Origin of the sequence: Fibrobacter sp. UWEL, from assembly GCF_900142535.1 — a bacterium.
In the GTDB taxonomy this organism is placed as follows: Bacteria; Fibrobacterota; Fibrobacteria; order Fibrobacterales; family Fibrobacteraceae; genus Fibrobacter.
In genome coordinates, this window is the sequence record NZ_FRBE01000001.1 from 57,672 (window position 1) to 115,342 (window position 57,671).

Below are 57,671 nucleotides of genomic sequence, written 5' to 3' on the forward strand. Positions count from 1 at the left end.
GTTCGGCATGCCCAGCGTTTTCAGAAGGTTCGCCTTCTTCACGATCTCACGGATTTCGTAAGACAGTTCCTTGGCGCCATCAGTAAGCAAACGCTTTCTCATTTTATACTCCTGTATCGTATTGAAAATTCAAATAATTTACCGTTTAATAATAGATAAAATTTGATTTTGAATTTCCTTTGGTTTCGGGTTTTGGTTTAAATTCGGGTAAAACAAAAAGGGCTGTCCTTGCGGGACTGCCCTTTGAATTCCTTTTTGTCTGCTTCGTTGTTTTTGTTCCACAGACCTTTACAATTCCTGAACAGTCGCGCATGATTTAACACAGGCTCGTGCTTCCGCCGCGCCTGCCGCAATCGCTGCTGCGATGATGATCTGTTCAAAGATTTGCTTCATGGCTCAAAATATACTTTGGGTATGGGGGGATGTCAAGACATGGTGCCGAACTTTTTTATTTTTCCGCTCATGGCTAATGAAACCTTATTTGATCCCATCCGCAAGAAGGATGTTCCTGCGACGCCCGAAGAACACGTCCGTCAGGCTACCATTCGATACTTGTTGGAGCAGGTTAAGGTTCCGGAGCATTTGATCGCGGTGGAGTTCCCGCTAAATGCGGTGGACCCAAAGACTGATGACCGCGTGGACATTATGGTCCATAACTTTCGCGATGGGGCTACCGTCGAGAAGCCATGGCTGCTGGTGGAATGTAAAGCTCCTGGGGAATACAACTGGCCCTCTCTCCAGCAACAGCTGAACAAGTACCTACAAATCCTGACACCTGTCTACGTTATGCTTTCCCTAGGTGATGCCGTCCGCTATTTTAAGCTGGATGCCACTACCAAACGTTTTGTAAAAATCGAAACACTGCCCGTGTTTCAGTAACAGCTTGTCATCTCCCGCTCGTTTCGTTCGTCATCCCCCGCTTGACGGGGGAGCTAGCTGTCACATTATGACGTTTGAACTTTTATATGTTTTGCGTATGAAAGAAAACAGCATAACTCCTTATGTCACATATATAATGGCGAATTCTACAAATGCGGTTCTATATGTTGGTGTTACGAATGATTTGAAGCGTCGTGTTGTAGAGCACAAGTCGGAAATAAACGTCAAGGGCTTTACAGCAAAGTATCATGTAGATAAGTTGGTATACTTTGAAGAATTTCAATCGATTACGGATGCTATCGCTCGGGAAAAACAATTAAAGCATTGGAATCGTCAATGGAAAAATGCTTTAATATGCAAAATGAATCCTGAATGGAATGATTTGTTTGTTGGTGAGTAATGCTAGATGCCCGGTCAAGCCGGGCATGACAAAATGCTAGCCTAGCATGGCCAAATGCAAACTAGGCGCTTTTGTAAGTTGTTTTACTGCACCACGGAGGTGACTTCGCCGTCGTGGAATCTTGAGGTTAGCTTATCGCCGGTTTTTAACTGGCTTGCGCTACGGATGAATTTTCCGGAGGCGTCTAGAGTGAGGGAATATCCTTTGGCAAGAATGTTTTCGGGATTGGCTGCATTGACCTTTGTTTCTAACAAACTAAATTTTGCCTTTTCTAGATCAAGAATCTTGCGGGTGCCTTGCCTTAAACCTTCACAGTTTCGGTCTAGGCGATCTGTTTCGCTGCGAATGATGTACTGTAGATCACGCTTCAGATTGTTTCCGCAAATTACAAGCGTTGTTTTCTCGCCTTGTATCTTTCCCATGACTTTCTGTTGAAGGCTATTTGCTACGGAAGTCAAGTTCTGCTTGTGTTCAGCGATCATGTCCTTGGAATTGTTGGCAATGTCCTGTGCGGTACGGACCAACGCGCTATAGCTTTCCAATACGCGGTCAATTAAACGTTTTGCTGTATCCGTCGGGGTAATGCAATACTGGTAGGAAACTTCGTCTAGAAGGCTCCTGTCAATTTCGTGGCCGATGCCTGTAAATACGGGAATGTGATAGTTGGCAACTGCACGGCACAAGGCTTCACTGTCAAAGAAATTCAAGTCTGTCTTGGAACCGCCCCCGCGGACAATGCAAACCACGTCCAGAGATTCATCTTCTGCCAGCTTTGCTAAAGCCGCAAGAATGGAAGGTTCCGTTTCGGGACCTTGCATCTTGGCGTAGACGGTCACAACTGTGAAACGGAAGGGGGATTCCTCCAACTTGGTGGTGAAATCCTTATATGCCGCAGTACCTTCGCCGGTAATGAGCCCCACGCGCAAGGGAACTTCAGCCAGTTCCAATTCCTTGTTCTTTTCCAGCAGTCCTTCCAGAGCAAGACGCTTCAGGATGGCCTGTTTGGTGAGGGCCAGTTCGCCTACGGTGTAAACCGGATCAATATCGAGAATTTGGGCTTGCAGCTTTCCGTAGGGAACATACAGTTCTGCCTTAATCAGAAAACTGACTTTCAACTGGTCCTTCAGTTCAAAGGGCTGTCCGCATCCCGCAATCTTTGCCTGGATGGCCGCAAATCGGCCTGCGAAACAGGAAAGATTCACTACAGCAATGGGCTTGACATTCCCTTCTTCAAAGTCCGCAATAGTCAAATACAGAATGTTGGGCTTACGGGTAATTTGGGTAATTACGCCACGAACCCAGACGGCGGGGGTTTCCTCCACCCTCCTTTTCAGGGATGTCATGTATTGAGAGACTGTATAGGACTTGATTTCAGGTTCCATGAGCGGAATATAACTTTTTTGGATTCTCAAAAAAGCTATCATTATTTTTGTTATGGCAAAAGTTGTATCCGCAATGGAAGTTCGTCAAAATTTTGGCAACCTGTTGAATCAGGTTGCCTTGAAAGATGAAGAACTTGTGATTGAAAGAGCTGGCAAGCCTTTAGCTCGCCTGGTTAGCGTTCATGCTGCTACTTCAGGCAAGCTGGACTTTCGCGATATTACGAAACTTCCCAATCAGATTTGGGAAGAATAATTACTTCGCCCTAATCTTTACGTTCAGAGTCACTCGCTTAGTGGGGTCCGCCATACTCTGGGCGATGAGCTCTGCTGTGTTACCTGCAGCATCGGGCTGAACAATCAGATATTCAGAGGACAGTTCCTGTTCTCCGCTATCATTTGATTTACAGCTGTTGACGGAATACTTGTTGTTGATGTAGTTCAAGGATTCGCAGGGGACGAACCAGGAAATATCCTGGCCATTGTAATCGCCCCAGCTGGAGCCAGCCTTGAAGTTCATGATAAACTGGAATTCGTCTAGACGCAGGGTGTCGCCAACGGTTGCTCGAATGTTATTACTAATGGAATCGTCTTCGGCATTATAGAAGTCCATAGTTTCCAAAATGCCAGGCTGTTGAACTAGGGTGTACAGCTGCAATACATAACGCAAGCTGTCGTCCACCTGAGCCAGAGGCTTGGAGTTGGTTCGGGTATAATGCAGGTAGAACGGTCCTTCGGGCATATCGCTGGCTACTACAAAAGAACCACCGTAGACGCTGTTGATGTCTTTCTGGGACTTCTTATTCTTATCGAGAATTTCAAGCTTTACTGGACTTGTGACGTTGTTTTCGTCATAGTTCTTGATCCAGTGTTTCACCAGAATGGAATCGCCCTTCTTGTAGTCGCCAATCCAGATGAACTGTTCCTGGTAAATATCGTACTTGGCTGCAAGATTTTTCGGGCGAGTTCTTTCGTATGTTTCGCCAGGATAGTGAATGGAATCCGGATGGGAGAAGTATTCTCCCTTTTCCAGTTCGCGAGCAGAAGTCCTAGCTTCAAAGAATGCGTAGGGACCAGTCCAAATGCTAGCGAAGTTCGTGGGCTGAATGTTCAAGTTCCAGGTGATGGAATCGTTAGGAATCAGCAAGGTATCCAGGCTGCTTTCAGATGCGCCAATGACTTCATCTCCATTAGTAAGTTCATAGCTTTTAACGTTGGTTCCCTGTGTGGTGACATTCACGCTATAGCCTTCGGTGGAAGAGAACTGAAGGGCAATTTTATCAGGGGCTTCGTCAATGAGGACGATGCCGCGGAGAGAATCGTTCATCTTCATCTGGAAGGGTTCTTTGGATCCTGTATACTCGTAGTAGGTTGTATCTATCAGAACCTTTACGCGAAGGCTAGTGGAATCCGTAAATTCGCCTCCGATTTCCAGATAGTAGTGCTGGTCCTTAAAGGCGACAAATTGGTTGGAATCCTTGAATACGCCATCTTCGCCAATGCCGAGACTGGGAATCATGAAGTTCACGAAAGCGGAGTCCTTTCGACCGTCTCCCTTGGAAACTGCGGTAAGGGCGCGGAGGTAATCACCGAATTCATTTTTGACACGGATGGTGTCATTTTTCATGTTGTAGGTGGATGCGTAAACGCGAATGCGGGTTCCCTTAGGAAATTCTCCCAGGTACATGGGGAAGTTTCTGTCTAGACTATCTACGTAGAGAACGCTGCTGTCCATCTTGGAACTGTCCCCATGGAAGAGTTCCACGTAGATTTTCATGGTGTCCCCGATGCTTACGGTATCCTTGTAGTTGATGTCAGCACGATCGCTTAAGGAGGTGCTGGACTTGAAGGATGCTACAGAGGAACTGCTATCGGCTTCTTCGTCATTGCTGCTGGAAGAGCCGCTATCGCTACAGGCAGCAAGCAAGGTAAATGCTGCCAAACTAAAAGTGCCAAGAACGAGTTTCTTGAAGTTCATGGATAATCTCCTAGTTCAGGATGTAGAATTTCTGTTCTGCGTTAAAGGCTTCGCCATTCACTTTCAAAATGTACTTTCCGGTGGGGAAGGCTTTTGCCTTGAACTTAAAGTTGATTTTCTTTTCGCCGTCCATTTCACGTGCGGCAACCGTAAGCATTCTCTTGCCGAATTCGTTGACGATTTCAATCTGGACGAACTGGGGGTAACCAACGGTTAAGTCAAAGTTGCAGTCCAGGGAGAACTTGTCGATGTTTACCTTGGAAAGGGTGTAGCCGCCATCCATGGATTCACCACCTACGGAACGGCTGTTGTCGTAATAGCCCACGAAAAGGCTGGGGGCCAACTGCTTGCCCGTGTTGCCAGACATGATGAAAGATTCCGTAGTGTCTGTTGCGGTGAGAATCAAGGTGTACAGCTTGGAATCATGCTTGCGCTTGAAGAATTCCGTAAAGGTGGGGGTGCGGAGGAATGCTCCCAGGGGTGCCTTGGGATTCAAGGTGATAATACCCAGGTAGTCTGCGAACTTTGTATCCACGCCACCACCGGAGTTTTTACGGATGTTGAACTGTCCGCCAGGCTGGGGAAGATTTGCGGGCGCATTTTCCCAAGTCAGTTCGTAGTCAGGCCAATCCACGCTTAACTTCTGATCACCGTAGTTCATGTTCTTGGAAGTTTCCTTCAGACCGAAAATATTCAGCTGGATGGGCTTCTTGACGGAATCCGGATCGAATTCCAGTTTGAGAGCTACGTCAAACAAAGGACCAGGCAGTGCGGACAAGTCAAATTTCAAGTAGATCTTTCCTGCTGCGCCGCTTCTGTTGGAAAGCTGCAACGTGGGATCCGTATTGTGGGGTGTGTAGTTGTCAAATTCAGAAATCCAGGTTGCTGCACCTCTACCGCTGGGAATGTTGTCGCCCGTATGGTCCATGGTGGTATAGCGCTTGTCAAATACGTAAATGCGGCTGGTATCGGAACCGGTGGAATAACCGTCATCGCCAGTGAAAATCACGTTATAGCGTCCACTTGCGGTAAAGGTCATGTCGGTTTCGTATTCCGTAGAGTCGGAAATAATCACCTTACCAGGACCGGAGCCCTTCTTCCATTTGACGGGAACTTCGCAGAGACCGTCCCCGCGGCCATCGTCCTGGATGGAACCGAAAATGTGGAGCTTGTTGGGCTGGACCAGCAACATTTCTTCGTGAATGGTGGCGATGGGCTTTTCGTTAGGACCTTGCTTGGGGGCGTATCCCACGAAGAGCGGCAGGAAGGAACCGCCTTCTTCACGCTGGGTCAGGTCCTTGCCGAACAGGGACTTGATCTTGGATGCGGGGCGGGATTCTTCTACAATCTTGTAGAAAGGATTTCCGCGGGTAAGAGTCTCGCGCAGACCTGAAACGGAAAGTCCGGAATTGTCGTTGATGAACAGCGGGCGATCCTTGGCCTTGTCGCTGGCGATGACTTCTACGCCCACCAGCTCTGCGGATGCCTTGTTGAAGTTATGGAGAAGGGTGTTTCCGTCCTTGGCGGTTAGACCGAGAATCCAGACGGTGCCTCCGTTATTGGAAATCTTCGGACCCTTGGTATCGCCGGTCATGGACACCTGACGACCCCACAACTTCTGGTAGTTCAGCTGAATCGTTCCGATGGAAACGTCTTCCATAAAGACATCGCCTGTACCCACTTCGTCAGTTTCCAGGGACTTGACCATCATGTTCTTCAACAGAATGGTACGTGTGGATTTCTGGATGATGCCGCTACCGAATTCGGAGAAACGTTCAATGGTCAATTCGTTGAATGCGCCCTTTTCTACGATGAACTTGCCCTTACCGTCGATTCGACCTTCGATACCGAGAATTCGACGCACGCGGTTACGGATGTAGATGTCGCGGTTAATGGTCCAGCGACCTCCGGGAGGGAAGTAGATGGTTTCTGCACCGTCGTCGATTGCTTCCTGAATTGCCTTGGCATCGTCAGAACCTGTGTTCATCTTGCCGCCGTAGTCGCCTACGACTGTCACCCAGTTGTCTGCCTTCTGTTCGGCGAAGTTGGGCGTTTCTGCGATAGCGATGCGCATGGACTGCTTAGGGCTGTGGCAAAGTTGCTTGCTTTCCTGGGTGGAAAATTCGAAAATTTCAGAAGTGCCGATGTCTTCGCCAACACCCTTGATGGCTGAGCGAATCTTGGTCTTATACTTGCTTACCTTGACTCCACGGGCAAAAATGTGATGGTCTACAATAATGGCGGTGGTGGGCTTTGCATTGCCCTTACCCGGATCGTATTCGAAGGTACAGTCTAGCAACGTTAAGATTCCGTTCTGTCCGTGAGAGTATACTGCGGGAACCTTTCCCTTGAAGCGAAGGGCGCGGACCGCCAGATTCATGTCTTCATTTTCCAGACCATATTTCGTCTGGGCATTTAAGGTCACATGTTCCATAGTGACGGTATTCTTTTCACCCTTGGTGTAAACACCTGTGGAGAACCCGCGGATTTCCACGTTCTTCAAAAGCAGGGGACCAATTCCGTCGTCATGTCCCAGGTCGATGCCGTAAACACCGGTAGTATCTCCGGAATAAACCTTCACGTTGGTGATATTTCCCTGGAAGGAGGCATTGAAACGGATTCCGATGGCACCGGGATTGCCTTTACCCGTACGGATGGTCAAATCACGGATGGCGTTACGAATGCGGGGCTCCGGACCGGCACCTGTATAAATAACTGGCTTGGGATAGTCTACGTTGTCAAAACCATAGGTGCTGTCTGCCAGCTGGATGATGGTTCCGCCAATACTTTGACCCTGCAAGATGGTTCGTCTAGAGTCGGTACCCTTCTTTCCGGTTTCAGGCCAGGTCAGCTGGTCGTTTACCTTATAGATGCCATGGGGAAGGTAAATGATGAAGTCACCATCCGGATGGTCGTTCAAGGCCTTTTGAATAGCTTCGGTATCATCCGTCTTACCGTCACCCTTTGCAAAATAGGGGTCTCTTGTGACGTTAATGACTTTTGCGCCCAAAGGGAATTCCACCTGGGCGAATGCAATTGCAGAAAAAATAAGCGCTAAAATAATCGAGCGGGACATAAACACCTCTTACCCTAATATTAACAAATGTATACAAATCCCGTGGAAAGTGTGTAATTTATTGCTTACATTTCTCGTGTACAAAGGGGTTATGATCGCCTTGAACTTTGAAAATGCGACGATCCCTCTCACATTCTTTGTCTGTAACGGGATACATCTTGTCCCAGGCTTCGAATAACCTACGGTCCTGATTGGATAATTTCACTCCGTAAGTCTTTTCCATGTAAAAACTGGCTCGTGCTACGATACCTCTTGCTTCTTCCCGGGGCTGGGCTTTTTTCTCCTTGAAGTCTACAATGGTTTTGCAGTTTCCGTACATGGGCGTGGGATTGTTGGTCCACTGGCTGTACATGAAATTGTTGCGATCTCCGTTCACTTCTCCAATGGCGGGATAGAGGTTGTGCATGTCACCTTCCATAATCTTGAAGGTGGTATCGTTGGCGCTGCAGTTCTTGCGGCCTCCTTCTTTCCAACATGACAGAAAATGACCCATATTGTGGGCAGTAACCATATGCTCCCACTCGATGCGTTCTGCTCGCTTTGTGCTTTTGCGGTTAGGATTGTCTCGAGGCTTAAAATCGCAACTGCTGAAGTCCACATTTTTTTTATCGTCGTACTTGCAGCCGCAATAGAGGGTTTCTTGAAGTTCCCCGTAATAGACTCTACGTAGCTGCTTGCTAGCATCCCTGTAATTATAGTGTTGGGGTGCTGCCGTAGGATCAACCTTGGCAAAGCTGACCTGAGAAATAACCAAAAGTGCTAGGACAATGAAAAAACGTAGTTTCATGGACCGACCTGATGTAAAAAATGATGTATATGAAAACTAGATTTTTTTTGAAAATGGGGAATGAACGGTATTATTCCATATTGCTACATTTGAAATATGCAAAACGCAGGAATGGAATACTTGAATTCCCGACTGATGTTCGGGATGATGCCAGGGCTCACCTCCACACGAATGCTGTGCGACGCCCTGGAAAATCCTCAGAAAAAGTTTAAGACCATCCATGTGGTGGGTACCAACGGGAAAGGCTCTACCAGCTATTACCTGTCGGGTATTCTAAAGGCGCATGGCTTTAAAACTGCTCTATACACTAGTCCCCATCTGGTGAGCCTTCGGGAACGAATCCGTGTGGATGATGTTCCTATTTCCGATGAGGATTTGGATCGCTATCTCCTGCAGGTAAAAGACGCTGCTGACAAGGTGAATGCTGGCCGTGACGCATCCCAGCAGATTGAACCTACGTTTTTTGAAGTCTTGACTCTGGTGGCGTTCCTCCATTATGCAAACTCCGGCGTGGAAGTTGCCGTGCTGGAAGCAGGAATGGGCGGGCGTCTGGATAGTACTGCTGTCGCCAACGGTTCTATGGCGGTTGTGACTAGCATTGGCCTGGAACATACGGAAGTCTTGGGCCCGACGGAATCTGCCATCCTGAAGGAAAAGATGGCGGTGCTGGGGGAGGAATCCCTGGCGGGAAAGACGTTCGTGGTGGGCGGTCTCTCTCAGGAATTGCTGCTTGAAGCCCGACAGTTTGCCTCTGATCGCGGTGCAGATTTTGTTGTACCTGATATTCGTAAGGATGTGACTCTCCCGAATTTAGGGCAACATTACGTAGAAAACGCCAGCCTTTCTCTGGCTGTTGCAAAACAGTTCATTGGATCTTCCTACGATGACGCTCTGGCGATCCGCACGTTGTCCACTCGATCTTGGGCGGGCCGCATGCAGACTCTTACCGATGCCTTTGGCAAGGTCCGTTATATTCTGGATGGCGCCCACAATTCCCATGCGGTAAAGCGCCTGGTGGAAACACTCTCCAGGTACTATCCCCAGCAGAAATTCCATTGCGTGTTCGGCGCCCTGAAGGACAAGGACGTAGGGGAAATGCTGAAGCTGATGGGTCCCCATGTCAGTCATTGGCACATCACGAAAACGCCCTATCCAAGATTCCGCGAGTTAGACGACCTCCGTAACCTTCTGGCGGGCCTAGGCTTGAATGTGGCTACCGAGGGTGAACTTTCCCGTAAGTATCTGGACCAGGTCCTTGCTGAAGCAGGGGAAGCTCCAGTCCTGATTACAGGTAGTCTCTATATGATTGGCGAATCTGTACAGGCGTTGAAGAATGACTATGAAGGACTGGCTTTCTTCCGCGGGTTGGACCAGACCACCAACGAACACCGCTAGGAAGTTCTTTTAATACTGGACGTAAAAAGAAGAATCCGCTTAACTAAGCGGATTCTTCTTTATTCTGCGGAATATGTAGAACAGAAATTACTTCATGTCCGGATCATTTTCCATTTCGTCGTAAGCCTTCTTGGCCTTGGCGCGGATCTTGTCAGCTGCTTCGCCGGTGATCTTGCCTGCGTTGGTCAGTTCCTTCAGGTAGCTGTCCACAACGTCGGTCTTGACGGAGACCACGCCGTAGATGCGGTACTTGCCTTCTGCAGTGGATTCCATTTCCAGGTCGTTCATGGTTGCACCGCTGAGGTGGATCTTCACCTTGTTCTTGGAGGTGCTTTCGAAGTGTTCTGCGAATTCGTCACCCACTTCTTCCTTGAAGTTCTTTACCATGGCCTTGATGTAGGAATCGATGGACTTTGCCAGGTCTACACGGGCGTTCTGGTCAGCCTTTTCCATAGCAGTCTGCTGGTCCACGGATTCGCCGATGCCGAGGCCTGCTGCAGTGCCGTCATTCCAGTATGCCTTCTTGACGTTCTGCATCTTGAGCAGCTGGTTCACAGCCTTTTCCTGCGGGGTCTCGCCTGCACAGCCGACCATAAAGAGTGCTGCCATAGCAAAAGCGATTGCTGCCATGATCTTCTTCATAATATTTTCTCCTTGTTGAGTTCCGTTTGGCAATTTTGCCACTTTTTGATAGAAAAATACGATTTTGAAATGAAAAAGTCAAGCAAATCACCACTATATGGTTATAAATGTGAGATTTATCTCATGTGAGGAATGTCATACTCGCGTTCGCACAACATAATTATAAATTTGTATGAGTTTGTATGACTTTGGGTGAAATCGTTTGGAATTGCGATAAACCGTAGTTAGGTGATTATGAAGAGAATTTGCGTATGTGTGGCTGCCTTGTCCATGTTGTTCTGCGCTTGTCAGGACAAGGATGCTGCATCCCAAAAGAAAATTGAGAAAAGTTCGGAAGTTTCTAAGCCTAAAGAGGAAAAAGCGAACTTTTTGACGAAAGTCCGCAGTAGAATTGGTGAAGCGTTTTTGCTTAAAGGTGGGATGGGGGATTCCTGGACGGAGGTGAAAACAGGGATCAAGGTGATTGAAAATGATCGCCTTCGCACGAAACTGGAATCCGAAGTCCTTTTGGCTGTTCGGGATGGCTCTATTCTAAAGATCGATGAAAATTCCGATGTTGCATTAAAAACTGAAAAGGGCTCTGATGGCCGCAAGGCGTTCCTTGTGAATGTAAACGAAGGTACTATTCATTTCGATATTCAAAAACAGAAGGATAACACCTTCCGATTTAAGACCGGGACCGCAGTGGTTTCCATTCGAGGAACCGCTGGTTTCGTAGGAAACATAAAGGGAAAGACGGTTGCCTCCTTGAAGGAAGGTAAGGTGGATGTGGCTGATTCTTCCGGTCGTACCAATCCCATTGAACAGAACCAGACCATTCTGTTGGATGAATCCGGTACGGTGCAGAAGATAGATTTGGCTTCTTCCGGTACAGAATTCCTTGCCAAGGCTTTGGATTCTATTGCGCAGGCAAGTCCCGAAGGTGCGTCTGTGGACAATCTGGAAAAGTCCTTGAAGGACTTTGATCATACTTACGTGAACCATCAGGACGAATTCAAGAAGAAGTTGAACTTCAGTTTTACGGAATCCATTCCTGACACCATTACAGAAAATTCCATCACCCTTGTGGCTAAAGTTACTCCGGGCGTGATTGTATCGGTGTGGGGAGAACAGGATACGGTGGGTGCAGACAGCATTTATCGTAGATCCTTGAGCTGGGATAAAAGTGCTTACGGTGTAAAACGATTCCTGCTGGGTTGTAGTGATGGAACTGTGGATGTACCCTGTGTGGATAGCGTAATGACTACGGTGTATGTTTCTACAGGTGATGAAAATGAGGAAGATGCAGAAGAGGTTGAGGATGAGTCTGAAGAAGCCTCACCTATAGAAAACATGAAGGTGGATTTGGGAGATTCCCTGGAAAGAATTCACTTGGATCTGCCTGCTACAAAGCTGGATACTGCTTTGATGATTAACCTGGATGGCGTATCAAATGCTCAACTCAAGAATGTTGAATCTATTATGGTCTATCGTGGATCGAAGGTAATCAAGGCCATTAGTGGCACGGATGTAAAGGCCCTTCCTCTTAGAATTCCCGTATCCATCGCCCGTAACAAGATTGCTAATTTCAAGGTTGTGGTTACGACTAAGGACGAACAGACTTACAGAAGTGAGAAAACTTTTGAAGTATTCTGCCTCACAGCAAATCATCCTGGTGGAAAAGCTCGAAAGAGAATTCGCTCCCTGGCTGAAGAATACAAACGTCTCGTGAAACAGAAAAAATTGACTAAGGAATAAGAAGAAGAGGTTTAATGATGAAGAAGATTTTTGCAACGCTTACTGCATTAAGTGCTTTGACTTTGATGTCCTGCGCAGGAAGCAAACCGGAACAGAAGGATTACGATGCCGCCCGTCGCGATGTCCAGGCCGCTTACTCTGAAGTCCAGTATGATGAAGATGGCTCTGTGAAGTCTGAAATTCAGTCTACGGAGGCCACTCCCTCTATTCAGCTTTCTTCTGCTAAGTTTAAGACTACTCCTACGGTTCTTGTTGCTCCCGCCCTTACGGGAAAAATGAACGCCAGTATTGATGTTATCCGCAAGAACCCTCTGGCAAAGACTGCCATGGAAGTAATCAATGCTTACTTGACCAGCAGGGATTATAAGGTTGTTGGCCTCGAAAGCCAGGCACAGCTGGACGAAGTGGTGGAACTGCAGTCTTCCATTGCCGGCAATGATGAAGACTTGGCTTATGTGGCTGGTCTCTCTGTTGGTGCTGACATCAATATCACCTATTCCGGCTCCATTCAGGAAAATGACATTGTCATTGACTTGAATGCCAGCGAAGCTTCTACGGCGAACCTTCTGGCTAGTGAATCCGTTCGCATGAAAAATGACGGGAATGAGTCTCAGCGCGCTCTGGTTCAAAAGTGCATGCAACAGGCTATTGTTGGCCTGGAAAATAAGGTCCGCGAGAAGTTGGCTGCCCAGCTGGAATCTGGAAACCAGTACAAGGTGGTGGCTCACTTGACGGGTCAGTTTACGGATGATCAGGCAGAAGAGATCTCCAATATGGTGTCTACCCAGATTCGCAAGAAGTTCAGTAAGATGCAGGTGATTTCCATGAGCCGCAACACTTACGACTTGATGTTGACCGTGGATCCGGAACAGTACGAAGATGCCCAGATGGTTTACTCTGTCTTCTATGATGGCTTGAATGGTCTTGCCAAGGTTCGCAAGCAGAACATAACCAAGAAACTGATCATCCTGGAAATTCAGTAATGAAAAAAATGATGCAATTTTTAACAGCAGTAATGCTTGCTCCTGCCATGGCGTTGGCCGCCAACATGGTGACTTATACGGCGACTTCTAAAGTGTCCCAGAAGGATGCGGATAAGAAGGCTATGGAAGGTGCCGCCATGCAAATCAGTTCTTCTGTGAAGGCTTCTATGGAAACCGTGAAGACGGAAGATAAGAATGGTAACGTTCAGTCTACGTATTCTAGCAAGAAGACTGTTGAAAGTAATGTTTTGCTGAAAGGTGCAAAAATTACTGTAGGACCTAAGAAAAATGGCGAGTACACCTCCACAGTTTCTGTGGATCTGGACCAGCTTTCTTCTGCTATTATTGTTGACTTGCAACAGATGAAAAAGCAGGCTAAGTCGCTGGATTCCTTGATTCGTGACTGTATGCTGGATCGTGATTACCGCCGTATGACTATGAATATGTCCCAGCTGGAAAAATTGACAGATGCCTATAGCGATCGCTTAAATGACCTGTCCTACTTCCAGACGGTAAGTCAGGATATGATTCTTGAATCAACGCTTGCGGAGCTGTCTGATTTCTTGATGGAATCTATGCAGACGGTAAGTATTAAGACTAACTTGACTGATAAGGCTCTGGTGGTAACCGTAAATGACTTTGCGGGACCTATCGAGTATTTTCCCATCACCTTGACTCAGGACAGGAAAGATCTCCTGACGGATAAAACCAACGTGGATGGTAAGGTGGTATTCCCCCTGAAGGACGTTATGAAAAATAAGCCTAGCGGCGAAGTGGTGGTCCATCCGGATATGAACTTTAAGTTTGTGCGACAGTCCGCTCTTGCAAATAAGACGGTAAGCTATCAGTCTGAAAAGCAGGGATGCAAGTATAACTTCAGTTGTCTGGGTGAAATTGCCGAATGCGGTGCCGTCCAGAAATTCCTGGATGACGCTGGCTTGAACGTTTCTTCTGAATATGGCTTGCCTGAACTGGATGCGGTTTTGACATTCTCCGACAAGCCTAATTCCGCTAAGACTCTCTACACGTCCAGAGGAACCATTGCCATTCGCTATGGCTCCACTGAAATGGTGGAACAGGTCCAGGGCGTGGGGAAAGATCCTGAATCCGCTCACATTCAGGCTGTGAAAAAGCTTCCTGCCACAAAAATTCTGAATACTTTTGCTACTAAGGGTTGCACAAAGTAATTCCTGATAAATTTTTAGAATGACAAAAAAGTCCTGGGTTTTATCCCAGGACTTTTTTGATGAATCGCTGGCTATTTCTAACCAGCGGGGTTCAATTACTTATTGTTCTGCTTGATCAGGTTCAGGGCAGAACCGGCCTTGAACCATGCCCACTGCTGTTCGTTGTAGGTGTGGTTCAGCTGGATCTTTTCTTCAGAGCCGTCCTTGTGGTGGATAGCGAGGATCAAGGGCTTGCCCGGAGCAAATTCGGTGAGACCGAGAATGTCGAACACGTCCTGTTCCTGAATCTTGTCGTAGTCGGCAGGATTTGCGAAGGTGAGAGCAAGCATGCCCTGCTTCTTCAGGTTGGTTTCGTGAATACGAGCGAAGCTCTTTACGATCACGGCCTTGACGCCCAGGAAGCGGGGTTCCATAGCGGCGTGTTCGCGGCTGGAGCCTTCACCATAGTTTTCGTCACCGATAACGATGGAGCCGATGCCCTTGTTCTTGTAGACCTTTGCAAGTTCCGGAACTTCCTTGTAGGAACCGCACTGGCAGAGAACCTTGTTGGTTTCGCCGTTGAATGCGTTTACAGCGCCGATCAACATGTTGTTGGAAATGTTTTCCAAGTGACCACGGTAGTTGAGCCACGGACCAGCCATAGAAATGTGGTCGGTGGTGCACTTGCCCTTGGCCTTGATCAGGATCGGAGCGCCCATAATGTCCTTGCCGTCCCATGCTGCAAACGGAGCCAGAACCTGGAGGCGCTTGCTTTCGGGGTTGATGGTCACGGTGATGGAGGAACCGTCTTCTGCAGGAGCCTGGTAGCCAGCGTCCTTCACGTCGAAGCCCTTAGGCGGCAGTTCGCACTGTTCAGGAGGATCCAGCTTAACAGCCTTGCCTTCCATGTTAGTGAGAGTGTCGGTCATGGGGTTGAAGCGGATGTCGCCAGAGAGGGCGGCAATCACAGCCATCAGCGGAGAAGCAACGAAGGCGTGGGTGTTGGGGTTGCCATCAGCGCGCTTTGCAAAGTTACGGTTGAAGGAGTGAACGATGGTGTTCAGTTCCTTCTTGTCGGCACCAGCACGGTCCCAACGGCCAATGCAAGGACCGCAAGCGTTGGTCATGATGGTTGCGCCGAACTGCTTGAACAAGTCGATGAGGCCATCGCGTTCTGCAGTGTAACGGACCTGTTCGGAACCCGGGTTGATGATGAGCGGGCACTTGGGGGTAAGACCCTTGGCCAGAGCCTGCTTGATCATGCTTGCTGCCATGAAGAGGTCTTCGTAGCTGGAGTTGGTGCAGGAACCGATGAGAGCTGCAGAAACCACCGGAGTAGATTCCGGCTTGGCTTCAGTAGCCTTGATAGATTCTGCCATGTCGGTGACGGCGAATGCGCGGTCCGGGCTGAAGGGGCCATTGTAATGGGGAACGAGTGTGGAAAGGTCGATTTCCACAACGCGGTCGAAGTACTTTTCCGGTTCAGCTTCAACTTCCGGGTCAGCCTTCAGGTGTTCTGCAATCTTGTCGGCAGCGGCAGCAACGTCTGCGCGGCCAGTGACCTTCAGGTAGCGGCTCATGGAATCGTCGTAGCTGAAGGTAGAGCAGGTTGCGCCCACTTCTGCGCCCATGTTAGCGATGGTTGCCTTGCCGGTAGCGGAGAGGCTGCGTGCGCCTTCGCCGAAGTATTCGATAATAGCGTTGGTGCCACCCTTAACAGTCAGGATGCCAGCCAGCTTCAGGATAATGTCCTTAGCGGTTGCGAAGCCCTGGAGCTTGCCGGTGAGCTTCACACCGATCAACTTGGGGTACTTCAATTCCCAGGGGAGGCCAACCATGGCGTCCACAGCGTCAGCACCGCCAACGCCGATAGCCAGCATACCGAGACCACCTGCGTTCACAGTGTGGGAGTCGGTACCGATCATCATGCCACCGGGGAATGCGTAGTTTTCGAGAACCACCTGGTGAATAATGCCTGCGCCCGGGAGCCAGCAGTCAATGCCGTACTTGGCGGAAACGGACTGGAGGAAGTCATACACTTCCTTGCTGTCGGTCTTTGCCTTGGGAAGGTCAATTTCCACACCTTCCTTAGCGATAATCAAGTGGTCGCAATGTACAGAACTTGGAACAGCGACCTTGGATTTTCCAGCAGTTGTAAACTGGAGGAGGGCCATCTGGGCGGTTGCGTCCTGCATGGCGACGCGGTCTGGGTTAAATTCGGCAAAGTCAGTACCACGAGCATAGGTCTTGGATTCTGCGCCAGCGATCAAGTGGCTGTACAAAATCTTTTCGGCCAAGGTGAGGGGGCGGCCCAGCTGCTTGCGGGCTTCTGCCACACGACCGGGGATACGGGCGTAGGTGGCCTGAATCATGTCGAAATTAAAAAGCATAGTTACCTCTGTTTGATTTTAACGGCCAAAATTTAGAAAAATGAAAAAATCGGCCGGGGATATCCGACCGATGATTTACAAAAACCATGCCAAAAGAGCTTCTTACGGATTTTCTGGAACAGCTATGGGGGTAAAGGAAATGTTGGTGATCTGATGGCTCTGGACTTCTCCGTAGCAGCAGGGGAATTCTTGCTGGAGAATAGGACTTGCTTCCTTGGAGGTGACTGCGTCCAGTGTGATGGTTACCTGAAGGTTGTATTCCTTTCCGATTTCCGCATTGCTACAGGTTCCCTTGGTGGTAACAGCTTTCTTGCTGTCGTTAATCAGAAGGGCGTAATTACATTCCTTTTCGGCCTCAGGATCTTCGTTTACAGCTAGGGACATGTCCTGAACCTTCGCCTTGAATTCAAGGACGATAGATTCCCCGCAGGTAACGTCCTTCCTGGATTGCTGAGAGGCGGTCATCAAATAGATGGGGGAGGTGCAGCTGGATCGCATTACCTTTACGCCGGGCTGGAACAACTGGAGAATGTTGAAGTTCCCTAGTACTGCAGGAGTGCAACCATCAGATGCTTTCTGGATTTCCTTGGGTGTATTGTCCTGATTGAATGCCAAGGCTCCGCAGAAAGACTCGCTTAGTTCCTTTATCTGGAATTTTTCGGTATGGGCGCTGTCCATCTGGATAGAAACATCCAGTACACCGCCGTTTCCTTCTTCACAGCAACAGTCGGAACATCCCATGTTTTTCAGGGATGTTTCGTAGTAGGGCTTAAATGTGGTTCCCGTTACGGTTCCGTTCATTTCAGAAAGCTTTTGAGTGCTTTCGTTCACGACAATTTTATTGCCGGTGGTGTCCTGAATGCATTTTACCTTGGCAATGCTGGTAGAGCCTACTGTCCTGAATTGGAATCGAGAACCCTTTTCCGGAAGTGTTGCCAGGGTGGCGCTTGCATAAAGAACCGTAGAATCTGGGTTTTCTGTAACGTTGGCGGTCCACCAGATGTCACCTCGGGTGAATTCTGCTATTCTGGAATTGAGCTTTTTATACTCTTCTACGGTGGGAAGTCTGTATCCTGTAGGGCAGGCGCTGATGGCGTCCATCCAGGTGTAATGATTCTCGATGACTTCGTTTATTTCCTTGACCGTGTCCGCCAGGGTAATTAGACGTGCCGTTGCTAAATACTGAGTAAGGGTGTCCTTGACAACGGGAGCATTGCCGTTGGAGCTTGATGTTTTATCCGTGGATGTCTTATCTCCGCATGCGCAGAGGCAGAGTGCTGCGGCTAAAGAAATGAGATGTATTTTTTTCATAGTAGAATTTCCAATTGCTCAAAATATAACAACAATACTTTTTCTATCTTCTGCTTCCTAAAAAGTAGAGGAGCAGTTTTTTATGGCAAATATTGTGGATGCAGGGGTCCTGGACAGGGAATTGAATGCCGAACAGGCCGCTGCCGCAAAGAAAATCGACGGTCCTATGCTGATTCTTGCTGGCGCAGGTTCTGGAAAGACCCGTGCCATCACTTACAAGATTGCCCATATCGTCTCCTGCCATAATGTGGAATCCGACCGAATTCTGGCGGTGACCTTCACCAATAAGGCTGCCCGCGAAATGAAGGATCGTATCCAGAAACTCCTGGATGCACGACTGAATTTCAGCTGGATGGGAACGTTCCACTCGGTCTGCCTCAAGATGTTGAAACTTTGCCTCTCCAAGGAATCTGTGGTGGCCGCCATGTCCGATTCCACCGGCAAGTGGTTTGACGGCAACTTCTCCATCTATGACGATGACGACCAGAAACGCATCCTGAAGGAAATCATGAAGGCGGACAACGAAAATGTGGAAGCCTCCGACATTAAGAAGGTCCATTCCGCGATTTCCCGCTTCAAGAATACGGTTCTCTATAAGGGTGGATTTGCAACCCTGCAGACTCCGGAAGTGGCCAAGGAACGCGCTGACTATCCCGACGAAGAACTGAGAGCCAAGTATTATGGCCTCTACCAGAAGAAACTCCGCGAATCTAACGCCATGGATTTTGATGACCTGCTGTTTAACACCGTCCTGATGCTGCAGCGCCAGCCTAAGCTGGCGGAACAGTTGGCCCAGCGTTTCAGGTATGTAGTGGTGGACGAATACCAGGATACCAACGACGTTCAGTACGAGTTGCTGAAACTCCTGATCAATGACCAGCGGAACGTGACCGTGGTGGGCGATGACGACCAGAGTATTTATGGCTGGCGCGGTGCCAACATCAAGATTATCCGTAATTTCCATCAGGATTTTGCTCCTGTGACCGTGGTAAAGCTGGAACGTAACTATCGCTCTACTTCCAATATCGTCCAGGGGGCAGGCTCTGTCATTGCTCATAATATCCGCCCCGAGGGTATGGAAAAGGTGGTGTTCTCCAAGGAAGAAGCAGGTGAACTGATTCACGTCCGTAATTTTATGGACGATCGCGGTGAAGCTTCTGCCATTGCAGATACCATCGCCAAGGCGGGTCCTGATTTCTATGCCAAGACAGCAGTGTTTTATCGCACGAATGCCCAGTCCCGTGCTCTTGAAAAGGCTTTGAATGATCGCCGTATTCCGTCTGTGATTTTCGGTGGAACCCGGTTCTGGGACCGCAAGGAAATCAAGGATATTCTGGCCTACTTGCGTCTTCTTTCCAATGATCGTGACGATGCCGCTTTCCTTCGCGTGATCAATACGCCTCCTCGTGCCATCGGTAAAACCACCGTGGAAAACATTCTTGAAAAGGAACGTATGGGTGAAGGCTCCTTCTGGGAAAATCTTCTGGAAGAAGCAAATGGCTTAAGCCGCTCCGCTCCTAAGCTCCGAGGCTTTACGGACTTGATCCTTACCTGGAAGGACTTAATCAAGTCTGGCGAAACTCCGCTGCCTATTCTTGCCGAACGCATTATCAATGACATTGGCTATAAGGAATTCCTCCGTAAGGAAGACGAAATTACCGCTGATGAGCGCATTGGCAACTTGGACGAAATGGTGAACGCCATTCGTGAATTTGACGAAGATCATCCGGGTGCAACTCTGGAGGCCTTCCTTCAGGATATTTCCCTCTTGACCGATGGAGACAAGAAGGTGGATACCTCCAAGGGACTTGTAACCCTCATGACCATTCATATGGCCAAGGGCCTTGAATTCAATACGGTCCATATTGCAGGCTGCGACGAGGAAATCTTCCCTCTGGTTCGCGGCGGAATGATGGCGTCTTCCCAGGAAATGAACGAGCAGATGGAAGAAGAACGCCGTCTGTTCTACGTGGGATGTACTCGTGCGGAAAAAATTCTGTACCTGTACCATGCTGAACGTAGGTTCTTCCAGGGTAATATCCGCCCCTTCGCTCCTTCCAGATTTTTAAAGGAATTGGATCCTTCCGTAGTGGACGTTCAAGAATCCGGAGGCTTTGGCGATAGTTTCAACGATTTCAATCAGGACTATCCCCGTCAGGGCGGTTTCTCCAGACCCATGCGCCCCTCTTTCCCGTCTTCCTCCGGCTCCTCTTTCCCCAGACGTCCCAGTCCCTCCGGAAATTCTTTCTCCGGCAGGTCCAGTAGCTTTGGAAACAATGGCGGAAACAGCTTTAACAACGGCTTCAACCGTCCGGCCCCCGTTCCGCCTTCCATCCGCAAGAATGACCGTCGCATTGTGTTCAAGAATCCGGTGACGGTTCCTAATCCCGCTGCGAAACCCTCCGGTCCTCGTGTGGTCTTCGATGAATTTAGCGAGAATCCCTTCCAGAATGGGGTGAAGGTCCGTCATTCAAAGTATGGCGTTGGAACCGTCATGAAGTGCTACGGAACCGGCGACAATGCCCGAGTGGATGTGGTTTTCGGTGATAATGTCACAAGAACCATCATCTTGAAGTATGCTGCCCTGCAAATCGTGAAGTAATTTTTTAGGGGCTAGGGGCTAGGATCTAGGGGCTAACCCTATACCCTATCCCCTGCACCCTGTACCCTATTTTGCAAACGGGTGTTGACATTTTTCTTGAAAAAAATTGCTAGTTTTTACCTTGAATAATATAAAAGAGGCTTTATGCTCGAAAATAGTGAAGTTTTGAAATTGGCTAAGCTGTCTCGTCTCAGCGTTTCTGAAGAAGAAATTCCGGCTCTCAAGGGCCATCTGGACAAGATGCTTGCTCATCTGGATGCCCTTCAGGCTCTGGATCTCTCCCATGTGGAACCGATGACCGCTGTTGAGAACGGCGCTACCATCCTCCGTGAGGATGAACCCACTCAGGGATTTTCTCTAGATCAGGCTTTTGCTAATGCCCCGGCAGTGGAAAATGACCACTTTGCCATTCCTAAGGTCATCGGCGGCTAATTTTCTTAGCCTGCTGTAGCCTTTTCGGAGTCCTATGGCTGTACATTGTATCGTTCCTGCCCGCATGGGTTCTTCCCGATATCCCGGGAAGCCTTTGGTGAAGATTGCCGGTAAGGAAATGATTGTCCGTACCATGGAGAGAGCTCTCCTGGCGGATTGCTTTGAACGTATTATTTGTGCTACTGACGACGACCGTATTGCGGAAGTCGTCTCTAATGCTGGCTTTGAATTTATTCTGACAGGGCCTGCAAGTACGGGGTCTGATCGTGTGGCCGATGCCGCCCGAGCCTTGGGCCTTGATCTGGTGGTGAACCTTCAGGGGGATGAACCTCTGGTGGAACCTTCGGTTCTATCCGACGTTGCCCTTGAACTAGAACGTCATCCTGATTGCTGGGTGACAGTTGCCTGCCCCCTCAATCCTGCTGAAGCCATGGTTAAGACTGTGGTGAAGGTCCTGGTAGATGGGGATGTGGCGGTGGACTTTACCCGCGAAGTTCCGCCTTCTGACGCTTCCCGATGGTTCCAACACCAGGGAATTTATGCTTATTCCAGACTTGCCCGCGAGGAATTTGCTTCCTTGCCCCAGAGTCCTATCGAATTGGAACGTTCCTTAGAGCAAATGCGCATTCTGGGAAAACGTCCTATTCGCATTGTCCAGAGTCCTTATGCCTCTGTTTCTGTAGATGTTCCCAGCGACGTTGCTGCTGTGGAATCTTTAATACATTCGGTTACTCCCTTCCGCATTCAGCCGGGAGTAGCCCATGAACGGCCCTGAGAAAAAAGTCGTCTATCTGGCTTTTTGCCTGTTTTTGGTGGGTGTAATAGTCCGCGTTCTTCCGTGGGGTTTGCCCTCTATGGATACGTTCCAGGTAGAGGATTTTACAAACAACTTAATTATACCTAGTGCGGATTCAGTAGCCTTGGTTCAGGTGGCTCCAGAGAATAATGGGACCACGGAAATAGAATCGAAAGTGATTAAAAAGGAGCGCAAAAAGAAGAAAACGGTGCAGTTGCCATTGCACATTAACACTGCATCGGCTGAGGATTTGTGTGCCCTAAAAGGGGTGGGTCCAAAGCTTGCGGAAAAGATTGTGACCCAAAGAGAGGCGAAAGGACCCTTTAAAACCCCCGAAGACCTGAAAAAAGTGCCTGGAATAGGCAAGAAAAAGCTGGAGGGTATACTACCTGAGGTGATTTTTGATTAGTTTTGTAAAGTAAAATTTTAATCATAAGTCGTTGAGTATATGAGTGATACGAAATTATACCTAGGTATTGAAGTGGCTGACGCCTCTCTAAAGGTTGCCCTCCTGGATGGTACGGAACGTCGTGTTCTTAAAACTGCCATTCTGGAAACCGAAACCAGCCCGCTGGTGGACGTCTACGCTTTCGAAGCGGTGCTTCAGGAATGGATGAAGTTCATCAATGTGGAAAACGTTGATGCAGTTTCCGTGTCTATCCCTGCATTCCGCTCTATTATCCGTCAGGTTTTTGTTCCCGCCGAGGCTTCCAAGAATCTGGATGACTACCTGAAGTGGTACGTGTCCCTCATTACCAATGCGGATGATGGTGTTTACGTCATTGACTACCAGATCATGAAGGGAGACGATTCCCTGGGTTATACCGTCATGCTCATTGCGGTTCGTCGCGAATGGGTGGATAACCTCCGTAAGGGCTTCCGTAACAAGTCCTTGACCCCGAAGTCTCTGGATGTGGACGTCCTTTCCTTGATGAACCTGATGGACTTTGCCGAACATGTTGCTGAATTGGAATGTGTGGTCAAGGCTGACTATGCCGGTGTGACCATGGTTTGGCTTACCAAGGATAACCTGCAGGCAATGCGCTGCGTTTCCACCTTGAATTTGGTGAACAAGTCCAGGGAAGAAGCTTACCAGATTCTTGCCGACGGTATTGCCGAACAGATGCGCCTGGCTCAGGAAGAAAATGCGGCTATTGTTGCTAAGATCGTAAATCTGTGCGGTGAAATGGCTAGCGATCTTGCCTTTGTGGAAACTCTTCGCCAGAAGCTGAGTGACAGCCAGCTGGTGCTGATGGATTCTTTCTCTAACCTTCGACTGCCGGTGGATGCCGAAGATGCCGCTGCAGTATTGTGCTGCTCCGGTGCAATCGGTGCTGCCCTTAATGTGATGGAGGGTGTATGATTCATTTGAACTTGATTGATGCTGCAGAACGTCTGTCTACTGTCGAAACAGTTGCTCCGGTTCATGTTACCAGCATTGCAGAAAGGAATAAGAAGAGCCGTAATAAGCTCTTGACCGCTGCCGTCGCTGCAATTTTTGCTGTGGTGGGCTTCAGCTGCTTCCTTAGCGTTAACGGTGTTCCTGATCCGCTTCAGGGACTGTTCCCCGCATCCTACTTGAACTTGATTGGTGCTGAAGATCCGTCTCTTACCGAAGTTCGAAGCGAAACTGGAATGCGGACTTCTGCCGGTGGTTCGCTTGAAAATCAGGCTTTGAATGCTGCAGCTTACGCCCGTCAGCGTGAGGCGATGACTGCAAAGCAAATCGTGGGTGAAATCAATCCCCAGGTTCTGTATAAGAAGACTCGTACGGATTACAATTCCTATCTGCCTCTCGAAAAGGTGTCCTACCAGAAGGCTTCCTTCGGTCAGTTCATCGCTTTCCTGAATACGGCGACTCCGGATGACGTTGGTTTCTCCGACTGTATTTATAAGGCTCCTAACTTCTTCTACGTTCGTGGCGTTGCTGTGAAGCCTACTTCCCAGCGTTCCTTCCTTGAACGCATGAAGTCTGTCAGCTCTAACTTCAAGACTCCTGCTCTTCCGGAAAATGCTCCTGCTACAGACATTACCGCTTACGGCCAGTACAACGTGAATAACGTGAAGCTGAACTCCGTTAACCAGTTCGTTCCCAGCGCAGAGGTTGCCGTGGAAGTTAAGAACCTGAAGTCCATGGCTTCCAATGTGAAGGTTTCGCTGTCTGGCCTGGAAAAGCCTGTCATTGAAGACTTCGGCGTTTACAAGCGCTATGCTTTCAATGTGACTTCTTCTGCGGACTTTAGCGACCTTCAGGCCTTCTTTGCAGCTTACACTGCATCCAATGCTCGCGTTGGTATCCAGCAGATTGAAATGAAGCACGCCAAGAAGGATCTGGTGTCCTCCATGCGCTTCGAAATGTACGTCGTTCCCTAGTAGAAATTCAAGATGCCTATTCGAATTACCGGAGGCACCTTGAGGGGACGTAACGTCCCTTCGCCTGATACATCCAAGACAAGGCCCACAGCGTCTCGTACCCGCGAGGCTCTGTTTAATATTCTGCAAGGAGTAGAGGGCTTCCGTATGCTGGACCTGTTCTGCGGGACCGGCATTATGGGGATTGAGGCTATCAGCCGAGGTGCCGCTTCTGTTACTGCGGTGGAAATGTCCAAGGTCCAGGCCAAACTGGTACAGCAGGCTTACTCTTCCCTTAAATTGGATAGCCAGGTTAATTTACTTGTAACCAGCGCGTTGACTCTTTCAAAGGATGTCCTCTGTAAGGACGAGGGCTTCGACTTGATTTATGCGGATCCTCCCTTTAAGGATATGGAATATCCGGATCTCCGTCCCTTCTGGGAATGGTTGAATCCTGGTGGCGTGGCGGTGTTTGAAGCGCCCACCAAGAACCTTCCGGCGTGGGCTAAGGAAGCCGAGGCCAACGATCTTTTGCAGATTCGAAAATACGGTGAATCGTCCTTGCTTATCTACCGTCAAACTTGCTAATTTATGGCTGTGAAAACGTCCAATAAGAATATCGCGGTTTTTGCAGGATCTTTTAATCCCTTCACTGTGGGACACCTGGACTTGGTGGCTCGCGGTGCAAAGTTGTTCGATGAACTCTATGTCTTGATCGGGGTGAATGCTTCCAAGAAGTATATGCTCTCTACTGAAGTCCGCAAGGCAATGATTGAAAAAGCCTGTAATGGACTGAAGAACGTGAAAGTGGTCGCTTATGACGGGTTGACCACCTCCTTCATGAAAGAGATTGGCGCGAAGGTTCTTCTTCGTGGTGTTCGTAATGGATCTGATATGGATTACGAACTTTCCGTAGATTGGAACAACAAACTGCTGTATCCGGAATGTGAGACGGTGTATCTGTCCTCTGATCGGGAACACCTGATGGTAAGCAGCAGCGTGGTTCGGGAACTCCTGAAGTGCGGCCTGGCGGAAACTGCCGATGGTCGCAAGAAGCTGAAGTCCTACGTTCCCGCATCCATTCTGAATGACTTAATTAGCGAATACAAGAAAAACAAGTAGTATTATGAGACCTTTTAGATTTTTGCCCAAGTGCCTTCGTGTGTTGCTGATTGCAAATGCTGTGGTATTTGGCATTGCTTTTATTGTTGGTGGCATTCTTGGTCTTCACCTGAATATTCCTGGCGTAGGCTATGGTAACGTTCGTGACATCATTGCTCATTTTGGCGCCTTCTGGCCTACCAATCCGCTCCAGGCCTGGCGTTATGTGACCTACATGTTTGTCCATATCGATTTCTGGCATTTCCTGTTTAATATGCTGATGCTCTGGATGTTCGGTTCCGAGGTGGCGGACATGATGGGCTCCAAGCATTTTGTGGGAATGTATTTCTTCTGTGGCATTTTTGCGGCTATCTTTAGCCTGGTCATGTGTATTCTGGGTTTGACCTACAATCCGATCATTGGTGCCAGCGGTGCCTTGATGGGAATTTTTGTGGCCTACTATAAGTTCTTCCCCAACCGCATGCTGCTCATGTTCTTCTTTTTCCCCATGCGCATTAAGTACGCCATGTGGTTCATGGTGGCGATTGATGTGCTGATGGCACCTTCCGGTGACGGGGTTGCTCACCTGGCTCATTTGGGCGGTGTTGTGGGTGGCTTTATCTACATGCGTCTTTATAACGGTGGTTTTGGCGGTTTACTGTCCAAACTTGGTAGCGCTGCAAAGAACGCTCGTGGTCCTAAGTTTAAGATGAATGACGGTGGTCGAAGCTATAGCGAGACCCGTCGTGCTCGCAATTCTAGTGAGCCTATTGAAGGCGAAGTCTTCGACATGGACGAAGATAAGCGTATGGATGAAATTCTGAAAAAGGTAAACCGCGAAGGAATTAATTCCCTTACGGATGCCGAACGTCAGTTCCTGCTACGTGCTGGTGAACGTATCCGCCGTCGTCGTGGAGGCATGTAATGAAGAAAATTCTCGGTGTTGGTGCCGCCCTCGTTGATATTCTGGCTAATGTCAGTGACGAATGGATGGACGCCCAGGGCGTTCAGAAAGGCGGCATGAATGCGGTGGACTGGCCTCAGATGGAAAAGTTCCTGAATAGTCTGGAAAAGCCTATTCGTGTTCCGGGCGGTTCTACCTGCAATACCATGGTCGGTATCGCAAAATTGGGCGGTAACGCCTCCTTCATCAGTAAGGTGGGGGAGGACGAACTGGGCCGTCTGTTCCAGGACCATCTGAAAAACTCTGGCGTGGAATCCAGGATGGGTATTTCCGATGTGGCAACGGGTTGCGTGTTCTCTGCAGTTACTCCCGATGCCCAGCGTTCCATGTGGACGTATCTTGGCGCCTCCAGCAACCTGGGGGAAACGGATTTTACCAAGTCCCTTTACGAAGGTGTGGACCTGGTTTTTGTGGAAGGCTATAACGCCTTTAATACCGAATGTTTCAAAAAATCTCTGGAGCTTGCTCACCAGATGGGTATTGAAACTGCTCTGGATTTCAGTTCCTTCGGTGTGGTTGATGCTTGCCGTAAGACGTTCGATGAACTGTTTGAACGTAAGATGATTGACATTATCATTGCCAACGAAGACGAAGCTTTCGCTTATGCCGGTGTGAAGGAAGAAGCTGCTCTGGACGTTCTTGCCAAGAAGGCTAAGGTTGCCGTGGTGAAGATTGGCAAGCGTGGCGCCTTGATTGCTAAGGATGGAATGGTCACTCGTGTGCAGGCTGGCTCTGCCAAGGCAATCGATACCACTGGCGCAGGCGACCTGTGGGCTGCAGGGTTTATCTATGGCTATATGAATGGCTGGGATATGGAACGTGCAGGCAACTTGGGCAGTGTGGTTTCTAACGAGGTGGTCCAAGTCATGGGTGCGCAGATTCCTGAAGAGGGCTGGAAGCGTATTTTGGCCCATCGAGGCTGATTTTGACACTCTAGATTGTGATAATCATTACCCTATGAGGGTTCCTTGAAAAAGTCGGTTTGTAAAGCCGGCTTTTTTAATATATCTTAAGGATATCACTGGAGGTGTTATGAATATCCTGAAAAGTATTTTAGCTTGTGGTTTGGCTTGGACTGCAGTATCCTTTGCTGACGATCGCGACGAAAATATATGCAATGAATTAGGCAACGATATTGTTAGCCTAAAGCTTGCCTATGTGGATGAATACTTATGGTATGGTGACAAGGATTTGGTTACAGCGGATTCCCAGAAAGTGGTTCGTCATGAAAGTTTTGAAAATATGGCTGCCATTGGTAAGGACTTTCCTTATAGCATTCCCTATTCTTTAAAGGCGGGCTGTATCGTCAGCAAGCAGGTGACTTACTCCTTTATGCAGTGGGATAACTCCAATAAGAAATGGGATGTGAATGGCGATAATCACGATTACGCTACCACCATTGTAGATATTCACGGGAATAGGACGGATACATTTGATTCCACCAACGCCTACAATCTTTTGCTGGTTCTTGCCAAAAATGCGGATTTTGACAAGGAATCCTATAGTTCGGATGAATTGTTTGTTTCCAAGACTTATGAACTGGCGTTTGAAAGCTGGTTTGCTACGGCGAACGTGTATGTGTCAAAGGATACTGTCATTAACGGACAAACCTATGGGTTGAGACGAACCTATTCCGGATATGCCATGGCTCAGGATTCCCTGAAGGTGGTGACAAACGCTGTTCAGTCTGTGAATATTCCGGAAGGCGTGAATAAAGTGGAACTTCAGGTATTCCATGCGATTATGAAGGATCCCAATAGGAAAATACCTGCGGCGGAATCTTCTAGCAGTGTAGAACCTGTGGTTGCGTCCTCTAGCAGTGTTGCTCCTGCGGAATCTTCTTCCAGCGAGGTGAGCGAACCTCCTCTGATGGTGAAGTCCTTGCAGGCTACTCCCGCAATCATGGGCGTTCGTCAGGTGCGTCGTCTGGATGGCTCTGTTGTGAAGTCTAATGAAACCATGAAACCTGGCGTATACTATGTGCAGGGTATGGATGGCCTGTGGAAAAAGCAGTTGGTCAAGACTCGCTAGCTTTGGCGTGTTTTTGGATGACTGACTTTTTTATATTGCGGTTATGAAATTTTTAAAGAGCTTTACCAGATTCCTTGCCTTGGTGGTCTGCATGGCCGTGACTTCTTTTGCGGAGGAACCTGCCACAGCTGATTCCGTAAAGACTGCAGAACTTCTGGAAGAAATTGCTATCCGAGATAGTGTGATGGCTATTCATGACAGTTCCTGTGCCGCAGAGAAGGATTCGCTTCGCTTTGCTATGAAAATGGAATCTTCCATGTGTGAAAGCTGGAAGCAGAGTTACGACACCATGAAGAAAAATTATGGGGAATGTAACCAGGCATTGAATGCGTCCTTAAATGAAAATGAGAAGAGTAAGGACGATGCGGAAGAGTCTCGTCAATCTGCGGTGAAGTCCAATATCGCTTCTTTTGCTAGCGGTCTTGGTTTAGGACTTCTGTTGTTCCTGCTTTTCTAATGGATGGGAACCCTATGAATCGATTGCTTACTTGTGCTGTCGCATTTGCCGTGTCTGTTGCGGTGCCGTCCTTTGCCAAGAAGAATAAGGATGTTTCTGAAGGTCCCTTCCAGCTGGGGCATAGCCTGGAAATGGTTTCCCGTACGGAGCTGAACGCTGCAGAAATTGCAACCTATGTTCCAGAACAGAAAAGGCTCTACACTGTAGGTGATGAAAAGATCATGGAAGTGGTGGACCTTTCCAATCCTGCATCTCCCAAGATTGTAGAAAGCTTTGGACTGGATGGTGTGGCCACCAGTGTAACGTCCTATGGTGACTTGCTTGCGGTAAGCCTGCTTAATGAACCTGCCTGGGAAAAAGGCTTTGTGGAATTGCTCCAGGTTAAGGGCGAAACAATTCAGAAACTGCATACCGTTCCTGTCTGCTATCATCCGGATATGCTGACCTTTAGCCCTGATGGCAGCAAGATTGTGGTGGCCTGTGAAGGTGAACCTAGCGAGGATGGAAAGGAAAATCCCGAAGGTGGAATTGCCATTCTGGATATGACCTTGATGGCCATGGGGACGGCTCCCGCGGTGATTATTTTGCCTTTTGAAGATAAGGATGTTGAACCAGAATATGTGACTATTTCTCACGATTCCAAAGTTGCCTGGGTAAGCTTGCAGGAGAATAATGCTCTTGCTCGTGTGAATTTGGAAACGAAAACCATTGAGAAAGTTTTTGATTTAGGATATGTGGATCATTCCAAGAAGGGCTTTGCCCTGGATGCGGAGAAGGATGGAAAGATTCGTATTGAAAATGCATTCATTCGTAGTCTTCGTCAGCCCGATGGAGTCAAGTATTTTGAAGTGAATGGCAAGCATTATGTTGCTACGGCTAATGAAGGTGCCGAGGTGAAGAACTTCAATCCCAAGACAATCTGTGGTAATGAGGAAAAATGCCGAGTCAAGTTTGGTTCTCGTTCCGTCAGCATTTTTGATGGGGACGATGGCAAGCTAGTCTGGGATTCCGGAGAACAGCTGGAACAGACTTTTGCCAAAGTGGCTCCGGAATACTTTAACTGGAATTCCAAGAAGGGGAAGGCGAAGGTGGACGCCCGCAGCGATGATATGGGGTCTGAACCGGAGAATATTGTTATCGGGAAAGTGGGTGACAAACTCCTGGCATTCCTTGGGATGGAACGCATGAGTGGCGTTGCTGTCTTTGACTTTACGCAAGCAGGATCCGCTGCTCCCAAGCTACTGGATTACTACATGGATCCCAAGGATCGCGGCCCCGAAGGAATGCTATTCATCGATGCCGATAAGAACACCACCGGCGAAACACTCCTAATCGTCTGCTACGAATACAGTAAGACCCTCGTTGTTTACAAGGTTAAATAACGGATTCGGGCCATGGATGCTTAGGATATCTTCCGCGGAGTTCCTTTCTAACTTCGGCGTAGGTGTTCTGCCAGAATCCTGTTAAATCCCAAGTCTTCTGGATGGTGCGGAAGTTGGGCGCCAGAATGTCATAGCGGACTTTCAATTTCCCATCAGCAATATGATGCTCCCCGCGGAGGACCATCAGGTCTTCAATGCGGGCGGAAATTTCCACCAGTACACCTTCTGCACTTTGAACCGTAAGACCATCCCCAGTGTCAAAGACCTGCTGGTAGCTGTAACGGGCTCGCTTTCCGTTGGGCAGCACAAAATGATCGGGGAAAGTTTTCCCTAGCCATTGCAACATGGACTTCCCGAAGTAATCTTCTATGATAGCGCGGTAACGATCTTCGTTAATATCTCTCAAGAGGAATATGCCGTCGGTGAATTCATTGAAAATCAATTCCATATCTTCTTCGTTGAATTCTGGCAGTCCAAATTCCGGATAGAGCTTGGCCGCAAGACGCATCTTGATGAGCAACGTCTGTACGTTCTCCGTCAGGAATTTTCCGTCCCAATTTTCCTTTTCCAGTTTTTCCTTCCAGGCATCTACGGTGAGTTCCTTCAGCTTGGTTAGAACTGCGGGGGAGGCTTCCTGCGGGAGTATCTCTCGTTCAGACGCTCCTTGAATTTCCTTCCCGATAAAACGTTCCTGACCGCTGCGCCACAGCAGTTCATAACGGATGGGCTCATCGCTGTGGACCAGCAGTTCCTTGGGGACGGGAACGTAGAGATTGACGCGAAGTTCTGACTTGGAACCGCCACCAGTTCTCAGCATGGAAAGACTGAGGATGGCGTAGGGCGGTTCTGCAACCTGTAGGCGAATGACGTTGCCGTTATCCAGCTTGTACACTCCACCGTTTTGAGAGGCGGCCGGGGTGGCTTGCCTATCGGGATAGGAATGCAACAGCGTGCGGATTAATTGCTGCTCGTCATCTTTGCGAGTGGCGTTAGAATTGCCGAAGACGTTCTTGCGGTAGTCCTGCAGTTGCCTTAAGGTATAAGTCACTTCTCGAGGTGCGCTTCCCCCTTTCAAGGAGTCGCCTGCAAGAGAAATCAAGTTCAGAGGCTGCTTGGATTTCTGGACGAATTCCGTACCGGAGTGAATCCAAGCCATGGCGGCAAGCGTCAAGTCGGACAAGTCATCTGCGGACTTTGCTGTAGCGAGAATTAACGCCAGAGGAATGTCTGTGACGGGAGTGCGGATAGCTTTTTCGCCCAGCTCCGTAATGGCGCCTGCATCCAGCATGCCGAAGCCTTCCAGCAGTTTCAATGCAGTCTGCTTTCTGTTTTCGGGAATGTCCGTAGGCAAAGTCAAGGTGCCAACGCTCTTTTCCAGCGATGCCTTCTGCAGTAATAATTCTGAAGGTTCAATCTGCGTCATCTCGGGAATAATACCCTGGGGCATTCGCTTTTCGGCTTCCTCGCTCCATAGACGGATGGCGCAACCGTTCTGAGTTCGTCCTGAACGTCCGGAACGCTGGATGGCGTTCTGCATGGAAATGGCTGAAGTCCTAAGAACGTTTACCTTCTCGCTGTCATCGTATTCACTGACGCGTTCAATACCGCTATCCACCACACCGCTGACGTTGGGAACGGTGATGGAGGTTTCTGCAATGTTGGTGGTAAAGATGACTCGCGGTCTTTCCGTCTCTTCGAAAATGCGATCCTGGATGTTTCTTTCCTGGCCACCAAATAAGTCCAGGTATTCTGCGGCTTGACTTCCCAATGCTTCTTCTGCTGCCGTATGGCAGCGCATAATTTCGCCCTTGCCTGGTAAAAACACTAGCGTTGTTTTCCAGACGTCATTCAATTTTAAAGTGCGCAGCGCTTTCACCACTTCCGCTTCCAGGGTGTTGCCTGTGGTGGGGTTCTGGTGGAGAATCTGAACGGGATAAAGAGGGTGGCCCAGTTCCAGACACTTAACGCCTAGGGCGCTTTCCATTTCGTCACGATTCAGTTTTGCGGACATGACGGCAATGCGAGGACCTTTTTTCAGAAGGTAACTGAACAGCAGGTCCATGTCCGCCTTGCGTTCGTGGTATTCGTCAAAGACAATCCAGTCCGCGTCTAGCTTTCCGTGAAGCAGTTCCTGCAGGAAGTTTCCGTAGGTCTGGAAAAGAATCTTGGTTTCACTGGACTTGCAACTGTCCTGGCGAACTTGGTAGCCGACGGTTCGTCCGCAGCTTTCCTCGTGGAGTTTTGCTGAATACTGGGCTAGAGAGATGGCGGCGATACGCCTGGGCTGCAGTACTACAACGCGACCTTTGCAATGCTTGGAAAGAAACCAGGGAATGTAAAGGGACTTACCAGACCCCGTGGGAGCTTCCACCAGGAGATTGCGGTGTTCACCGATGGCTTGTTCCAGCTTTGATTCTTCTTCTGCGATGGCAAGATCTTCGTATCTCATAACTCAAAACTCATAACTATAAAAAAAGGCGCGACTTTCATCGCGCAATTTTAAACTCCACGCTTCGACTTTTGATTAAGCCTTAGGGTAACGGAGCTTTTCGCCGGTAGAGATGTCGTTGTAGGGCTTCTTGCCGTCACGGAGTTTCTGGTTGATGACCAGGTTGTCAATACGGCGGCGGAGACCCTGTTCGGTCTTGCAGAAGAAGTAGGCGACCTTGTTGGTGCCGGGAACCAGGAACATGGCCAGCTTGTACTTCTGCTTGACGGCGTTACGGAAAAGCTTCATGTCGTCCTTGCTGGGCAAGACGAAGTTGCGGCCTTCCTGGACTTCGCAGATCATGTCTGCATCCAGAAGCAGGGCCTGGGACTTCTGCTTGAGGGCTGCAAAGTTGGGTTCTGTATTCTTCTTGATGGTTTCAAGGCTGAATGCGCCACCACCTTCCTTCAGGGCCTTACGGACACCGCGGACGGCAAAAATGACAACAACAAGGACAACAACGATGAGGAGCACCCACCAGTAGTTGGAAAGAAAATCTAACATAAAACCTCGCTTATTCTTCTAAGGTTGGCACAAAGATAGAAAATCAGCGGAGCGGCGTGGCTGGAAAAATCTGTAAATAGATAAAAAAACTATCTTTTGAGGAAACGGAGGTTTCGTGTTTTCCAATTTATGGAAAAATTTTGGCTTGAAAGAACTGGGTGCGGCACTCTTGCTGTCCCTTGCTCCCTTGCATGCGGCTGACGAACCTTCCAAAAATGAATCTGCTGGGGCTTGCGCTGAAGGGACCCTGCTTACAGGTATCGTCCTGAGTGGTTTGGAACATACTAACGAGCGTGTGGTTCGGCGAGAGCTTGTAAACCAGGTAGGGGAGGCCTACTCCTCCGAAAAGTTCGTTTCCGAAAAGCGTAAGCTGGAAGATCTGGACTTGTTCACCGATGTTCAGTTCAGCTGCGATGCCCAGGGCGTTGCCCATTACCAGTTTAAGGAAATTTTCCGCTGGATTCCTTCTCCGGCGGGGAAGTCTACGGACCGCGATGGCCTCATGATTGGCCTGGCACTGGCTAACTTGAATGTGCTGGGTGAGGATATTCGCGCCGAAGTGCAGTATCGTACCGCCGTGTCTCCTTTCCTTAAGAACAATGAGTATGCGTTCTATTCCAGTTCTCCTTACCTGTTTGGCTTGCCCTTAGGATGGAATTTTGAATTTCTCCGTACGGACAGCTGGGATGACCTGAGAAATTTCAATGATGCAAGCTGGTTGCTGGATCTGGACCTGGACTGGAAAATTACGTCCCACTTGTCCCTCCTGATTTCCGGTGCTTACCGCTATCTGGAAGAGGGCCCGGGACATCTGCCGGAAGCTGGCATTGGCTTTGTCTTCGATTATCGTGACGCTTCTCTGGATACTCGCAAGGGCGTGTATCTGGAGTACATGCTGACTCATGTAGGTGCAGGTGGCTTCGATCATGATGCAGAACATCTGGGCGGTGAAAACTACTGGGAACTCCTGACGGATGCACGAGCCTTCTATACTGCCTGGCGCTTTATTACAGGTGCGACAGCCTTGGTTCGTTTCCGTCCTGGCGATGTGGAACGTTATGATTTCTTCTATCATGGCGGGGCCAATACATTCCGCGGTCGTGAATCCAATGGAGACCGTCTGGGAGTCCATGAGGCTTTGCTCACGCTGGAAGAACGCTTTGTCCTGCGAGAACGTAAGGCGGCCTCCCTCGGGGGAATTAACTTCTTCTATGGTCTGCAGCTGGTGGCGGGTCTGGATGGAAGTCTATTGTGGGATAAGGGCGCTCCTGGCTGGGATAATTACGAGGGCGCCGTCTATGGCGGGCTCCACATTGTGATTCCCGCTCTGGACCGTGTGCGATTTGAAGTAGGCTACAGCCCCGACCGCGGGGAACCGGTATTCCACTTCGGCCTCTTTGACAAGACAGTCTCCGCTCGCTGGCGCAACCGGTAGTAGTTATGAATTACGAATTATGAATTATGAATTATGAATTACGAAATCGTATCTCATAACTCATATCTCATAACTCATATCTCATATCTCATATCTCATATCTCATAACTCATATCTCGTATCTCATAACTCATATCTCATAACTCATATCTCATATCTCATAACTCATATCTCATAACTCATATCTCGTATCTCATATCTCGTATCTCGTATCTCATATCTCATAATTCGTATCTCGTAAGTGAAAGTCCTTGACTTTCTGTAAATAAATGCTAAATTTTTATTACATATACTGAATAATCATAAAATCACGGGCTCGTGGGAGCTCGAGGAGAAATAATGGCAATTAACTACTTGGACCTGCCCATTGGCAAGAAGTATCCCTACGAAGTGGATTGTGTTGTTGAAATTGGTAAGGATACTAACCTCAAGTACGAATACGATGAACGTTTGCATGTGTTCCGTCTGGACCGCTGCCTTTTGAGCTCTATGAGCTACCCCTGTACTTATGGTTTCATTCCCAGCACCAAGGCTGACGATGGTGACGCTCTGGATATGCTGATCTATAGCCCCGCTTCCATGATGACTGGTACTGTCTGCACCTGCCGCGTCATTGGCGCTCTGGACATGACTGACGGTGGCAAGAAGGACTATAAGGTCCTGGGCGTTCCCGTTTTCAATCCCCGTCCCATTAAGGACATTACCGACGTGGACCAGATGTTCCTCCGCATCACCAAGAACTTCTTCCAGAACTACAAGGAATTGGAAGGTAAGGACGTTCAGATTGGTGAATGGAAGAACGCTGAGTTCGCTCGCGAAAAGGTGATTGTAGCCCATCGTGCTTACTATCAGAATCAAGTGCAGATTCCGGAAACCTGCTACCAGGAACCGGAAGCTGGTGAACATCTTCCTCCCGAAGAACTGATCTAAGCCTCTTGAATTACGTGCGCCTGGATTCGTCCGGGCGCTTTTTACTTACAGTTGGTTTTATGCGCAAACTTCTTTTCCTTTTGCTTCTCGTACTCGCCGTAGGGTCTTATGCCAAGACCCTGGTTGCCGTCGTGGAAACGAAGGCGGAAGATGAGGCCATTAGTTCTTCGGAGCGTCGGTTTGTAACAGATAAGCTGCGTGAAATTGCCAACAAGATTCTGCCGGCTGATGCGGGCTTCAGCATCATGACTCGTGAGAATATCGAGATGATGCTTCCTCCGGGAAAGACCATCGGGGAGTGTGAAGGAAGCTGCCTGGCGGAAACGGGACGTAACATTGCGGCGGACTTTATTGCCCAGGCCCGAGTGGGGCGCTTTGGTGAAAAACTGACCCTGACGGTGGAAATGTACGAGACTAAAACGAGCAAGCTGGTCTCGAGCTTTACGGGGACCAGCCCCGATACAGAGAGTCTGCTGGATGTAATCGAAAGTGATGCTGAAAGATTCTTTAAGAAAGCCCGAAAGGGACGTGAGGACGCAGGTGACTTTATTGGTCCGGACGGTTTCTCCGATTATTCCGACGGGGAATCTTATTCCATGGCGCGGACCCGCAGTTATATCGTGCAGGTAAAAAGCAATCCTGCAGGAGCTCTCCTCAGTGTGGACGGAAAGCCTGTGCCCAGCTGTAAGGAAACGCCCTGCAAGATCCAGCTGGAAGCAGGGGAGTATCATTTTGTGATCGTTGCGGATCAGCACTTTCAGAAGGATACCCTTGTGGAGGTGCAGCAGAGTATGACCTTGAATTTCAAGCTGAAACCTCGCTTTGGATTGCTGGACGTGAGCCCCACCTACGAGAAGGAATACTACATCAATGAGCCTACGTATGCCTACTTGAATGGAGACTATATTGAGCTGGGGGTGAACCGTCTGAATCCTGGCAGTTACAACCTGAAGATTACCAATAACTGCTATGAGCCTGTATCCGCTAGCGTGACCGTTAAAACGGGAAGTCAGCTGACCTTTGATAAGAAAATGAAGGTGGCGAAAGGTGGACTTTCCCTAAGTGCCACTCGCGATGACGTCCCTGCGGAAGAGCCTGTTTTTGTGGATGGAAACTATGTTGGCAAAACACCCTATGACGGGGAAGTTCCAGTATGCGCCACCATTACCATCGGGGCCAATCGTGAAGTGGTTCCCGTGACCATTCCCTATCACGACGAAGCGGATTATACCTATCAGTTTGCATCCCGAAAGTCCTACGAAACTTCCTATAGCGAATTGGACGAGGATTACGGCTACGCCCCTCAGGCTGTTGCTACAAAACCGAATAGAACGCAAAAACGTTCTGAATCCATAGTGGCGCCTGTTGCGGAGTCCTCTGGAAATAGTATCAATGGTTCCGGCTATTTCCAGGTGTTGGCGGGTATAGGATTTGACCTGCCTTTGTCTCAAACTGCATTCGATGATACAGGCTTAAACTTTATGCTGGGCCTTTATTATGTGGAGGTCTTTGCAGGATGGAAATTCAGCGGCGGTTTCTTTGCTGGTTTAGGCGCTGGCCTTGGGATTCATGATCCCTTCGTGATGGATTCTTCATCTTCCGATGGCTATAGCGACTATTACGGCATGTCCGAAGATGTAGGCAATTCTATGCTTCCATCTCCGTCTCTTGCAGGCATTCTATCTGTTGAAATGGGAAATGATTTCACGATGAATTCTGGATACAAGGCTGCTGTGGGCTTCCGTGCATCTATGGTGTTTAGCTCCTGGCCTGCCATATCCATCAGTGGTTTCTTTGAAATCTTGTCCTTCGCGGGTATGGAAGTAGGATTCACTACCGTTACTGGCGATGACCTTTGGGACGACGGTACTGGAATTTCCATGAGGTTCTATTTCAGGTTCCCCAGCCGCCCCGGTGTTTAAATAAAAACGACCGCATAAACAATTATTAGTTATGAGATACGAATTATGAGGGGTGACTTGTTGTCGCTGCTCTCGACTTAATGTATATTTTCCTCCAGCGGCCTAACTGCATGCCTTCGCAAGCCAGGCTGAAATGGATATCAAGAATGATGCTGTGACGGAAGCCCTTGAACGCCTCAAGTCCAGCGAAAAGGACGAGGATAAGCCCGTGATGACCAAGAAGGAACGTGACTGCATCATTGCCAGCCTGGAAATCGATGCGGAAAAGGCTCGTGAGAAGGCTGAACGTCTTGAGAAGCAGCTCGCCGACAAGGATGCTCGCATCAAGGAACTTGAAGCTGCTCTTGCTGCCAAGTAACCCTTATATATAACGGTTTAATGCCATCTCGAGGATTCTCGGGGTGGCTTTTATTAAACCTGCAAAAAAAAACGCCGAGAAAAGACAAATTTGTGTCACAATGGAAGAAAACGCTAGATCCCCCGTCAAGCGGGGGATGACGTGCTATAATCAAGCGGGGGATGACATGTGGCTCAATCCGCGGGGGATGACGTGCTAGAAAATCCTTACCTTTACGGGTAACTTGCTTGTGATTTTCTTTGCGACGGTTTCCATGAATTCTTTTTCCAGGGGGAGTACGTCGGGGGTTGCGGTCTGGCGGATGACGGTGTACAGCTGGACTTCCACGAAATGTTCGGGGCAGGCGTTGTAAATGCGGGTCAGGTTCTGCAGGTAGCTTTTGATTTCTGCGTCGCTAGGAACTTCGCCCTTGATGGAGCAGAGCATGGTCTGGATGCAGATGGGATGGCACTTGATGGCCTTTTCCAAATTGGAAAGGATGGTGTCGAACTTGACTGCGGAACGGTTCACCTTCTTGTACCATTCTTCGGTACCGGCGTCCAGCTTTGCCCAGATTTCACCATCGTTTTCTAGCAGGATAGAAAGGGCGTCTTCTACGGAATCGCGACCTAGCTGGCTTGCGTTGGTAATCAGGCGCAGCTTGAAGGAGGCTGGGTTCAATGGATCGGTGGAACCTACGTGACGTGCCTGGTATTCCTGCTGGATTGCACGCATGCGCCTGCATACTTCGGCAAATTCCTTCACGATGGTGGATTCTCCATCGCCGGAAAGACAGAGGTCCTTGATGATTTTCTTATCGTCGGCCACCTTGCCGAAAAAATCACACTTGGCGAACTCGCCGGATTCATAGAACAAGACGAACTGACGGAGTTCCTTTTCCACTTCGTCCACATTTACGGGAACAGAAGGGTGGCCTTCCTGGGGACCGCTCTGGCAATAGGCGCAGGCAAAGGAACATTTGTGGTCAGGGTTCAGATTGACGCCAATGGACAAGCCTCCAGCCCTGCGGCTGATGACGGGATAGACCCACTTGTTGTCTTTCCACATGCGAGAGTGGTCGCTCCATGCGGCAATCAATGCTTTTTCTTGTTCTGTCATGGCCGCAAATATAAAAAGGTTTTGGGTTTTATGCTACATTTCTAGCATGCAATTGCGAAACGTAATGAAGTTTTTTTTGATGCTATTGGCTGGGGCTGTTGCTAGTTATGCCGATAGTGTTTCACCGGATGCCTTTTCTAAAAATGGAGCCGTTACTCGTGACCGTCACTTGATGGAAATCAGTGATGTGTTGTTGGCAGGTCGTGGCGGTTATATCGATTTCGGTTTCTACTACACGCCTCTAGCAAGTCAGCATCCATTGAAGAGTCAGTACGGTGAGCATGACGGCTTTGCCTTTAGACACCACCTGGGAACATTTGCGGCCGGTGAATTGGCTCCTCAGAAATACATGGGTGCCTTACTGTGGTTCGATCGTTCCGGTTGGGATGGGGAAGACTTTTTCTTTGTGCCTCAGTACAATGATTTTTCCATCCAGCGTTCGGTAACGACTTGGGGCTTGACCTATGCGGACCAGAAGAACCATTTTGGCGTTGCCGCTGGTATGCAACACCAGAACATGGAGTATACGGGGATTGTGTACGAGAAGGAAAACGACTCGCTGGCCTATAGCTGGGCATACCTGCGTTATGGAAAGGCTAGTATTAGCGGTAACTTCTACAAGGCTGACTGGCGTAGTGTCCATTTCTCCCTGGATCTTGAACACCGTTCCATTCTTGAAGATAAGATCATCAAGTATAAGGGATGGAAGAATTATTTACCTAACATAGACGTTGGTTATTATAACAAAGATGAGGAAGATAATCTTCTGCGGGTTGTCTGGAACCAGAATCTTTATGATCAGCTGATCTATGGAGAGGTGACGTATGACTTTCTGCCGGATGTGGAATTCCATTCTGCTGCATTGAAGTTCTATCCGGATCCTTCTAGACTTTTCGGGCTTGAAGCTACTTGCGTCCGTCGTGGAGTGCGCAGTGGCGCTAAGGATTTGCTGTGGGGCGGTGCCATTGACCTGGTGTTCGCTCGTATCGCTTACAATTCTTCTTATGACTATGATCATTTCTTTGGTTCCAAGGGAACCTTCCTGGTGGAATTCAAGATCAGCTTGGATTACCTGGATGGATTGGTCTTTGGTCGCGGTGCACCTCAGGCCATGCCTATGGAAACCAATATTCTTAAGGAAAAGAATAAGCCTAAGGGGAAGTCTCTGGAAGCAACCGGTATTCGTTTTGAAAATGGAGGGAACAAGTAATGAAAAAGCAGACCCTTCATCTTTCATCATTCATTCTTCATTTTGCGATTCTTATTCCGGCGATTCTTTTGACGGGTTGTCTTTCCCACTGGTTCCTGGATACGGAAAGTCGCCTCCAGGTGGAAAACGGTACGGATGACTTGACGTTCTACGCTCTGGACGTGCTTTCCGAAGATAGCGTTTCCTATGAAAAGTGGATTGAGGAAACGATCCTGCCGGGAGAGCGTAGCCATGTGGCTGCTGCTGACTGGGTAGGTGAATTTAATGTCCGTCTCCGTTATGGCAAGGCTGAGGGCGATACCCTTCAGGATATCCGCAAGCTGGAAATCTCTGGGGGTAGCATGTATTTGAAAATCACCGCCCAGGATGATTCCCTGGTCTATACGTTCAAGTAAAAAAACTATCTTTGAACTGCTGTGCAGATTACAAAATTAAAGATTTTTGGTTTTAAGTCCTTCGCTCAGAGGACTGAAGTGAACTTCCCGACGAAGGGTCTTACCGCTGTGGTGGGTCCTAATGGTTGTGGTAAGTCCAATATTACGGATGCAATCCGTTGGGTGCTTGGCGAACAGAAAGCCGCCGCCCTCCGTATGGGCAAGATGCAGGACGTGATTTTTAGCGGTACCGAAGAACGTGCCGCCATGAGTCTTGCCGAAGTTTCCATCGTCATCGATAATAGCGATGGAACCCTGAATTCCGAATATTCCGAAGTGATTGTGACCCGTCGTGTCCATCGTGACGGTACGGGTGAATACCTGATCAACAACCAGGAATGCCGTCTTCGTGACGTTCATGCCCTGTTGTTTGACTCTGGTTTGGGTTCTAGTACTTACTCCCAGATGAACGCCGATATGATCAAGGCTGTTCTTTCGGATAAGGCTGATGACCGTCGAGTGCTTTTTGAAGAAGCTGCAGGCGTCAGTAAGTACAAGCAGCAGCGTAAGGAAACTCGCCGCCAGTTGGAACGCGTCCAGATGGATATGGAACGTGTGGAAGATAACCTGCGCAGTGTCCGCCGTTCTGTCCGTCAGTACGAAACCCAGGCAGAAAAGGTCAACGAGTATAAGCGTTTGAGCAAGCGCCTCCGTGAATTGGACTTGTCCGTCAGTATCGACAAGTTCGAAGACATGAAGGAAGGCCTTGGCACTCTGGAAACCACCACCAAGCGTATGAATCATGAGGTGGAAAGCGCCAAGACCAACGCAACCGTCCTTCAGACCAAGATTGACGAAAAGAAGCTCCTGATTAGCGAAGACGAAACCGCCTATCGCGATTTGGAACGTGCAGTCCAGGCTGCAACTATCGAGTTGAACGACCTGGATAACCGCATTATGCGTATCCGTGACGTGATTTCTACCTTGGAAGGCTCCAACGACAAGGCTCAGGAAGAAATCAACCAGAGCCAGAATAAGGTTCAGGAACTGACGGAAGAACAGGCTCGACTGGAAGAAGAAAACCGCGTGCTGAGTTCCGACAGCGACATGGACGAAATGAATGCCCTGCTGGAACGTGAACGTGAAACCCTCCAGGTCATGCGTGACAAGCTGGATGACTTGCGCCAGCAGTCTAGGGAATTGTCCAACGAACGTTTGCAGGCTACTCAGAAGGCTAACTCCCTGAAGAGTCGTTTTGAACGTATGGATGCTGAATCCTCCATTTTGCAGGGCAACCTGGAAAAGTGGAACGGTGAACTTGCTACTCTCAATGGCCAGAAGTCCGAGGCCAATGAAAAACTTCAGGATATCCAGCGTGAGGTGGATGAGGCCACTCAGGAAATGGATCGCCTGAATGAACAGAAGTCCACCCGAGAAGAACGCCTGGATAGCGAACGTGCTGATCTTACAGAAGCACAGAAAAAATTACAGGACTTGACCAACGAGAGGACTCGTCTCCAGTCTCGTATCGATGTTCTCCAGAGTGTGGCAAACGAAGGTACGGACGCCAGCCGCTGGCTTGTAGAAAACAAGGCGGAATTGATTGGCGGACTCCTTTCGGAACGTATTGAAGCGGCCCCTGAATATGCTTCCTATGTGGAAGCCGCTCTGGGCGACCTGATGGATGCGGTCATCGTCGCTAATGATGGTGCTGTTGCCGACATTGTGAATTCCATGAAGGGATACAATGTGGGGAAGGCTCTCCTTGCATTGGTGGGCGATAGCGCTCCGGCTTATGCTGGCTCTGTGGATGGTGCCGGTGTGGTGGGTTGCCTGAATCAGTTTGTTACCGCCGATGCTGAAATAGCAACCTGGCTGTCCGGTATCCTTTCCCGCTACTTCGTGGTGGAAAATCTGGACGTGGCGATTGCTCTGGCCAAGAGCATGAGAGATCAGGACCTTTGCTTTGTATGCCCCGACGCCATTGTCCGTACTAGCGGTCTTGTGTCCAGCGGGGCCTCTACCTCTGGTGCTCTTTCCCGCAAGAACGAAATTGCCGAAGCCAATACCCTGCTGGAAGGTGTACTTTCTGAAATTGAAGTTCAGAACGAAGAAATTGCCCGCATCCAGGATCTGGTGAACGAAGATGTCCAGATGTTGGAATCCCTGGTGGATGAAATCCGCGAGAAGTCTGATTTTGTCCGTGGCAGTTCCGCTCAGGTTTCCATCCAGAATAATGTGATTGCTGGTTGCGACCGCCGTATCGTTCAGCTGGAAAATGAAATTCGAAACGCCCAGACGAAAATTCAGGAAGCTGCTGATTCCAAGAACAGCGATGTGGAACTGAACGAAGCCAACGCCGCTGTGGAACGTGTGGAAACGGAATACGCTCGAGTGAATGACGAATTGACCGAGCAGGATACCATCTTCCGCGAAAAGGAAGAGGACGTTCGCGAATTGGAACGTGCCGCTCAGGACAAGAACGCCAAGCTTTCCCAGAACTCAAATCGTTTGAGCAACATTCACGACCAGATTGAATTCCTGGAAAATTCCATCCGTACCCGTATGGATGAAATCCAGAATAATACAGAATCCATCGTGAAGAATCGCGAAGATGAACAGGAACTTGCGGGCCAGCAGCAGTCAAAGGACTCTGCCCTCCGCGATCTGGAAAACCAGCGTGACCTTGCTCGTGAAAAGTACGAACTGGTGTCTGGTGATTTGGACGATTGGCAGAAGGAAGTGAATACCCTTCGCGATAGTATGATCGAGAAGATGCATGAGTTGAACGATGTGGACCGCCGTCAGCAGGCCTTGCAGGCTAACCTGGATCGTCTGGTGGAACGCATTACCAACGAGTATACCTTCGACCTGTCCAATCCTCCCGACGAATTTGAACGTGTGGAATATAGCCAGCCGGAAGCAGACCGCGAAATTCGTGAACTCCGCGGTAAGATTAAGGAACTGGGTCCCATTAACGTGAACGTGATGGAAGACTACGAAGACGAAAAGAAACGTCTGGAAGAAGTGGAAAAGCAGTTCGACGACTTGGATCGCGCCCGTGCTTCTTTGGACCGCACTATCACCAAGCTGGATGATATTGCCCGTCAGCGTTACCTGGATACCTTCAACCGCATTCAGAAGAACTTCCAGTTTGTGTTCAGTAAGCTGTTCCTGAACGGCGAAACCAAGATGAGCCTGGTGGAAAAACTGGATGAAATGGGCAAGCCCATGGATATCCTGGATGCAGATATTGAAATTAACGTTCGTCCTACCGGTAAGAAGATGCGTGGCATCAAGGCTCTGTCCGGTGGTGAACACGCATTGACCGCAACGGCATTGCTGTTCGCCATCTATATGGAAAAGCCTTCTCCGTACTGCGTGCTGGACGAAGTGGACGGTCCTCTGGACGATGCAAACGTTGGTCGTTTCATGGCCTTGCTCCGTGAATTCAGTAAGCAGACCTTGTTCATCGTGGTTACCCATAACAAGCGTACCATGGCGGAAGCCGATATGCTTTACGGTGTGACCCAGGAAATTAAGGGTATTTCCCGTATTGCTAGCGTCCAGCTGGCAGACGCAACTAAGTTCGCAATGTAAAATGGAACCTCGTTCCTCCATAAAGGGCTTCTTTTACGGATGTGCCGCCGGTATTAGCTACGGCACCAATCCGTTGGGAGCCCTTCATTTGTATCGGGAGGGGTTGACTCCGGACATTGTTCTCTGTTACCGTTTTGCCTGGGCGGTGCTGTTGCTTGCCTTGCTTATGGTTTTTGGCGGTTTCAAATCCGAGAGAATGAAAACATTGGCGGACAAGTTCCGTGTGAAAAAATCTGAACTGCCCGCCCTGATGATTCTGGGCTTTCTCTTTGCCGCTTGTGCCTTGACGCTTTTTGCCTCCTTCAATTACATGAGTGCAGGCCTAGCTAGTACTTTGCTGTTCCTTTACCCCATGGAAGTCGCCTTAATTATGGGGCTTTTCTTTAAGGAAAAATTGACGGCTAAGGTGGCTTTGTCCATTGCCTTGTCCCTGGGGGGAGTTGTCCTCCTGTATCGTGGTGGGGAAGGGGGCGAGGCCCTCAGTACGGTTGGCGTATTGCTGGTTTTCCTTTCATCCTTGATGTATGCCATTTACATCGTGGTGGTGAATAAGGCCAACTTGAAAATGGGTTCCGTGAAGTTGACCTTCTATGTGATGCTATTCTGCCTCATTTTCCTGATGGGTTATTCTGTAACCCTTGGGGCTGGGGTTCCTCCCTTACCGGCGAATCTAAACCAGCTGGGTTGGGGCTTTATGCTGGGCCTGGTTCCCTCCGTCATGTCCTTGGTTTTCATGGCCAAGGCTGTGAAGATTGTGGGGTCTACGCCTACGGCTATTATGGGCGCTCTTGAACCTTTGACAGCAGTGGTTATAGGCGTTCTAGTATTTAATGAAGTCCTTACGGGGCGTCTGGTAGTGGGCATCGTCTTGATTCTTGTGGCGGTGACATTACTTGCCATCAAGAAACAGCGCAAGAATTAACTATTCCATATTGTCATTCAGAACTTGTTTCAGAATCGGCGTTTTCTTAAAAAAAGCATATATTTAAAGCATGATTAAGTCTTTAATGAATGCTTTAAATGGGGTCCTGCTGGGTAAGCAGGATACTGTAGAACTTTTGATCATGGCACTTCTGGCCGATGGTCATGTGCTTGTGGAAGACGTTCCTGGCACAGGCAAGACAACCTTAAGTAAGGCTCTTGCGGCCGCTTGCGGTGCTGACTTTTCCCGCATTCAGTTTACTCCCGACCTTTTGCCTGCCGATGTTACAGGTGGTGCCGTATTCAAGGCTAATACAGGCGATTTTGAAATCAAGAAGGGACCTGTCTTTACCGAAATCCTTCTGGCCGATGAAATCAATCGTGCGTCTCCTCGAACTCAGAGTTCCCTGCTGGAAGCCATGGAAGAACGCCAGGTTTCCCTGGAAGGTGAACGCCATAAACTGCCGGATCTTTTCATGGTGCTGGCAACGGAAAATCCGGTGGAATTCCACGGGGTGTTCCCTCTGCCGGAAGCCCAGATGGACCGCTTTATGATTCGTATTTCCGTTGGGTATCCTACAGCGGAGACTGAACTGGATATTTTACGTTCCCATCGTGTGGGCCGCCCCATCGATAAGGTAACCGCGGTGACGACTCCCGATGAAATTCTTGCCGCACGTAAGAAGGTTGCCGCAGTTCATATCGAGGAATCTCTGGAACGCTACATTGTGGCGCTGGTGCAGGCCACCCGAAATGACGGGGGCGTTCGTCTTGCAGCAAGCCCTCGTGCTGGTATCAACCTGGTGCGTATGGCACAGGCCTGCGCCTTTATTCAGGGTAGGGACTTTGTCAATCCCGATGACATCCAGCGGGTGTTCTTCCCGGTGATGGAACATCGCGTTTTCCCGAAGGATAGCGCAAGTCCTGACGCGTCCCGAAATATCCTGAAGAATATCTTGAAGAACGTAAGCATCCCTAGATAACCAAACTCACCCCACGTCATCCTGAGCATCGCGAAGGATCCAGAATAATGAATTCTTTCTTGAAATGGTTTGCAAATTCAATTCCCCGCGCGCCTAAGCGTCCGGGGCTCTTGATGCGAGTCTACTATTTCTGGCAGGAATACTTTACGTCTCCTGGACGTGCAGCGGCGGCATTTTTCCCGACGGCGGTTCTTATTGGCGCTGTCCCGAATTTTTGGGCGGCCTGGATTTTTTGTGGTCTAGATTTCTTGATGTTTATCGGGATGATTTTGTCCCTCTTTGCAACTGCACGACTGACGAAAATTTCCGTAGAGGATGTGAAGGTTTCGCCTGTTTTTGAAGGTCAAACCTCCAAGATTTCCGCCACGGTTTCTATCTGGAAATCCACGGTGGATTCCGTCCTGCTGAGTTGTTTCAGGTTGGATCCCTCCTTGAAATGTGAAGAGATGGATTATACCACCATTCCCATTAAGGAAGGTTCAAAAATACTGGAGTGTTATATCCATACGACTCGTCGTGGGGCGTTTCCCCTGACCAACGTATCCGCCTGTGTTCCTGAAATCATGGGGCTGTTGAGGAATCCTTTTGATTTCAAGGGATCTTCGGAACTGCTGGTTTATCCTCGTCCTGTAAAGGTGGGGTCCTTTCCGTTTCTTACGTCAGGAAGTAGCGGAAATTTATTCGCCCCGCTGCTCATGCCCAGCTTTACCCGCGGGATGAATTTTGTAGGTGTCCGCGAATATCGGGAGGGCGATTCCCTGAGGGATTTGCACCATAAGGCCTTTGCCCGATATGGCCGCCCCTTCACCAAGGAATTCGAGACGGAGCGTGGCGCAGGTGCGATCCTGGTGCTAGATACGGTGGCGCCCTCCATGTCCCATCGTGCCTGTCTGGAAGATGCGATCCGGCTGGCCGCAGGTGTAGGCCGCTGGTTCATCGAGCAGAATATCTTGGGACGTTTCTTTATTGACAATGAGGAAATCACTCTTCAGGGGCTTTCGGATCGTGACCGTATGGAAAGCCTGCTGGAAGCCTTGTCCCGCATTCCTCCCGCAAAGATTGTGGGCGGTAAAACGCCTGGCCCCTGGTCCCCAGCGGCCCGCCCCATGGATCCCGTACTTCGAATAGGCCTCTACCCGAAGGAAGATTTCCTGGTCCATAAGCATGTTGTCGTTACCTCCAGGAAAAGTCCGGATTTCAAGGCGGAACATTTGGATAATACCCTCATGGTGGATGTAGAAGAAATCGCCTCTGCTCTCAGTAAGGAGAAGGAGGTAAATCTATGAATCGCAGCGAAATTGTAGATATCCGCTATGTTGCCAAGATTCTATTCCTCTGTCTTACCTCCCTGAATTTTGGAAACACCTTCGACTGTATCTGGCTGGGCATTCTCTTTGCCTTGTATTTCCTAGTGATTGGCGTCTTGAATTCTTCCCGCTATCTGGAATTTTCAAGACGTCCCAAGTACAAGAAATGGCCCGCTTACTTGGCTATTGTTCCTCTTGCCTTGTACTGGGTTATTACTCCCGGGGTTCAGAATGGCGTGAACCCGACCATGGTGTTCTTGCCGGGGCTTTATTTGTTGTTCCTTACTGCATTGCAGGAACGGAGCCGCGGGAATGGCGGCTATGAAGTCTTTGTAAACTTCAATGGCTTGCTGGTTTTGCTTTGCAGTGCGTTCCAGGCTCCCTACGGAACGTTCTCCATCGTAATTGCAGGCCTTCTGCTCCTGTTGCTTAGCGGTTGTAGGCGTGGAACTGCATTCTATAAGTACGCTCTATTCTTGGTCCTGTTTGGAATTCTGGGCGGAATATCCTACGGGGGCTGGCAATATTGGAAACATCATCGTAATTACGAAGGGGACTGGGCCAGCGATTATGCCCGCAAGAATCAGATGATGGGCTTTGATCCTGTAGCCACTCTTGGTTCCTTTGGTGATAGCTACAATTCCAAATACAATAACCAGGTGGTCCTTCGTGTGTGGGACAAGAATCCGCCCAAGTATATGGTGGCGGCACGCTATGCCACTTATGCTGGGGGCAACTGGAAGCTTCCTCGCACTCCCGTGAAGAAGCTGACTCCCAGTTATTACCAGGTGGATTACGCCGTGATGGAAGTGATGGATTCGGTGACGCTTCAGGGCGCAGAACGTGTCTGGGTTCAGTCCACTCTGGATAATTTCGGATTTCTTTTTGCCCCTAATGGCGCCGTGGGTTTTTCCGCCAAGGATATTGACTCCCTGCAGTATTTCTCCGGTGGCATGGTGACGGGACTGAATCAGAATGGGGAACGTTCCGACTGGAACTACTTTGTCTGCAGGGAAAGAAACTGCGCTATTCCTCGTGAACTTTTACGTCCTGATTCCATTGACTTGAATTTGAGACCGCAATATGAAGGCCTGGTGGATACGGTCATTGATGCGATGGACCTGCGTGGAATTTCTGGACTAGAAACCCTAAAGAAAATCAAGGAATACTTTGGATCTAAATTCCAGTATTCTTTACAAGTTCCGGAATTGGAAAAGCTAAGTAACAGGGCGGGGAAGTCCGATCCACTTTATGTTTTCTGGAAAAACAGGCGTGGGTATTGTGAGTACTACGCGACCCTTTCTGTCTTGACGTTAAGACGTTTAGGGATACCGGCTCGCTATGTTACTGGCTTTGCCCGTCCGGAGGTGACTGAGGGGAGCCCTTATGGAATCTTCCGCAGAAAGCAGGCTCATTCCTGGGTGGAAGCCTATGTAGATGGCCGCTGGCTCATTTTCGATCCCACGCCGGTGATGGTAAATCCCTTAAGTGAGGATCCTTCCTGGTTTGCCAATTTCCTGGAAGGCGCTCAGGCAAGATTCGCCAAGTGGGGTCATGCTCTAAAGGAAGGGGAGTGGAGAAACTCCCTAAATAGCTGGCAGAACTATGTAGAAACCGCAACCAACAGTCCATGGACTTATGGTGCATTTGCCCTGCTGGTGATTGCGTTGCTTGGCCGCCGTCTCTATGTGACCCGTCACCGCAAGTCTAAAAAGATTTCTGCAAAGTCCGCTCTGGCGAAGGAGTGGGCCCGCAAGCTGATTCAGGCGGAGTACCAGCTTACTCGCGTGGAACTTCGTCGCGAGTCCGGTGAAACCGTGGGGCATTTCCTGGATAGAATAAAAAAGCAGCCCCTTGAAGGAAAGGCTGCTCTTGCGCGGAAGACTCTAGAAGAATACGAGTCGAACCGCTGGACTCTTTAATAAGGCGGTGTCCTTATTTCTTCTGGGCTGCACCGATGGAGAATACTTCGGTATAGAATGCCTGGGATTCTTCCTTGATGCCCAGCTGGGTAGAAATCTGGTTTGCGTTGAGCCAGACCTTGCCAAACTGCATTTCGATACGTGCACCGTTGTTGGTCAAAGTGGGTTCCACGGTGACGCGAGCGGGCTTAAAGCACATGTTGTTGATGGTGGAGTTGAGGGACAGCGTGTTTCCGGAAACGGTCCAGGTACCATAAACGGGGTTACAGTCAGCCTGGGCTGCGTTGGGGCTAGCTGCGGGCCAGCTGAACTTGAACATGTCCGTCTTGATCTTGGTGCCATTGCCCTTCTTTTCTACGTCAACGTAGAATTCCAGGGAACCAGGAGCTGCTGAAAAGTCAAAGCCTTCTGCATAAGTACCCAGCTGAATGCTCTTGACGCCATCCAAAGTCCATGTACCCAGGAGGCATTCGCGGTTGATGCCATTGGCGCAAAGTTCTGCCTTGGTGGGATCCGGTTCGGATGCGTCGCTGCAGCCAGAGAGAATTGCCAGGGATGCAAGGCTTGCGAAGGCAAGCATCTTAGTAAGCTTTTTCATATAACTCCTCAAATTTTTTTACTGAATATAAGAAAATCTTTTTTTTACAGTACGTTTATTGACTTTATTTTACTTGCGTTTAAAAGCTTTTTGGTTTGATTTCGCGAAATTTTTTATATTTCCCTACGAAAAAACGAGGTTTAATCGCCTGTTGGTTTATACTTGATAAGGAGTCAAAGAATGAATATCAAGAAGCTTGCGCTGGGTTCTATCGCCCTCGCTCTTGTTGCTTGTAATACCGAAAGCAATACTTCCGACGTGGTAAAGTTTAACGACAAGACTACCGACGACCAGAAGTTTGCCTATATGCTGGGTGCTCAGTTCGGCGGTCAGAGTGCTTATAACATTCCCGTTCAGATGGGCGAAATGTTCAATATCGATGCTCTGGTCCAGGGTATCAAGGATAACGAAAAGGCTCAGAAGGATACTAGCTTCAAGCTTCAGATTCCTATCGATTCTCTCCACGCTCTTAACGAACGCTACTACAATGTGGCTCGTGAACGTATGGAAAAGAGCCGTCCGGATAGCGCAACTCTCGCTTCCTTCAATGGCGACTATGCAAAGGTTAACGCCTACGTGGATTCTGTCAGAAAGGCTCTTCCTGTGAACCCCGCTGATCCTCAGACTGGCCTTCCCATGACCATCACCATGGAATCCAGCAACAACCTGAAGCTGTCCTACCTGCTGGGCCTTCAGTTCGATACCCAGCTGTTGGCTGTGGGTAAGACTCTGGACCTGACTCTGGATGCTGACTTCTATGCAATGGGCGTTCGCGATGCTGTTGCCAAGGTGAAGGATTCCTCTTTCGTCATGCAGCTTCCCCAGGATACTCTCCAGGCAATCGGCGTACGTTACCAGCAGAAGGCTGAAGAAAAGCGTGCCGAAGCTCGTAAGAAGTTCGAAGAAGAACAGAAGGCTATGCAGGAAAAGGTCGCTTCCCTCAAGGGTGATACTCTTGCTAACGGCATGCCCCAGAAGATGAACTACACCATCAAGGTGACTGGCATTACCAACAAGGTGGAAGACCTGAGCTCCTATGCTGGTAAGCCCCTGATGATGTTCTACTTCTCCTCCACCTGCGGTCACTGCCAGCATGCAGCTCCCGAAGTTTATGCAATTGCAAAGGAACTTGCTGCTAAGGGCCTGACTACTGTGGCTGTTGCTACCGGTAGCAACAACAAGACGGGTATCCGTAAGTTCATGGACAACGCCAAGTGGGGCGACGAAATGAACGTGGTCTGGGACGAACCTCGTACCTTCGGTGAACTTTATAGCGATGGCTATGTTCCCAAGCTTTACCTGGTGAACCCGGATGGCACCTACAAGCAGTATGCCTCCTTCGAAAGCGACAAGGAAACTTTGAAGAAGGAAGCCGAAGCTTTGCTGAAGGGTACTCCGGTGGTTTGGAATCCTGAACCTCCCAAGAAGCCCGAAGCTTCCGAAGCTCCCGCAGCTGCTAAGTAATTAGCTAAATTTGGGCGCGCCTCCCTTGGGATGGCGCGCCTTGTTTTTTTATACGGTTTGAGTCTGATATGAGTGCTATTCTCGCTGAATATGATGTTGTTGTAATCGGTGGTGGCCACGCCGGCATCGAAGCTACTCACGCTGCCTGGAAAATGGGCGTGAAGACCGCCATGCTGACTATGGATATTAACGCCATTGGCCGCATGAGCTGCAACCCTGCAGTGGGTGGCGTAGCCAAGGGACAGATTGTCCGCGATATCGATGCCTTAGGCGGCCTGATGGGGCTCTTGACTGATAAGGCTGGTATTCAGTTTCGTATGCTGAACATGAGTAAGGGACCTGCAGTTTGGGGACCCCGTGCTCAGTGTGACATGAAGTATTACAGCGAAGTTGCCCGTGAGGTCATTACAAGCCTTCCTGGTCTTGATGTACTTCAGGGTGAACTGGCTTCCTTTGACCGTATGGACGATGGACGTCTGGAATTGACCTTGCTGGATGGTAAACGCTATATTACCAAGTCCATCGTGATTACCAGCGGAACCTTCCTGGCATCCAAGATGTTTACTGGCCTTGATACCAGCATTGGTGGCCGCGTAGGGGAGCCTAGCTCCGACAAGCTTTCGGAATGCCTTCAGCGTTTTGGTGTGGCTTTGCGCCGCCTGAAGACAGGTACTCCTAGCCGTCTGGATCCCGATTCCATTGACTTTAACGAATGCGAAGTCCAGCGTGGGGATGATATGCCCTGGCCTATGAGTGACCGCCATCTGGACAATTCCGTACCTGGCTTTGATGCGGACTATTTCTGGGGTGACCCCAAGAATCATTTTGTCCGTAACGATTGCGTGTGCTGGATTACCCGCACTAACATCAAGACTCACGATATTCTTCGCAGTGGCTTTAAGGATAGCCCTATGTTCAGCGGCCGTATTCACGGCAAGGGCCCTCGTTACTGCCCCAGTATCGAAGACAAGATTAACCGTTTCGGCGATCGCGACGGCCACCAGCTGTTCTTGGAACCGGAACAGGCTGACATTGGCCGCGTGTACATTAACGGCTTTAGCTCCAGCTTGCCTGCGGACATTCAGCTCCAGGCCATACATACCATTCCTGGCTTGACTCGCGCCCGAGTGCTCCAGATTGGCTATGCGGTGGAATACGATTCCGTGGACGCCACCCAGCTTTATCCGACCTTCGAATGCAAGAATGTGCCCGGCCTTTACTTTGCGGGCCAGGTTTGCGGAACCAGCGGCTATGAAGAAGCTGCAGGACAGGGCCTGATGGCTGGTATTAATGCCGCCCTCAAGGTGAAGGGGGAGGAACCCCTCATTCTGGGTCGTTCAGAGAGTTACCTGGGCGTCATGGTGGATGATCTGGTGAACGTGCTTCTGGATGAGCCTTACCGTATGTTCACTAGTCGTGCGGAATACCGCCTGTTCCTCCGTAGTGACAATGCGGATGCCCGCCTTAAGGAACATGCCCGTCGTATCGGCATGCTGAGAGATGTGGATTATAACGACTGGATCCGCCGCAAGAACCTGATGGAAGACCTGAAAAAGCGTCTTGCTGAAGAATCCGCCCAGCCGGATGAGGCCAACAAGGTACTGGAAGCCGGTGGTCAGGCTCTGGCTACGGAACGCACCCGCTGGATGAACGTGCTCCGCCGTCCGGGAATTGACCCGGAAGTATTCTTCAAGGTGGCGCTTCCCGATGTGGAAATCTCCCGCAGGGACCAGTGGAACATGTACGCCGAAGAAATCTATGCAGGTTTCTTTGACCGCCAGGCCCGAGAAATTGACGACCAGAAGAAGATGGAATCCGTCAAGTTGTCTCCGGATCTGGACTACATGGCCATTACCGCCATCAGTATCGAAAGCCGTCAGCGCCTGAACGCACAGAAACCCTTGACCTTGGGTCAGGCAAGCCGAATTCCGGGGGTTCGCCCTGCAGATATTACGGTTTTGGCCCATTGGCTGGAAAATCGGGGTGCTTAAAGGACGTTTTTAAGGGTCAAGAATTGTAAAAAAGCTGAAAAGTTACTACATTTGGCCCGTCAATTAACAATAATTCAAGAGGTATATCATGGCAGAAGAAAAAGTAGAAGAAGTTAAGGTAGAAGCTGCAGCAGCTGCTGAAGTTAAGGTAGAAGCTAAGGAAGAAGTTAAGGCTGCCGATAAGAAGAAGGCTCCCCGCAAGGGTGGCAAGCGCCCGTTCAACAAGAAGGGTGGCAAGTTCGGTGCAAAGCCGGCTGCTCCTAAGGCTCCCAAGGTATTTAGCGACTCTCTTGAAGATCGTTTCCCCGCTCTCGCTGCAAAGCTGAAGAAGCAGATCGAAGACGGTATCAAGCAGAAGATCAAGGACGCTCAGAACGACCCCAAGGTTGCTGCTGCTTCCAAGAAGTTCGCTGACAAGTAATATAGACCTCTTCTCTTGGTTTGACCAAGAAAAAAGACCTCCGACTTTCACCGGAGGTCTTTTTTTGTGTAAAGTTTTTTTGTAAATTGAAACCCAAATTAAAGTTTATTAAAGGAGAAAAAACATGCGTAAACTTTTCTGTCTTCTTGCTCTGGGTATGAGCCTCTGCCTGATCGCTTGCGGCGGTAACGGTGGTAAGAAGGTTACCCGTATTGACGCTGCATCTACCACAGACCTTTCCGGTAAGTGGAACGACACCGACTCTCGTCTGGTTGCAGAAGAAATGATCCCCAGCTGCTTGAACAGCGGTAAGATTTCCAAGGCTATTGCTGAAATGGGTCGTACTCCCACCGTCGTGATCGGCAAGGTGAAGAACAAGAGCCACGAACACATTAGCGTTGAAACCTTCATCAAGGATATGGAACGCGTTCTCATCAATTCCGGTGACGTAGACTTCGTTGCAGGTGCAACCGAACGTCAGGCTCTCCGTGAAGAAGTTATGGACCAGCGTGGCAATGCTACCGAAGAAACCGCCAAGGAAACCGGCATGGAAACTGGCGCTGACTGGATGCTCACCGGCTCCATCAACACCATCGTTGACCAGGAAGGTGGCCAGGCTGTGATCTTCTACCAGGTGGACCTGGAACTCACTGACCTCCAGAGCCACAAGAAGCTGTGGATTGGCGACAAGAAGATCAAGAAGTTCATCTCCAGAGATGCAGCTAAGCTCTAATCTTTAACCCTAGCGTTATTCATTTTGTGAAAGGCTCGGCTTATGCCGGGCCTTCACTTTTTGCGGGGTATAGAATTTCTACATTTACCCCGTTAGAATTAAACCGCGAGTGATTTAATGATCAGTATTACCAAGCTTTTGATGGACGCTCCTAACTATGGAGATCAACTTCGTTACACTCCCAAGGCTCACGAATCCAAGAACGGCGTTTCCGAAGGTCGTGGCCCGGTGGTGGTGTGGAACTGCACCAAGACCTGCAACCTGAAGTGCGTTCACTGCTATGCACGTTCCGAAGCCATCAAGTATCAGAACGAACTGACTCACGAAGAAGGCTTGGCCCTCATTGATCAGCTGGCGGAATTCAATGTTCCCGTGATTTTGTTCAGCGGTGGCGAACCGCTGCTCCGTCCGGATTTCTTTGAACTGGCAAACTATGCCGCCAGCAAGGGCATTCGCCCCACCATTTCTACCAACGGTACCTGCATTACTCCGGAAGTGGCTCAAAAGCTGAAGGATATGGGCGTTGGCTATGTAGGTATTAGCCTGGATGGTAACGAAGCTACTCACGACAAGTTCCGCGGTAAGGAAGGTGCTTACCAGCTGGCTATTCGCGGTATCCGTAACTGCGTTGCTACTGGCCAGAAGGTGGGTCTGCGCTTTACCATTACTAAGGATAACTTCCGCGACCTCAATTCCATCTTCGACCTGATCGAAGCGGAAAATATCGATCGCGCCTGCTTCTACCATCTAGTGTATAGCGGTCGCGGCAGTGGCATTGTGGATCACGACCTGACTCACGAAGAAAGCCGCGAAGTGATGGACTTGATTATCGATCGCGTTCTGGACTTCAAGAAGCGTGGCCTGAACAAGGAAATCTTGACGGTGGATAACCACGCTGACGCAGTGTACCTGTACCAGCGCATGAAGCGTGAAGATCCTGAACGTGCCAAGAAAATTCTGGAATTGATCCAGAGCAATGGCGGTAACCGCAGTGGCATGGCCTTCGGTAACATCGACAGTATTGGTAACGTTCATCCCGACCAGTTCACTCAGTACATTACCTTGGGTAACGTTCGTGAACGTAAGTTCGGCGATATCTGGACGGATGAATCTAATCCCATTATGGCAGGCCTCAAGAACCGCAAGCCTCTCCTGAAGGGTCGTTGCCCCAAGTGCCAGTTCCTGAACCTGTGTAACGGAAACTTCCGCACCCGCGCCGAAGCCGTCACTGGCGACTTCTGGGAAATGGACCCCGCCTGCTACCTGACCGACGACGAAGTCGTTATTTAATGACGGAATTCGAACTTCAAATTCTTGACATCGTCCAGGACGGCTTTCCCATAGTGGAACGTCCTTATGCGGCTATTGCAGAGATTTATCGCGATCGTTATGGACATACGCCGGGTTCTGTGCAATCTCTCGCATGTCATTCTGAGCGAAGCGTAAGCGAAGTCGAAGAATCTTGCTTTGCCGAACAGCAAGTTTTTGAGGCTGTCGAAAGCTTGCGCAATGAAGGTGTGATTCGTCGTCTTGGTGGCGTGTACGACACGAAGCGTCTTGGCTTGGTAAGCCGCCTGTGTGCTGGCAAAGTTCCTAGCGTCGCCACTGGTGCCGCTGACGATTCTGCCTTGGAGCAGTTTGCTGCAACGGTCATGGATATTCCGGCCATTACCCACAATTACGTTCGCTCTCACGAATACAACGTGTGGTTTACCGTCATCGCCGAAAGTGAAACTGCGCTCCAGTCCATTATAGAAAAGCTTTGTGCAGAAACCGCCCTTCACGATACACATGCCATGCCTGCGTTGAAGATGTTCAAGATCAATACGGTCATGAGTGTCATTGAAGGCCGAAAGGCAAATGTTCAGAACTCTCCCTCCGTCATTCTGAGCGGAGCGAAGAACCTAGAAAGTCTTTCCGAATTTGATAAGGCCCGCATTCGCTTGCTTAGCGGAAACATTCCTCATTCTCTGACTCCTTTTACAGATTTATTTCAAAGTGTCATTCACAGCGGCGCAAAGACTCTAGAAGAAGTTCTTGTTTCCGCAAATGAGGATTTAGCATCTAAACGTATGAGGCGTTTTGGTGCAGTTCTTCGCCATCAGAATGCGGGCTTCCCCTGCAACGCTATGGTGTGTTTTGATGCTGGGGAGAACGCCGCTGATGCCGGTGCAAAACTTGCGGCTAACCCTCATGTTTCTCATTGCTATGAAAGGCCTCCTTTTGAAGGTTTTTCCTATAACGTCTACGGGATGTTCCACGCCCAGAGTGAAGAGGAGTTGAACGGCTTTGTGCATGAGGCTGTGGAAACGCTTGGAAACCCGCGGTTTGCGGTTCTTCATTCCCTGCGGGAATTAAAGAAAACCAGCTATCAATATTTCGCTGGGTAGAAAAGCAGAATATTAAATTTCTACATTTGGGCCATGCGAAAAATCTACATGGCAGGAATGAATCATAAGATGGCGGAAATTGCCATCCGTGAAAAGTTTTATATCCCGATGGATGTAAAGACGGAGGCTCTGCAGAACCGTCCCTTTGATGAACTTTTGATTCTTGCCACCTGTAATCGCACTGAAGTTTATGCCGCTTCCGACCGAGCCCTGGAAGAGGACGAATTGGTTCGCTATGTTTGCGGCCTTGCTCACCAGAGCTACGATGATTTCGCCCAGTTTTTTTATTGTTCCGAAGGCGAAGCCGTCGTTCAACACGTAATGAACGTTTGTGCGGGGTTGGATTCCGTTGCTGTAGGGGAGGATCAGATCCTTCATCAGATTGGGCGTGCATACGAAACCGCTCATCAGCTGAATGCCACAGGCAATAGCCTGAATAAACTTTTCCAGGGCGCCATTCATACCACCAAACGCATCAAGACGGAAACCAACCTGAGCAAACTCAGTTGCAACATTCCGTTCCTTGCCATGAAGCAGGTGCAGAAGACTTTTGACGATCTGGAAAATCGTTCGGTCTATATTGTGGGACTTGGTGAAATGGGTTCCCTGATGTTGAAATACGTTCAGGAAAATACCACCAAGATTTTTGCCTCCAGCCGTACATTTGCTAACGCGGAAAAGTACGCGGACGTCTTGACTCCGGTTCCTTTCGAGGACCGCTATAGCGTTATGGGTAAGGCGGATGTCATGATTCTTTGCACCGCCTGCCAGGAACCCATTGT

At 49.3% G+C, this 57,671-nt stretch carries 50 protein-coding genes (2 of these 50 cut by a window edge); 38 read left to right on the forward strand and 12 right to left on the reverse strand.

The window, feature by feature from the left end; all coding sequences use genetic code 11:
• Positions 1-102 carry the start of a pyridoxal phosphate-dependent aminotransferase gene (locus BUB59_RS00250; RefSeq protein ID WP_073224501.1) on the reverse strand. The gene continues 1,203 nt to the left of window position 1, outside the view, so the window shows 102 of its 1,305 coding nt (coding positions 1-102); the start codon lies at positions 100-102; its stop codon lies beyond the left edge, outside the window.
• 360 nt (positions 103-462) lie between these two features.
• Here BUB59_RS00250 and BUB59_RS00255 point away from each other — a divergent pair, with 360 nt between their 5' ends.
• Positions 463-879 (forward strand): type I restriction enzyme HsdR N-terminal domain-containing protein, encoded by a 417-nt coding sequence (locus BUB59_RS00255; RefSeq protein ID WP_073224921.1) that lies wholly within the window; start codon positions 463-465, stop codon positions 877-879.
• Between the two features lie 67 nt (positions 880-946).
• The gene (locus tag BUB59_RS00260) at positions 947-1,279 is read left to right on the forward strand and encodes a GIY-YIG nuclease family protein (protein ID WP_234979878.1); all 333 of its coding nucleotides are present in this window, start codon (positions 947-949) and stop codon (positions 1,277-1,279) included.
• 83 nt (positions 1,280-1,362) lie between these two features.
• Here the strand turns inward: BUB59_RS00260 and xseA are convergent, their stop codons facing one another.
• Positions 1,363-2,661, reverse strand: coding sequence for an exodeoxyribonuclease VII large subunit (gene xseA, locus BUB59_RS00265; RefSeq protein WP_073224503.1), 1,299 nt, complete (start codon positions 2,659-2,661; stop codon positions 1,363-1,365).
• Positions 2,662-2,713: 52 nt separating this feature from the next.
• On the opposite strand from xseA, the gene BUB59_RS00270 reads away from it, so the two are divergent.
• Positions 2,714-2,914, forward strand: a complete 201-nt coding sequence (locus BUB59_RS00270) for a type II toxin-antitoxin system Phd/YefM family antitoxin (RefSeq protein WP_073224504.1) — start codon at positions 2,714-2,716, stop codon at positions 2,912-2,914.
• Here the strand turns inward: BUB59_RS00270 and BUB59_RS00275 are convergent, their stop codons facing one another.
• From BUB59_RS00275 to BUB59_RS00285, 3 genes are read right to left on the reverse strand one after another with little or no spacing between them, the layout of a single operon-like run.
• Positions 2,915-4,636, reverse strand: a complete 1,722-nt coding sequence (locus BUB59_RS00275; protein ID WP_073224506.1) for a hypothetical protein — start codon at positions 4,634-4,636, stop codon at positions 2,915-2,917. It lies immediately after the preceding gene.
• A gap of 10 nt (positions 4,637-4,646) precedes the next feature.
• Complete coding sequence (locus BUB59_RS00280; protein ID WP_073224508.1) at positions 4,647-7,712, reverse strand: glycosyl hydrolase family 28-related protein; 3,066 nt, start codon at positions 7,710-7,712, stop codon at positions 4,647-4,649.
• A gap of 58 nt (positions 7,713-7,770) precedes the next feature.
• Positions 7,771-8,499 (reverse strand): endonuclease, encoded by a 729-nt coding sequence (locus BUB59_RS00285; RefSeq protein ID WP_073224509.1) that lies wholly within the window; start codon positions 8,497-8,499, stop codon positions 7,771-7,773.
• A 96-nt stretch (positions 8,500-8,595) separates the two neighbouring features.
• On the opposite strand from BUB59_RS00285, the gene BUB59_RS00290 reads away from it, so the two are divergent.
• Positions 8,596-9,894 (forward strand): bifunctional folylpolyglutamate synthase/dihydrofolate synthase, encoded by a 1,299-nt coding sequence (locus tag BUB59_RS00290; RefSeq protein ID WP_073224512.1) that lies wholly within the window; start codon positions 8,596-8,598, stop codon positions 9,892-9,894.
• Positions 9,895-9,981: 87 nt separating this feature from the next.
• Here the strand turns inward: BUB59_RS00290 and BUB59_RS00295 are convergent, their stop codons facing one another.
• Entirely contained in the window at positions 9,982-10,536 is a 555-nt protein-coding gene (locus tag BUB59_RS00295) for a hypothetical protein (protein ID WP_073224514.1), read from the reverse strand.
• A 234-nt stretch (positions 10,537-10,770) separates the two neighbouring features.
• Between BUB59_RS00295 and BUB59_RS00300 the strand changes: the two genes are divergently transcribed.
• The 3 genes from BUB59_RS00300 to BUB59_RS00310 are packed head-to-tail and all read left to right on the forward strand — an operon-like array spanning position 10,771 to position 14,443.
• The gene (locus tag BUB59_RS00300; protein WP_073224516.1) at positions 10,771-12,273 is read left to right on the forward strand and encodes a FecR domain-containing protein; all 1,503 of its coding nucleotides are present in this window, start codon (positions 10,771-10,773) and stop codon (positions 12,271-12,273) included.
• A 14-nt stretch (positions 12,274-12,287) separates the two neighbouring features.
• The gene (locus tag BUB59_RS00305; RefSeq protein WP_073224518.1) at positions 12,288-13,256 is read left to right on the forward strand and encodes a DUF6175 family protein; all 969 of its coding nucleotides are present in this window, start codon (positions 12,288-12,290) and stop codon (positions 13,254-13,256) included.
• Positions 13,256-14,443 (forward strand): hypothetical protein, encoded by a 1,188-nt coding sequence (locus BUB59_RS00310; protein WP_143160150.1) that lies wholly within the window; start codon positions 13,256-13,258, stop codon positions 14,441-14,443. Before BUB59_RS00305 ends, BUB59_RS00310 begins: the two co-directional genes overlap by 1 nt.
• 95 nt (positions 14,444-14,538) lie before the next feature.
• Here the strand turns inward: BUB59_RS00310 and BUB59_RS00315 are convergent, their stop codons facing one another.
• Both BUB59_RS00315 and BUB59_RS00320 read right to left on the reverse strand, forming a co-directional pair.
• On the reverse strand, positions 14,539-16,812 hold the full coding sequence (locus tag BUB59_RS00315; protein ID WP_073224522.1) for an aconitate hydratase: 2,274 nt from the start codon (positions 16,810-16,812) through the stop codon (positions 14,539-14,541).
• A 102-nt stretch (positions 16,813-16,914) separates the two neighbouring features.
• On the reverse strand, positions 16,915-18,123 hold the full coding sequence (locus BUB59_RS00320; RefSeq protein ID WP_073224524.1) for a hypothetical protein: 1,209 nt from the start codon (positions 18,121-18,123) through the stop codon (positions 16,915-16,917).
• A gap of 82 nt (positions 18,124-18,205) precedes the next feature.
• On the opposite strand from BUB59_RS00320, the gene BUB59_RS00325 reads away from it, so the two are divergent.
• From BUB59_RS00325 to BUB59_RS00385, 13 genes are all read left to right on the forward strand, one after another.
• Positions 18,206-20,725 carry an ATP-dependent helicase gene (locus tag BUB59_RS00325; RefSeq protein WP_073224526.1) on the forward strand — a complete coding sequence of 840 codons (2,520 nt, stop codon included), beginning with the start codon at positions 18,206-18,208 and terminating at the stop codon, positions 20,723-20,725.
• Between the two features lie 144 nt (positions 20,726-20,869).
• On the forward strand, positions 20,870-21,157 hold the full coding sequence (gene gatC / locus BUB59_RS00330) for an Asp-tRNA(Asn)/Glu-tRNA(Gln) amidotransferase subunit GatC (RefSeq protein WP_073224528.1): 288 nt from the start codon (positions 20,870-20,872) through the stop codon (positions 21,155-21,157).
• A 34-nt stretch (positions 21,158-21,191) separates the two neighbouring features.
• On the forward strand, positions 21,192-21,932 hold the full coding sequence (locus tag BUB59_RS00335; protein WP_073224530.1) for a 3-deoxy-manno-octulosonate cytidylyltransferase: 741 nt from the start codon (positions 21,192-21,194) through the stop codon (positions 21,930-21,932).
• On the forward strand, positions 21,919-22,362 hold the full coding sequence (locus tag BUB59_RS00340) for a ComEA family DNA-binding protein (protein ID WP_073224531.1): 444 nt from the start codon (positions 21,919-21,921) through the stop codon (positions 22,360-22,362). The genes BUB59_RS00335 and BUB59_RS00340 overlap by 14 nt, the downstream gene beginning before the upstream one ends.
• 39 nt (positions 22,363-22,401) lie before the next feature.
• Entirely contained in the window at positions 22,402-23,316 is a 915-nt protein-coding gene (gene pilM, locus BUB59_RS00345; protein WP_073224533.1) for a type IV pilus biogenesis protein PilM, read from the forward strand.
• Positions 23,313-24,326: a hypothetical protein gene (locus BUB59_RS00350; protein WP_073224535.1), complete on the forward strand. Its 1,014-nt coding sequence runs from the start codon at positions 23,313-23,315 to the stop codon at positions 24,324-24,326. Before pilM ends, BUB59_RS00350 begins: the two co-directional genes overlap by 4 nt.
• A gap of 12 nt (positions 24,327-24,338) precedes the next feature.
• A complete protein-coding gene (gene rsmD, locus BUB59_RS00355) occupies positions 24,339-24,893 on the forward strand; it encodes a 16S rRNA (guanine(966)-N(2))-methyltransferase RsmD (protein WP_073224537.1) in 555 nt (184 codons plus the stop codon).
• A gap of 3 nt (positions 24,894-24,896) precedes the next feature.
• A complete protein-coding gene (gene coaD, locus BUB59_RS00360) occupies positions 24,897-25,427 on the forward strand; it encodes a pantetheine-phosphate adenylyltransferase (protein WP_073224538.1) in 531 nt (176 codons plus the stop codon).
• A 4-nt stretch (positions 25,428-25,431) separates the two neighbouring features.
• A complete protein-coding gene (locus BUB59_RS00365) occupies positions 25,432-26,331 on the forward strand; it encodes a rhomboid family protein (RefSeq protein WP_073224540.1) in 900 nt (299 codons plus the stop codon).
• Positions 26,331-27,293, forward strand: coding sequence for an adenosine kinase (locus BUB59_RS00370; RefSeq protein WP_073224542.1), 963 nt, complete (start codon positions 26,331-26,333; stop codon positions 27,291-27,293). The genes BUB59_RS00365 and BUB59_RS00370 overlap by 1 nt, the downstream gene beginning before the upstream one ends.
• A 109-nt stretch (positions 27,294-27,402) precedes the next feature.
• A complete protein-coding gene (locus BUB59_RS00375) occupies positions 27,403-28,401 on the forward strand; it encodes a hypothetical protein (protein ID WP_073224545.1) in 999 nt (332 codons plus the stop codon).
• A gap of 43 nt (positions 28,402-28,444) precedes the next feature.
• Positions 28,445-28,858: a hypothetical protein gene (locus BUB59_RS00380; RefSeq protein ID WP_073224546.1), complete on the forward strand. Its 414-nt coding sequence runs from the start codon at positions 28,445-28,447 to the stop codon at positions 28,856-28,858.
• A 14-nt stretch (positions 28,859-28,872) separates the two neighbouring features.
• On the forward strand, positions 28,873-30,240 hold the full coding sequence (locus tag BUB59_RS00385; RefSeq protein ID WP_073224924.1) for a choice-of-anchor I domain-containing protein: 1,368 nt from the start codon (positions 28,873-28,875) through the stop codon (positions 30,238-30,240).
• On the opposite strand, the gene BUB59_RS00390 is transcribed toward BUB59_RS00385, so the two are convergent.
• Positions 30,233-32,689, reverse strand: a complete 2,457-nt coding sequence (locus BUB59_RS00390; protein WP_073224548.1) for an ATP-dependent helicase C-terminal domain-containing protein — start codon at positions 32,687-32,689, stop codon at positions 30,233-30,235. The two genes, BUB59_RS00385 and BUB59_RS00390, sit on opposite strands and share 8 nt — an antisense overlap.
• A 75-nt stretch (positions 32,690-32,764) precedes the next feature.
• The gene (locus BUB59_RS00395; RefSeq protein WP_073224550.1) at positions 32,765-33,232 is read right to left on the reverse strand and encodes a hypothetical protein; all 468 of its coding nucleotides are present in this window, start codon (positions 33,230-33,232) and stop codon (positions 32,765-32,767) included.
• A gap of 115 nt (positions 33,233-33,347) precedes the next feature.
• Here BUB59_RS00395 and BUB59_RS00400 point away from each other — a divergent pair, with 115 nt between their 5' ends.
• From BUB59_RS00400 to BUB59_RS00415, 4 genes are all read left to right on the forward strand, one after another.
• Entirely contained in the window at positions 33,348-34,667 is a 1,320-nt protein-coding gene (locus tag BUB59_RS00400; RefSeq protein ID WP_200778788.1) for a BamA/TamA family outer membrane protein, read from the forward strand.
• Positions 34,668-35,006: 339 nt separating this feature from the next.
• A complete protein-coding gene (locus BUB59_RS00405) occupies positions 35,007-35,597 on the forward strand; it encodes an inorganic diphosphatase (RefSeq protein ID WP_073224552.1) in 591 nt (196 codons plus the stop codon).
• A 59-nt stretch (positions 35,598-35,656) separates the two neighbouring features.
• The gene (locus BUB59_RS00410; RefSeq protein WP_073224554.1) at positions 35,657-37,519 is read left to right on the forward strand and encodes a PEGA domain-containing protein; all 1,863 of its coding nucleotides are present in this window, start codon (positions 35,657-35,659) and stop codon (positions 37,517-37,519) included.
• A 133-nt stretch (positions 37,520-37,652) separates the two neighbouring features.
• Entirely contained in the window at positions 37,653-37,877 is a 225-nt protein-coding gene (locus tag BUB59_RS00415) for a hypothetical protein (protein WP_073224557.1), read from the forward strand.
• A 195-nt stretch (positions 37,878-38,072) separates the two neighbouring features.
• Here the strand turns inward: BUB59_RS00415 and BUB59_RS00420 are convergent, their stop codons facing one another.
• Positions 38,073-38,975, reverse strand: coding sequence for a radical SAM protein (locus BUB59_RS00420; protein ID WP_073224559.1), 903 nt, complete (start codon positions 38,973-38,975; stop codon positions 38,073-38,075).
• A gap of 64 nt (positions 38,976-39,039) precedes the next feature.
• On the opposite strand from BUB59_RS00420, the gene BUB59_RS00425 reads away from it, so the two are divergent.
• From BUB59_RS00425 to BUB59_RS00455, 7 genes are all read left to right on the forward strand, one after another.
• Positions 39,040-40,185: a hypothetical protein gene (locus BUB59_RS00425; RefSeq protein ID WP_083540088.1), complete on the forward strand. Its 1,146-nt coding sequence runs from the start codon at positions 39,040-39,042 to the stop codon at positions 40,183-40,185.
• The gene (locus BUB59_RS00430) at positions 40,185-40,580 is read left to right on the forward strand and encodes a hypothetical protein (protein ID WP_073224563.1); all 396 of its coding nucleotides are present in this window, start codon (positions 40,185-40,187) and stop codon (positions 40,578-40,580) included. The genes BUB59_RS00425 and BUB59_RS00430 overlap by 1 nt, the downstream gene beginning before the upstream one ends.
• A 21-nt stretch (positions 40,581-40,601) precedes the next feature.
• The gene (gene smc / locus BUB59_RS00435) at positions 40,602-44,159 is read left to right on the forward strand and encodes a chromosome segregation protein SMC (protein ID WP_073224565.1); all 3,558 of its coding nucleotides are present in this window, start codon (positions 40,602-40,604) and stop codon (positions 44,157-44,159) included.
• A 1-nt stretch (position 44,160) separates the two neighbouring features.
• Entirely contained in the window at positions 44,161-45,081 is a 921-nt protein-coding gene (locus BUB59_RS00440; RefSeq protein WP_143160151.1) for a DMT family transporter, read from the forward strand.
• A gap of 70 nt (positions 45,082-45,151) precedes the next feature.
• A complete protein-coding gene (locus tag BUB59_RS00445) occupies positions 45,152-46,063 on the forward strand; it encodes an AAA family ATPase (RefSeq protein ID WP_073224569.1) in 912 nt (303 codons plus the stop codon).
• Positions 46,064-46,110: 47 nt separating this feature from the next.
• Positions 46,111-47,349, forward strand: a complete 1,239-nt coding sequence (locus tag BUB59_RS00450) for a DUF58 domain-containing protein (RefSeq protein WP_073224571.1) — start codon at positions 46,111-46,113, stop codon at positions 47,347-47,349.
• Positions 47,346-49,292, forward strand: coding sequence for a transglutaminase-like domain-containing protein (locus tag BUB59_RS00455; RefSeq protein ID WP_083540089.1), 1,947 nt, complete (start codon positions 47,346-47,348; stop codon positions 49,290-49,292). The genes BUB59_RS00450 and BUB59_RS00455 overlap by 4 nt, the downstream gene beginning before the upstream one ends.
• A 13-nt stretch (positions 49,293-49,305) precedes the next feature.
• On the opposite strand, the gene BUB59_RS00460 is transcribed toward BUB59_RS00455, so the two are convergent.
• Positions 49,306-49,890: a hypothetical protein gene (locus tag BUB59_RS00460; RefSeq protein ID WP_073224573.1), complete on the reverse strand. Its 585-nt coding sequence runs from the start codon at positions 49,888-49,890 to the stop codon at positions 49,306-49,308.
• Between the two features lie 180 nt (positions 49,891-50,070).
• Here BUB59_RS00460 and BUB59_RS00465 point away from each other — a divergent pair, with 180 nt between their 5' ends.
• The 7 genes from BUB59_RS00465 to hemA all read left to right on the forward strand — a co-directional run.
• A complete protein-coding gene (locus BUB59_RS00465) occupies positions 50,071-51,354 on the forward strand; it encodes an FKBP-type peptidyl-prolyl cis-trans isomerase N-terminal domain-containing protein (RefSeq protein ID WP_073224575.1) in 1,284 nt (427 codons plus the stop codon).
• Between the two features lie 68 nt (positions 51,355-51,422).
• Positions 51,423-53,345 (forward strand): tRNA uridine-5-carboxymethylaminomethyl(34) synthesis enzyme MnmG, encoded by a 1,923-nt coding sequence (gene mnmG / locus BUB59_RS00470; RefSeq protein WP_073224576.1) that lies wholly within the window; start codon positions 51,423-51,425, stop codon positions 53,343-53,345.
• A gap of 88 nt (positions 53,346-53,433) precedes the next feature.
• Positions 53,434-53,766 (forward strand): hypothetical protein, encoded by a 333-nt coding sequence (locus BUB59_RS00475; protein WP_073224578.1) that lies wholly within the window; start codon positions 53,434-53,436, stop codon positions 53,764-53,766.
• Between the two features lie 124 nt (positions 53,767-53,890).
• Complete coding sequence (locus BUB59_RS00480) at positions 53,891-54,499, forward strand: penicillin-binding protein activator LpoB (RefSeq protein ID WP_073224580.1); 609 nt, start codon at positions 53,891-53,893, stop codon at positions 54,497-54,499.
• A gap of 117 nt (positions 54,500-54,616) precedes the next feature.
• Positions 54,617-55,789, forward strand: coding sequence for a putative heme d1 biosynthesis radical SAM protein NirJ1 (gene nirJ1, locus BUB59_RS00485; protein WP_073224582.1), 1,173 nt, complete (start codon positions 54,617-54,619; stop codon positions 55,787-55,789).
• The gene (locus tag BUB59_RS00490; protein WP_073224585.1) at positions 55,789-56,889 is read left to right on the forward strand and encodes an Lrp/AsnC family transcriptional regulator; all 1,101 of its coding nucleotides are present in this window, start codon (positions 55,789-55,791) and stop codon (positions 56,887-56,889) included. The genes nirJ1 and BUB59_RS00490 overlap by 1 nt, the downstream gene beginning before the upstream one ends.
• Positions 56,890-56,922: 33 nt before the next feature.
• Positions 56,923-57,671 carry the 5' portion of a glutamyl-tRNA reductase gene (gene hemA, locus BUB59_RS00495; RefSeq protein WP_073224587.1) on the forward strand. The gene runs 541 nt beyond the window's last position, so only the first 749 of its 1,290 coding nucleotides appear in the window; its start codon is at positions 56,923-56,925; its stop codon lies off the right edge, out of view.

Excerpts from the sequence above, each read along its gene's own strand:
- BUB59_RS00255 (WP_073224921.1), top strand. The coding sequence starts at position 463 with ATGGCTAATGAAACCTTATTTGATCCCATCCGCAAGAAGGATGTTCCT.
- BUB59_RS00260 (WP_234979878.1), top strand. The coding sequence starts at position 947 with ATGACGTTTGAACTTTTATATGTTTTGCGTATGAAAGAAAACAGCATA.
- xseA (WP_073224503.1), bottom strand. The coding sequence starts at position 2,661 with ATGGAACCTGAAATCAAGTCCTATACAGTCTCTCAATACATGACATCC.
- BUB59_RS00270 (WP_073224504.1), top strand. The coding sequence starts at position 2,714 with ATGGCAAAAGTTGTATCCGCAATGGAAGTTCGTCAAAATTTTGGCAAC.
- BUB59_RS00275 (WP_073224506.1), bottom strand. The coding sequence starts at position 4,636 with ATGAACTTCAAGAAACTCGTTCTTGGCACTTTTAGTTTGGCAGCATTT.
- BUB59_RS00280 (WP_073224508.1), bottom strand. The coding sequence starts at position 7,712 with ATGTCCCGCTCGATTATTTTAGCGCTTATTTTTTCTGCAATTGCATTC.
- BUB59_RS00285 (WP_073224509.1), bottom strand. The coding sequence starts at position 8,499 with ATGAAACTACGTTTTTTCATTGTCCTAGCACTTTTGGTTATTTCTCAG.
- BUB59_RS00290 (WP_073224512.1), top strand. The coding sequence starts at position 8,596 with ATGCAAAACGCAGGAATGGAATACTTGAATTCCCGACTGATGTTCGGG.
- BUB59_RS00295 (WP_073224514.1), bottom strand. The coding sequence starts at position 10,536 with ATGAAGAAGATCATGGCAGCAATCGCTTTTGCTATGGCAGCACTCTTT.
- BUB59_RS00300 (WP_073224516.1), top strand. The coding sequence starts at position 10,771 with ATGAAGAGAATTTGCGTATGTGTGGCTGCCTTGTCCATGTTGTTCTGC.
- BUB59_RS00305 (WP_073224518.1), top strand. The coding sequence starts at position 12,288 with ATGATGAAGAAGATTTTTGCAACGCTTACTGCATTAAGTGCTTTGACT.
- BUB59_RS00310 (WP_143160150.1), top strand. The coding sequence starts at position 13,256 with ATGAAAAAAATGATGCAATTTTTAACAGCAGTAATGCTTGCTCCTGCC.
- BUB59_RS00315 (WP_073224522.1), bottom strand. The coding sequence starts at position 16,812 with ATGCTTTTTAATTTCGACATGATTCAGGCCACCTACGCCCGTATCCCC.
- BUB59_RS00320 (WP_073224524.1), bottom strand. The coding sequence starts at position 18,123 with ATGAAAAAAATACATCTCATTTCTTTAGCCGCAGCACTCTGCCTCTGC.
- BUB59_RS00325 (WP_073224526.1), top strand. The coding sequence starts at position 18,206 with ATGGCAAATATTGTGGATGCAGGGGTCCTGGACAGGGAATTGAATGCC.
- gatC (WP_073224528.1), top strand. The coding sequence starts at position 20,870 with ATGCTCGAAAATAGTGAAGTTTTGAAATTGGCTAAGCTGTCTCGTCTC.
- BUB59_RS00335 (WP_073224530.1), top strand. The coding sequence starts at position 21,192 with ATGGCTGTACATTGTATCGTTCCTGCCCGCATGGGTTCTTCCCGATAT.
- BUB59_RS00340 (WP_073224531.1), top strand. The coding sequence starts at position 21,919 with ATGAACGGCCCTGAGAAAAAAGTCGTCTATCTGGCTTTTTGCCTGTTT.
- pilM (WP_073224533.1), top strand. The coding sequence starts at position 22,402 with ATGAGTGATACGAAATTATACCTAGGTATTGAAGTGGCTGACGCCTCT.
- BUB59_RS00350 (WP_073224535.1), top strand. The coding sequence starts at position 23,313 with ATGATTCATTTGAACTTGATTGATGCTGCAGAACGTCTGTCTACTGTC.
- rsmD (WP_073224537.1), top strand. The coding sequence starts at position 24,339 with ATGCCTATTCGAATTACCGGAGGCACCTTGAGGGGACGTAACGTCCCT.
- coaD (WP_073224538.1), top strand. The coding sequence starts at position 24,897 with ATGGCTGTGAAAACGTCCAATAAGAATATCGCGGTTTTTGCAGGATCT.
- BUB59_RS00365 (WP_073224540.1), top strand. The coding sequence starts at position 25,432 with ATGAGACCTTTTAGATTTTTGCCCAAGTGCCTTCGTGTGTTGCTGATT.
- BUB59_RS00370 (WP_073224542.1), top strand. The coding sequence starts at position 26,331 with ATGAAGAAAATTCTCGGTGTTGGTGCCGCCCTCGTTGATATTCTGGCT.
- BUB59_RS00375 (WP_073224545.1), top strand. The coding sequence starts at position 27,403 with ATGAATATCCTGAAAAGTATTTTAGCTTGTGGTTTGGCTTGGACTGCA.
- BUB59_RS00380 (WP_073224546.1), top strand. The coding sequence starts at position 28,445 with ATGAAATTTTTAAAGAGCTTTACCAGATTCCTTGCCTTGGTGGTCTGC.
- BUB59_RS00385 (WP_073224924.1), top strand. The coding sequence starts at position 28,873 with ATGAATCGATTGCTTACTTGTGCTGTCGCATTTGCCGTGTCTGTTGCG.
- BUB59_RS00390 (WP_073224548.1), bottom strand. The coding sequence starts at position 32,689 with ATGAGATACGAAGATCTTGCCATCGCAGAAGAAGAATCAAAGCTGGAA.
- BUB59_RS00395 (WP_073224550.1), bottom strand. The coding sequence starts at position 33,232 with ATGTTAGATTTTCTTTCCAACTACTGGTGGGTGCTCCTCATCGTTGTT.
- BUB59_RS00405 (WP_073224552.1), top strand. The coding sequence starts at position 35,007 with ATGGCAATTAACTACTTGGACCTGCCCATTGGCAAGAAGTATCCCTAC.
- BUB59_RS00410 (WP_073224554.1), top strand. The coding sequence starts at position 35,657 with ATGCGCAAACTTCTTTTCCTTTTGCTTCTCGTACTCGCCGTAGGGTCT.
- BUB59_RS00415 (WP_073224557.1), top strand. The coding sequence starts at position 37,653 with ATGGATATCAAGAATGATGCTGTGACGGAAGCCCTTGAACGCCTCAAG.
- BUB59_RS00420 (WP_073224559.1), bottom strand. The coding sequence starts at position 38,975 with ATGACAGAACAAGAAAAAGCATTGATTGCCGCATGGAGCGACCACTCT.
- BUB59_RS00425 (WP_083540088.1), top strand. The coding sequence starts at position 39,040 with ATGAAGTTTTTTTTGATGCTATTGGCTGGGGCTGTTGCTAGTTATGCC.
- BUB59_RS00430 (WP_073224563.1), top strand. The coding sequence starts at position 40,185 with ATGAAAAAGCAGACCCTTCATCTTTCATCATTCATTCTTCATTTTGCG.
- BUB59_RS00440 (WP_143160151.1), top strand. The coding sequence starts at position 44,161 with ATGGAACCTCGTTCCTCCATAAAGGGCTTCTTTTACGGATGTGCCGCC.
- BUB59_RS00445 (WP_073224569.1), top strand. The coding sequence starts at position 45,152 with ATGATTAAGTCTTTAATGAATGCTTTAAATGGGGTCCTGCTGGGTAAG.
- BUB59_RS00450 (WP_073224571.1), top strand. The coding sequence starts at position 46,111 with ATGAATTCTTTCTTGAAATGGTTTGCAAATTCAATTCCCCGCGCGCCT.
- BUB59_RS00455 (WP_083540089.1), top strand. The coding sequence starts at position 47,346 with ATGAATCGCAGCGAAATTGTAGATATCCGCTATGTTGCCAAGATTCTA.
- BUB59_RS00460 (WP_073224573.1), bottom strand. The coding sequence starts at position 49,890 with ATGAAAAAGCTTACTAAGATGCTTGCCTTCGCAAGCCTTGCATCCCTG.
- BUB59_RS00465 (WP_073224575.1), top strand. The coding sequence starts at position 50,071 with ATGAATATCAAGAAGCTTGCGCTGGGTTCTATCGCCCTCGCTCTTGTT.
- mnmG (WP_073224576.1), top strand. The coding sequence starts at position 51,423 with ATGAGTGCTATTCTCGCTGAATATGATGTTGTTGTAATCGGTGGTGGC.
- BUB59_RS00475 (WP_073224578.1), top strand. The coding sequence starts at position 53,434 with ATGGCAGAAGAAAAAGTAGAAGAAGTTAAGGTAGAAGCTGCAGCAGCT.
- BUB59_RS00480 (WP_073224580.1), top strand. The coding sequence starts at position 53,891 with ATGCGTAAACTTTTCTGTCTTCTTGCTCTGGGTATGAGCCTCTGCCTG.
- nirJ1 (WP_073224582.1), top strand. The coding sequence starts at position 54,617 with ATGATCAGTATTACCAAGCTTTTGATGGACGCTCCTAACTATGGAGAT.
- BUB59_RS00490 (WP_073224585.1), top strand. The coding sequence starts at position 55,789 with ATGACGGAATTCGAACTTCAAATTCTTGACATCGTCCAGGACGGCTTT.